This window comes from Collinsella sp. TF11-5AC (assembly GCF_003436775.1).
Lineage (GTDB): Bacteria > Actinomycetota > Coriobacteriia > Coriobacteriales > Coriobacteriaceae > Collinsella.
The window spans coordinates 1-44,948 of record NZ_QSQO01000020.1 but is presented as its reverse complement, the minus strand read 5'-3'; the positions used below and the strand labels follow the sequence as shown (position 1 = coordinate 44,948).

General features: G+C 58.8%; 38 protein-coding genes and 1 pseudogene. 12 read left to right on the top strand and 27 right to left on the bottom strand.

Annotated features, from left to right (window positions below; all coding sequences use genetic code 11):
• Positions 1-257: 257 nt before the first annotated feature.
• Positions 258-1,310, bottom strand: a complete 1,053-nt coding sequence (locus tag DXD16_RS08340) for a branched-chain amino acid aminotransferase (RefSeq protein ID WP_117564331.1) — start codon at positions 1,308-1,310, stop codon at positions 258-260.
• Positions 1,311-1,599: 289 nt separating this feature from the next.
• A complete protein-coding gene (locus tag DXD16_RS08335; RefSeq protein WP_117655785.1) occupies positions 1,600-2,247 on the bottom strand; it encodes a DedA family protein in 648 nt (215 codons plus the stop codon).
• A 224-nt stretch (positions 2,248-2,471) separates the two neighbouring features.
• On the opposite strand from DXD16_RS08335, the gene cysE reads away from it, so the two are divergent.
• The gene (cysE, locus tag DXD16_RS08330; protein ID WP_117655784.1) at positions 2,472-3,176 is read left to right on the top strand and encodes a serine O-acetyltransferase; all 705 of its coding nucleotides are present in this window, start codon (positions 2,472-2,474) and stop codon (positions 3,174-3,176) included.
• A 111-nt stretch (positions 3,177-3,287) separates the two neighbouring features.
• Here cysE and DXD16_RS08325 read toward each other — a convergent pair whose 3' ends face one another.
• The 3 genes and pseudogenes from DXD16_RS08325 to DXD16_RS08315 form a co-directional block, all read right to left on the bottom strand.
• Positions 3,288-5,288, bottom strand: coding sequence for an ABC transporter ATP-binding protein (locus DXD16_RS08325; protein WP_117655783.1), 2,001 nt, complete (start codon positions 5,286-5,288; stop codon positions 3,288-3,290).
• Position 5,289: 1 nt separating this feature from the next.
• Positions 5,290-7,014 (bottom strand): ABC transporter ATP-binding protein, encoded by a 1,725-nt coding sequence (locus DXD16_RS08320; RefSeq protein WP_233502684.1) that lies wholly within the window; start codon positions 7,012-7,014, stop codon positions 5,290-5,292.
• 149 nt (positions 7,015-7,163) lie between these two features.
• Positions 7,164-7,256, bottom strand: a pseudogene (locus tag DXD16_RS08315) (GTP-binding protein); the annotation flags it as partial.
• 317 nt (positions 7,257-7,573) lie between these two features.
• Here DXD16_RS08315 and DXD16_RS08310 point away from each other — a divergent pair.
• Together DXD16_RS08310 and lnu(C) are read left to right on the top strand one after the other, a co-directional pair.
• Positions 7,574-8,611: an IS1595-like element ISSag10 family transposase gene (locus DXD16_RS08310; RefSeq protein WP_002837184.1), complete on the top strand. Its 1,038-nt coding sequence runs from the start codon at positions 7,574-7,576 to the stop codon at positions 8,609-8,611.
• Positions 8,612-8,634: 23 nt separating this feature from the next.
• A complete protein-coding gene (gene lnu(C), locus DXD16_RS08305) occupies positions 8,635-9,129 on the top strand; it encodes a lincosamide nucleotidyltransferase Lnu(C) (protein ID WP_019543803.1) in 495 nt (164 codons plus the stop codon).
• 309 nt (positions 9,130-9,438) lie between these two features.
• On the opposite strand, the gene DXD16_RS08300 is transcribed toward lnu(C), so the two are convergent.
• Positions 9,439-9,729 (bottom strand): CDP-alcohol phosphatidyltransferase, encoded by a 291-nt coding sequence (locus tag DXD16_RS08300; RefSeq protein ID WP_118260475.1) that lies wholly within the window; start codon positions 9,727-9,729, stop codon positions 9,439-9,441.
• Between the two features lie 290 nt (positions 9,730-10,019).
• Here DXD16_RS08300 and DXD16_RS08295 point away from each other — a divergent pair, with 290 nt between their 5' ends.
• Complete coding sequence (locus DXD16_RS08295; RefSeq protein ID WP_117655781.1) at positions 10,020-10,541, top strand: nitroreductase family protein; 522 nt, start codon at positions 10,020-10,022, stop codon at positions 10,539-10,541.
• 238 nt (positions 10,542-10,779) lie between these two features.
• On the opposite strand, the gene DXD16_RS08290 is transcribed toward DXD16_RS08295, so the two are convergent.
• The 3 genes from DXD16_RS08290 to DXD16_RS08280 all read right to left on the bottom strand — a co-directional run bounded on the left by DXD16_RS08290 (position 10,780) and on the right by DXD16_RS08280 (position 13,957).
• The gene (locus DXD16_RS08290) at positions 10,780-11,355 is read right to left on the bottom strand and encodes a hypothetical protein (RefSeq protein ID WP_147326475.1); all 576 of its coding nucleotides are present in this window, start codon (positions 11,353-11,355) and stop codon (positions 10,780-10,782) included.
• 84 nt (positions 11,356-11,439) lie between these two features.
• A complete protein-coding gene (locus tag DXD16_RS08285) occupies positions 11,440-12,657 on the bottom strand; it encodes a helix-turn-helix domain-containing protein (protein ID WP_117655779.1) in 1,218 nt (405 codons plus the stop codon).
• 265 nt (positions 12,658-12,922) lie between these two features.
• Positions 12,923-13,957 carry a YeiH family protein gene (locus DXD16_RS08280; protein WP_117655778.1) on the bottom strand — a complete coding sequence of 345 codons (1,035 nt, stop codon included), beginning with the start codon at positions 13,955-13,957 and terminating at the stop codon, positions 12,923-12,925.
• A 193-nt stretch (positions 13,958-14,150) separates the two neighbouring features.
• On the opposite strand from DXD16_RS08280, the gene DXD16_RS08275 reads away from it, so the two are divergent.
• Positions 14,151-14,852: a GntR family transcriptional regulator gene (locus DXD16_RS08275; protein ID WP_233502683.1), complete on the top strand. Its 702-nt coding sequence runs from the start codon at positions 14,151-14,153 to the stop codon at positions 14,850-14,852.
• 141 nt (positions 14,853-14,993) lie between these two features.
• Here the strand turns inward: DXD16_RS08275 and glmS are convergent, their stop codons facing one another.
• Complete coding sequence (gene glmS / locus DXD16_RS08270) at positions 14,994-16,841, bottom strand: glutamine--fructose-6-phosphate transaminase (isomerizing) (protein WP_117655776.1); 1,848 nt, start codon at positions 16,839-16,841, stop codon at positions 14,994-14,996.
• A 558-nt stretch (positions 16,842-17,399) separates the two neighbouring features.
• Between glmS and DXD16_RS08265 the strand changes: the two genes are divergently transcribed.
• A complete protein-coding gene (locus DXD16_RS08265) occupies positions 17,400-18,533 on the top strand; it encodes a LacI family DNA-binding transcriptional regulator (protein WP_233502682.1) in 1,134 nt (377 codons plus the stop codon).
• A gap of 234 nt (positions 18,534-18,767) precedes the next feature.
• Here the strand turns inward: DXD16_RS08265 and DXD16_RS08260 are convergent, their stop codons facing one another.
• Entirely contained in the window at positions 18,768-19,418 is a 651-nt protein-coding gene (locus tag DXD16_RS08260; RefSeq protein WP_117655774.1) for an HAD family phosphatase, read from the bottom strand.
• Positions 19,419-19,591: 173 nt separating this feature from the next.
• Here DXD16_RS08260 and DXD16_RS08255 point away from each other — a divergent pair, with 173 nt between their 5' ends.
• Positions 19,592-20,470, top strand: coding sequence for an ATP-dependent sacrificial sulfur transferase LarE (locus DXD16_RS08255; protein ID WP_117655773.1), 879 nt, complete (start codon positions 19,592-19,594; stop codon positions 20,468-20,470).
• Positions 20,471-20,598: 128 nt separating this feature from the next.
• Here the strand turns inward: DXD16_RS08255 and DXD16_RS08250 are convergent, their stop codons facing one another.
• The 6 genes from DXD16_RS08250 to DXD16_RS08225 all read right to left on the bottom strand — a co-directional run bounded on the left by DXD16_RS08250 (position 20,599) and on the right by DXD16_RS08225 (position 26,589).
• On the bottom strand, positions 20,599-21,051 hold the full coding sequence (locus DXD16_RS08250) for a PTS sugar transporter subunit IIA (protein ID WP_117655772.1): 453 nt from the start codon (positions 21,049-21,051) through the stop codon (positions 20,599-20,601).
• Between the two features lie 11 nt (positions 21,052-21,062).
• Positions 21,063-22,058, bottom strand: coding sequence for a transketolase family protein (locus tag DXD16_RS08245; RefSeq protein WP_233502681.1), 996 nt, complete (start codon positions 22,056-22,058; stop codon positions 21,063-21,065).
• Positions 22,000-22,830, bottom strand: a complete 831-nt coding sequence (locus DXD16_RS08240; RefSeq protein ID WP_089573497.1) for a transketolase — start codon at positions 22,828-22,830, stop codon at positions 22,000-22,002. Before DXD16_RS08240 ends, DXD16_RS08245 begins: the two co-directional genes overlap by 59 nt.
• Before the next feature lie 64 nt (positions 22,831-22,894).
• On the bottom strand, positions 22,895-23,578 hold the full coding sequence (gene fsa, locus DXD16_RS08235) for a fructose-6-phosphate aldolase (RefSeq protein WP_006235616.1): 684 nt from the start codon (positions 23,576-23,578) through the stop codon (positions 22,895-22,897).
• Positions 23,579-23,703: 125 nt separating this feature from the next.
• Positions 23,704-24,972, bottom strand: coding sequence for a class II D-tagatose-bisphosphate aldolase non-catalytic subunit (locus DXD16_RS08230; protein WP_055251764.1), 1,269 nt, complete (start codon positions 24,970-24,972; stop codon positions 23,704-23,706).
• A gap of 144 nt (positions 24,973-25,116) precedes the next feature.
• The gene (locus DXD16_RS08225) at positions 25,117-26,589 is read right to left on the bottom strand and encodes a PTS fructose transporter subunit IIC (RefSeq protein WP_117655770.1); all 1,473 of its coding nucleotides are present in this window, start codon (positions 26,587-26,589) and stop codon (positions 25,117-25,119) included.
• Positions 26,590-27,004: 415 nt separating this feature from the next.
• Here DXD16_RS08225 and DXD16_RS08220 point away from each other — a divergent pair, with 415 nt between their 5' ends.
• Both DXD16_RS08220 and DXD16_RS08215 read left to right on the top strand, forming a co-directional pair.
• On the top strand, positions 27,005-28,015 hold the full coding sequence (locus DXD16_RS08220; RefSeq protein WP_233502680.1) for a LacI family DNA-binding transcriptional regulator: 1,011 nt from the start codon (positions 27,005-27,007) through the stop codon (positions 28,013-28,015).
• A 129-nt stretch (positions 28,016-28,144) separates the two neighbouring features.
• Entirely contained in the window at positions 28,145-29,110 is a 966-nt protein-coding gene (locus tag DXD16_RS08215; protein WP_117655768.1) for a DNA/RNA non-specific endonuclease, read from the top strand.
• A gap of 128 nt (positions 29,111-29,238) precedes the next feature.
• Here the strand turns inward: DXD16_RS08215 and DXD16_RS08210 are convergent, their stop codons facing one another.
• From DXD16_RS08210 to DXD16_RS08195, 4 genes are all read right to left on the bottom strand, one after another.
• Positions 29,239-31,314: a translation factor GTPase family protein gene (locus DXD16_RS08210; protein ID WP_117655767.1), complete on the bottom strand. Its 2,076-nt coding sequence runs from the start codon at positions 31,312-31,314 to the stop codon at positions 29,239-29,241.
• 310 nt (positions 31,315-31,624) lie between these two features.
• On the bottom strand, positions 31,625-32,374 hold the full coding sequence (locus DXD16_RS08205) for an amino acid ABC transporter ATP-binding protein (protein WP_199408184.1): 750 nt from the start codon (positions 32,372-32,374) through the stop codon (positions 31,625-31,627).
• Between the two features lie 53 nt (positions 32,375-32,427).
• Positions 32,428-33,081 (bottom strand): amino acid ABC transporter permease, encoded by a 654-nt coding sequence (locus DXD16_RS08200; protein WP_233502679.1) that lies wholly within the window; start codon positions 33,079-33,081, stop codon positions 32,428-32,430.
• A 150-nt stretch (positions 33,082-33,231) separates the two neighbouring features.
• The gene (locus DXD16_RS08195) at positions 33,232-34,092 is read right to left on the bottom strand and encodes a transporter substrate-binding domain-containing protein (protein WP_117655764.1); all 861 of its coding nucleotides are present in this window, start codon (positions 34,090-34,092) and stop codon (positions 33,232-33,234) included.
• Positions 34,093-34,431: 339 nt separating this feature from the next.
• Between DXD16_RS08195 and rlmD the strand changes: the two genes are divergently transcribed.
• The gene (gene rlmD, locus DXD16_RS08190; protein WP_117655763.1) at positions 34,432-35,865 is read left to right on the top strand and encodes a 23S rRNA (uracil(1939)-C(5))-methyltransferase RlmD; all 1,434 of its coding nucleotides are present in this window, start codon (positions 34,432-34,434) and stop codon (positions 35,863-35,865) included.
• A gap of 79 nt (positions 35,866-35,944) precedes the next feature.
• On the opposite strand, the gene DXD16_RS08185 is transcribed toward rlmD, so the two are convergent.
• From DXD16_RS08185 to tilS, 5 genes are all read right to left on the bottom strand, one after another.
• Positions 35,945-36,766, bottom strand: coding sequence for a phosphatase (locus DXD16_RS08185; RefSeq protein WP_117655762.1), 822 nt, complete (start codon positions 36,764-36,766; stop codon positions 35,945-35,947).
• Positions 36,767-36,931: 165 nt separating this feature from the next.
• Positions 36,932-38,116: a pyridoxal phosphate-dependent aminotransferase gene (locus DXD16_RS08180; RefSeq protein WP_117655761.1), complete on the bottom strand. Its 1,185-nt coding sequence runs from the start codon at positions 38,114-38,116 to the stop codon at positions 36,932-36,934.
• Positions 38,117-38,305: 189 nt separating this feature from the next.
• A complete protein-coding gene (gene ftsH, locus DXD16_RS08175) occupies positions 38,306-40,384 on the bottom strand; it encodes an ATP-dependent zinc metalloprotease FtsH (protein ID WP_304529373.1) in 2,079 nt (692 codons plus the stop codon).
• A 61-nt stretch (positions 40,385-40,445) separates the two neighbouring features.
• Positions 40,446-40,994, bottom strand: coding sequence for a hypoxanthine phosphoribosyltransferase (gene hpt / locus DXD16_RS08170; protein ID WP_055251779.1), 549 nt, complete (start codon positions 40,992-40,994; stop codon positions 40,446-40,448).
• A gap of 147 nt (positions 40,995-41,141) precedes the next feature.
• On the bottom strand, positions 41,142-42,683 hold the full coding sequence (gene tilS, locus DXD16_RS08165) for a tRNA lysidine(34) synthetase TilS (RefSeq protein WP_199408182.1): 1,542 nt from the start codon (positions 42,681-42,683) through the stop codon (positions 41,142-41,144).
• Between the two features lie 48 nt (positions 42,684-42,731).
• Here tilS and DXD16_RS08160 point away from each other — a divergent pair, with 48 nt between their 5' ends.
• On the top strand, positions 42,732-43,541 hold the full coding sequence (locus DXD16_RS08160) for an MBL fold metallo-hydrolase (protein ID WP_117655759.1): 810 nt from the start codon (positions 42,732-42,734) through the stop codon (positions 43,539-43,541).
• Positions 43,542-43,622: 81 nt separating this feature from the next.
• Here the strand turns inward: DXD16_RS08160 and DXD16_RS08155 are convergent, their stop codons facing one another.
• Positions 43,623-44,054 (bottom strand): Hsp20/alpha crystallin family protein, encoded by a 432-nt coding sequence (locus DXD16_RS08155; RefSeq protein WP_117635977.1) that lies wholly within the window; start codon positions 44,052-44,054, stop codon positions 43,623-43,625.
• Between the two features lie 277 nt (positions 44,055-44,331).
• Here DXD16_RS08155 and DXD16_RS10225 point away from each other — a divergent pair, with 277 nt between their 5' ends.
• On the top strand, positions 44,332-44,799 hold the full coding sequence (locus DXD16_RS10225; protein ID WP_147326474.1) for a hypothetical protein: 468 nt from the start codon (positions 44,332-44,334) through the stop codon (positions 44,797-44,799).
• Positions 44,800-44,948: the final 149 nt, after the last annotated feature.

Genomic DNA, 44,948 nt, shown 5'->3' with positions numbered 1-44,948 from the left:
GCGCGCTGCGCGCCCCGCACAGGCTAAAGCCTGTAACAAAAGCGCGGCCTAAAAGGCCATGCGCCATCTTTAATTCAGATCTATATTGCCCGTAACGGCAGCGCCGAGGTAACGCAGGCCCGAGGGCAACCTTCCTTTCCGGCGCACTCCGCAGGACGAAAGAACCTCCGCCGCACGAAGTGCGCAGCGGAGGTTCTTTCATGTCCGAGGACGCGCCGGAAAGGAAGGTTGCCCTCGGGCCGAACAGCTATGGCAGCTTACGCGACGGTGTAAACCCAGTCGTGCTTATCCTCGACAGCACCAGATTGGATGCCGGTCAGGGTCTCGCGGAGCTTCTTCATCACGGGGCCAATCTCGGTGTAGCCAGCCGGGAAGGTCACGGTCTCATCGGCACCATAGACCTTGTTGTCGATCTCGCCCACCGGGGAAATGACGGCAGCGGTGCCGCACAGGCCGCACTCAACAAAGGTGCCGGACTTGACCTCAGCCCACTCGACGGGACGCTGGTCAACGGTCATGCCCAGGTCCTCGGCAACCTGAACAAGCGAACGACGGGTGATGGAGGGCAAGATGGAGTCGGTGTGCGACTGGGGAACGACGAGGGTGCCGTCCTCCTTCACGAACAGGACGTTGGCGCCACCGGTCTCCTCGACATAGGTGCGGGACTCGGAGTCGAGATACAGGTTCTCGGCATAGCCCTCGCGGTGAGCCTCCATCGTGGGCTTCAGGGACATGGCGTAGTTGAGGCCGGCCTTGATATTGCCAGTGCCGTGCGGTGCGGCGCGGTCGTACTCGGAAACGCGCAGCTTGACAGGCTTGAGGCCACCCTTAAAGTACGGACCGACCGGGGTCACGAGAATGCGGAACGTGTACTCAGGAGCGGGAGCCACGCCAATCACGTCACCGGAGCCGATCATAAACGGACGCACATACAGGGTTGCGCCGGAACCGAAGGGCGGAACCCATGCGGCGTTGGCAGAGACGACCTGCTTGACGGCCTCGACAAACTTGTCCTTGGGGAACGGGGGCATCTCCAGACGCTGGGCGGAGTTGTACATACGCTCGGCGTTCATGTCGGGACGGAAGCAGACGATGCTACCGTCCTCGGCGGTGTAGGCCTTCAGGCCCTCAAAGACCTCCTGGCAGTAATGGAAGATGCCGCCGCACTCGGAGACATGCAGGGTGTGGTCGGTAGTCAGGCCGCCCTCGTCCCACTCGCCATCCTTCCAATGAGCCTCGTAGCTGTAATCGGTCTTCATGTAGCCAAAGCCGAGGCTACCCCAATCGATATCCTTCTTCTCGACAGTCATATGTCGCTCCTTACATACACAGTTGCATACTCGCGAACCCGCACGCAAGGACCGGGGCCGACCGCGTCGCAACGTCGCATACCCGGAGCGTAGAGCCGGGCAGGACACGCGGGCAGCATCAAAGCCGATGGCGCGTCGATTCGCATGCAGGTGATTGTACTCCCCGCACGCCTTAGATAAAACGATTTTCTTTAACTAAGTAAAGTATTTTCATTTGCCTTCTACACAAAAGGCCCGCCATCGAATCCGATGACGGGCCTTGGAATTAACGTCCGAAAACAAGCTCGGACTAGGCGTTCTTGTTACCGAGCTTAGCCTTAACCAGACCGACCACGGTCGGGATGATCGACACGGCGACAATGCCCACGATCAGCAGCTCAAAGTGCTCCTGCACAAACGGAATGCCACCAAAGAAGTAACCAAGCAGCGTAAAGACCGTCGACCAGGTAATGCCACCCAGCACGTTAAAGATGACAAAGTTGCGCCAGTGCATACCGCCCATGCCGGCGATAAAAGGCACAAAGGTGCGAATGAACGGGAAGAAGCGACCGAGGAAGATGGCCAGATGGCCCCACTTATCCAGGAAATCCTCGGACTTTTTGATGCGCTCGGGCGTCATGGCCTTTACCTTGCCCGAGGCGATGATCTTGCGGCCAAAGAAGTGGCCGATCATAAAGTTGCATTGATCGCCCAGGATGGCTGCGGCCCATGCGGTGGCCAGAAGCGCCACGATGTTAAAGCCGCCGTTATGGGCAAAGAAGCCCGAGGCAAACAGCAGTGAGTCGCCGGGAAGGAACGGGAAGAACACCACGCCCGTCTCGATAAAGATGATCAGGAACACGCAGCCGTAGGCCATGAGCGGGCCGGCGGCGATCCAGCTGGCGATCGCAGTGCGCGGATCCTTAAGCAGCTCGGCGATAAAATTGATGAAACCCATGAAGTAAAACCTCTCAGTTGTGGGCGCGGACACGTCCAAGTTGACCAGTATACGGTTGCGGCGCGAGCACGGGCCAAACCCCTCAAAAGTCTTACTTCATTACCAGCAAGTTTGCATAACTGACACCTGTCGCCTATAGCAAAGTAAGATTGCCCTTCCTAATCCCTAGCGAATCGCTATACTTTATTGAATCACATTGTCACGGCGCTTAGGGAGGGCGGCCGGTGAGCTTTATCAACACCATTCGCGAGGACATCAAGACCGTCCAGGCGCAGGACCCTGCCGCGCAAAATGGCCTGGTCATCTTCCTGTCCTACCCCGGCCTGCACGCCAAGTGGAATCATGTACCCGAGCACTGGCTGTGGGAACACGGCCATCGATCGCTTGCCCGCGTGCTCTCGCAGTTAACCCGCCACATCACCGGCGTCGAGATTCATCCCGCCGCGCAGATCGGCAAGCGCTTCTTTATCGACCACGCCATGGGCGTCGTTATTGGCGAGACTACCATCGTGGGCGACAACTGCGTGCTCTACCAGGGCGTCACGCTCGGCGGTACCGGCAACGAGACCGGCAAACGCCACCCCACCCTGGGCAACAATGTCACCGTGGGCACGGGCGCCAAGGTGCTTGGCAACATCCACATCGGCAACAACGTCAAGATCGGCGGCAACTCGGTCGTCGTCAAGGACGTGCCCGACAACTGCACCGTCGTGGGTGTGCCCGGGCGCATCATCAAGCGCAACGGCTGCCGCGTGTTCGAGGAGAGCTTCGACGCCAAACAGCATCGCGAGTACATGCCCGACGATGCCGCCGAGCAGAGCGCCCTCAACCGTCAGGGCATCACCGAAAACGCCCGTCGCGTCAAGGAACTCGAGCAAGAGGTGGCCGAGCTCAAAGCCCTCGTCGCCAAGCTCGTGGACGAGCGCTAGGGCCGCGGGCAACCGCCACAGCCTGAACGCCAACACGAAAGGCGCGCCAGGGAATCCGCTCCCGGCGCGCCTTCTTTTCGATGTGACATGCGGGACTGACCCTTTGTCACCTTATGCGAACTGGCTTAGGTAGAGGTCGGCATAAGCGCCCTCGGCAGCCAGCAGCTCCTTGTGCGTACCCTGCTCGATGATATTGCCGTGATCCATGACCAGGATGAGGTCGGCATCGACGATCGTCGACAGACGGTGCGCGATCACAAAGCTCGTGCGCCCGCGCATGAGCGCATCCATGGCGCGGCCGATGGCGAGCTCGGTACGCGTGTCCACGCTCGACGTCGCCTCGTCCAGGATGAGGATCGCCGGGTTGTTGAGCAGCACGCGCGCGATGGTCAGCAGCTGACGTTGGCCCTGGCTGATGCTCTCGGCATCGTTAGCCACACGCGTGTCGTAGCCCTGCGGCATAGTGTGCACAAAGAAGTCGACCCGTGCGACACGTGCGGCCGCGACAATCTCCTCGCGCGTCGCCTCGGGACAGCCGTAGGCGATGTTCTCGGCAATGGTGCCATCGAACAGCCAGGCGTCCTGCAACACCATGCCAAACTGCTGGCGCAGCTCGCCGCGGTTCATGCGGCTCGTGTCCACGCCGTCGAGGGTAATGCGGCCGCCGTCGATCTCGTAAAAGCGCATGAGCAGGTTGATGAGCGTGGTCTTACCCGCGCCCGTGGTTCCCACCACGGCGATCTTCTGACCCGGCTCGGCGGTAAACGACACGTCGCGCATGAGCGGCTTGTCGGGCGAATAGCCAAAGCGCACATGCTCAAAAGCGACACGGCCTTCCACTTTGCCCGGCAGCTTGGCGGCGGCCACCGGCAACGGATCGGCCTCCATCTCGGGCTCGTCGAGCAGGTCGAACACGCGCTCGGCGCTCGCCAGCGCACTCTGCAGCGAGTTAAAGGTAAACGACAGCTCCGTCATGGGTTCGGACGCCTCGTAGATAAACTGGAGGAACGCCTGGAACACGCCGACGGTCATATGCCCGGCAACCAGCATGCTGCAGCCCACCAGCGCGATCACGATCTGCGCCAAACGGCCGATAAAGCGCACCGCGGGGCCGACGGCGTTAATCATAAAGTCGGCCTTGGTGCTCACGCGCGCCAGCTCCTTCGAAGCCTCGTGCACCTCGGCAGAGCTCTGGCGCTCACGGTTAAACGCACGGATCACCAGACGGCCCGAGTAGCCCTCCTCGACCGCGCTCGTAATCTTGGACACCCACTCCTGGCGCTCGCCCGTCACATCATGCGTGCGGCGCGACACGACCTTCGTCACCAGCAGCGAAAGCGCCGTAAAGAACAAAAAAACGAGCGTGAGCGGCACGCTAAACACGAACATCACGCTCACGGCGCCCACCACGGTACCGATCGACACCAGAAGCTGCAGCAAGCCGCGCTGCATGCTCTCGGACATCTTGTCCAAGTCGTTGGTCGCACGGCTGACGACCTCGCCGGGACGATGCGCGTCAAAGTAGGCAAGCGGCAGACGGTTGAGCTTTTGTGCGATGCGGTTGCGCAGGCGCAGGTTGAGGCGCTCGGCAACGCTCGACATCAAAAAGCTCTGGAGTGCGTAGAACGAGGCGGCGGCGGTCCAGATCATAAAGTAGATAAAGATGGTCCTGCCGCAGTTCTCCCAGGTAATGCTGAAGGTGGTGTTGTTGGCAAACGCCAGCTTCATGTGCCCCCACAGTTCATCGATCACGCGGGCGCTGTAGGCCGGCGCAGCGGTGTTAAAGATGGCATAGAACACAATGCTCGCGAACACGATATAGAAGCGCCAATGGTCGCCGGCGGCCTCGCTCCACAGGCGGCGCACCGTCGCCCAGGTGTCGCGGGGCGTCTCGTCCTCGTCCTCGTCATCAACGTCGCGCATGCGCTCCGCCTCGGCGCGGGCACGCTCGTCCTCGGCGCGCTCGTTTTCCTCGAAGAGTGCCTGGCGGCGAGCCTCGCGCTCCGCCGCCTTGGCGGCTTCGTCCAGGCCGGGCGTGGCGCCCGCCTCCTCGACTGTCTCTGCAACCGCGGCGTCATCGGCGATGCCCTGCTTCTTGAGCTCCTCGGTCATGCTACTCACCTCCCTTCATCTGCGATTCCGCGATAGCGCGGTACACCTCGCAGGTTTCCATGAGCTCGTCGTGCGTGCCCAGGCCCACGATCTCGCCGTCCTTGAGCACCACGATCTGATCGGCATGCAAAATAGTCGAGATGCGCTGGGCGATGATGAGCACCGCGGCATCGCACGTCTCGTCCTGCAGCGCATGGCGCAGCGCCGCATCGGTCTTAAAGTCCAGGGCCGAAAAACTGTCGTCGAAGATATACAGGTCGGCGCGCTTCATGAGTGCGCGGGCGATTGCCAAACGCTGGCGCTGGCCGCCCGAAAAGTTCGTACCGCCCTGCGCCACCGGCGTATCGAGCCCCTGGGGCTGGTCGAGCACAAAGGTGCTCTGGGCAACCTCCAGCGCATGGAGCATGTCAGCCTCGGTCGCACCCTCGTTACCAAAGCGCAGGTTGCTCGCCACCGTACCCGAGAACAGCCATGCCTTCTGCGGAACATAGGCGATACGCCCGCGGATGTCGTCTTGCGAAAGGTCGCGCAGGTCGACGCCGTTCAGGCGAATGGCGCCCTTCGTGGCATCGTGGAAGCGAAGCAAGAGCTTGGCCACCGTTGACTTGCCCGAGCCCGTCGAGCCCACGATCGCGGTCGTCTGTCCGCGGCGGCAGGCAAAACTCAGGTTGTACAGGGTGTCCTCGTCGGCATCGTCAAAGCGAAACGACATGTGGTCGAACACGGCCACCGTGTCGGCCCCATCTGCGGACTCAGGTGTCCCGTCGCCCAGCGTAGCCTTACCGTCCACGATGCTCGGCTCGATTTCGAGCACCTGCTGTGCACGGCTGAGGCACGCCGCGGCGCGCGGAAGCGTCAGCACCACCATCTGCGCCATCATCACAAAGAACAGGATCAGGATCGCGTACTCCAGCACGGCCGAGATGCTGCCGATTTGCATGGCATGGACGCCCACGCGGTTGCCGCCCACCCACAGCACCGCCACCTCGGCGATATTCATCAAAAAGAAGCTGGAGCTGTCGAGACCCACAAACAGGTGGTTGACCTTGATGGCATTGGCTGCGTAATCGCTAAACACCTCGTCCAGGCGCTGCTCCTCGTGGCGCTCCTTGTTAAATGCGCGGATGACGCGCACGCCCACGATGTTCTCGCGCAGCACCACGTTCATGCGGTCGATAAAGCTCTGCAGGCGCATAAAGATCGGCGCGGCGTTGGCAACGGTAAAGACCGCCGCCACCAGCACGATCGCAACGACCACGCCCAGCAGCGTGCCCATGGCAGGATCGATAAACCAGGCAAAGATGATGCCCGCCACGGCCAAGAACGGTACCGGTAACACCAGCTGAATCGTCTGCAGGATCGCTTGCTGGATCACGTTGATGTCGTTGAGCGAGCGCGTGATCATCGAACCCGTACCAAAGCGCTCAAAGTCGCTGGCGGACAGCTCGAGCGACTTATCGTAGACGGCGTTGCGAATGTCGCAGGCCACATTGGCCGCCAGACGGGCCGAAAGATAACAGCCCAGCACCGCACCACCGCTGGCCATGCCGGTCGCGATGAGCATATACACGCCGTTGCGCAAGATGTAGTCGATATCACCCGTCGTGATACCAGTATTGACCATATTCGCCAGCATCGTAGGCACCAGCAGCGTGCCGACGTTATCTATCAGCAGTACAAACAGCGTCACCGCAATCAGCCCGCGATACGGCCTCATAAATCTCATTAAGAGTCGCATGTCTCCCCTTCGCCTTTGTCGTCAGCCTCGTTCTCGGCGGCCACTTGCCGTTTAAATGCCTCGCACTCTTCGTTAAGAACATGGGAGAACTTACCGACCAAGCGCATGATCTCGCGCTGTTCCCACGGCTCGAGCGCCTCGATTGCTCCGCTGGTATATAACAGGCTCTCCGTCAAGGTCGTCTTACCTGCGTCTACATGAGCAAGAATGCCAATATTGATGATTTTCATATGATTGTCCTCCATACAAGGCCCAGAAGGGCGCAAAAATCCCCAGCGACAAATACTTTTACCGCTGGGGATGATAGGTAGGACACACATGAAAACTGCGGCCAAGGCTGGCCGTTGTCTATCACGATATGAAATGAAAAGGCAAAAGTATTCTTAAATTGGGTACAAAAACCAAGCCCTCTCCTTGAGGACGTTTGTCTTTGTTCCCATTATCAAATTTTATTTAAAAAGGCTCTGTCACAACAAATGGTTGATTTTGACGAGAAATAGCGTATAATAATAGTAAGAAACAGTACCACCGAAGGAGGTAATTGGATATGCCTACTATCAAAGACGCATTAGATATTATCGGTAAGTTGACTGTCGCAGAGCAGGAAAGCCTTAAAACAATGCTTTTAAGTCCTGCCTTTGTAAAGTCTTTGAATATTGAAGATTTCGTAGCAAAGGAACGCTTTGCAAATGGTCGTGTATGCCCTCTTTGTGGCTGTATCCATGTGGTTCGCAATGGTCATCGTAAAGATGGCACACAGCGATATGTATGTAAGGATTGTGGCAAGTCCTTCGTGATTGCTACGAACTCCATTGTGTCTGGTACAAGAAAAGACTTGTCCGTGTGGGAGCAGTACATTGATTGTATGATGAATGGCTTATCCATTCGTAAGACTGCTGTTGCTTGTGGGATTCACAGAAACACCGCATTCCTTTGGAGACACAAGATTTTGGATGCACTTCAGAATATGGCAGACGATGTTACCCTTGACGGCATTATTGAGGCTGACGAAACTTTTTTCGCCATCTCGTACAAGGGCAATCATAGCAAGAGTAAGACATTTGCTATGCCACGCAAGGCTCATAAGCGTGGTCATTCTACACATATCAGAGGCTTGTCCCAAGAAAAGGTATGTGTTCCTTGTGCGGTTAATAGGAATGGCTTGTCTATCTCCAAGATTACGAATACTGGTAGAGTTTCTACAAGAGATTTACATCATATTTATGATGGTAGGATTAAGACCAATTCCACTCTTGTTACGGACAAGATGAACTCCTATGTGAGATTTACAAATGCCAATGGCATTGACCTTGTGCAGTTAAAGACTGGCAAAGCCAAGAAAGGCATTTATAATATCCAACATATCAATAGCTACCATAGCCAGCTAAAGAGGTTTATGCGTGGCTTTAACGGTGTTTCTACCAAGTATCTGAACAACTATCTTGTGTGGAATAACCTTGTAAATTACGCCAAAGAAAGCGACATGGAGAAAAGGAACATCTTCTTAACTTTCGTTTTGGCAACATTGAAAACTGCTAAATGCAGAGATTTATCAAACAGACCAGCAGTTCCTCTGGTCGCCTAATTAGAATTTGTGGAGATGATAAGATGGTCAATATAACAGATGTAAAACAGATTCTTCAATTTGCAATAGATGCGGAGATTAAAGTCTTTCTTGATGGTGGCTGGGGTGTAGATGCTCTTCTTGGATATCAGTCAAGAGCCCATAATGATATTGACATTTTTGTAGAAAAGAACGATTATCAGAACTTTATAGAAATAATGAAAGCTAATGGCTTTTATGAGATTAAGATGGAATATACAACATTGAACCATACTGTATGGGAAGATTTGAAAAACAGAATTATTGATTTGCATTGTTTTGAATATACGGACGAAGGTGAAATTCTTTATGATGGGGATTGTTTTCCGGTAGAAACTTTTTCGGGTAAAGGAAGAATTGAGGAAATAGAGGTTTCCTGTATTGAACCATATAGTCAAGTAATGTTCCATCTGGGATACGAGTTTGATGAAAATGATGCACATGATGTGAAGTTATTGTGTGAGACACTTCATATCGAAATTCCAAATGAGTATAGATAACTGCAAATAACAGTTTGTAGGGGAGTTCTGATACTCCCCTATAAAAATGGCTATTTATCAACTGTTTGTTGTGACATAGCCTTTAAAAATACCTTGCCGCATATTGATAAACTCCTTTGCTTGGATTTTTATAGTATAGCATATCAAATTCCCAAAAGCAACCCTGTTAAGATAAGTTTTTTCTGTCACTGCACCGACTATCGTCAAGGGCGGCCGTGCAGGACGTGCGACCTATATAACATATCGACAAAAAAGACCGCCGGCGCGGGGCGGCGCCGACGGTTGCGAGAGAATATCGATTGTTGGCTGTTAAGCAGCGACGGCCTCGTAGACCGTGGCGCCCGAGAAGCTGTCGTGCAGGCTCTTGCCGCAGATCCAAGGCAGCTCGACGACCTCGCAGACCGTGTTGACCAGCTCGGAGCAGTCAGTAAAGTGCCCCTTATCGTTGAGGGCCTCGCAATCCTGAACACGCCAATAGCCATCGGTGTGCGTAATGTAGTACTCGTGATCGTTGATCGACACGAAAGCGCGCGTCTTGGAACGCAACAGCTTCAGAAATCCTTCGAAGTCGGTCTCGACGACATCTCCAGCCTGGAACATGATGTTACCTCCTGGCCCGGCGCCACCATGGCGCGTTGATAAACGTTGGTACTCCTTTAGTAAAACCTTTATCAGAGCTTATGCGCGCATCATTTAGGCAAATGGTAAAAACCGCAGGGTAGACGGGATAAAACGTTTAATCATCCCACCGGTCTGTCACATTCTGGCTGAAGTTTTATGCAAACCAGCTTTTCCACTCGGTCGCTTGCATTGTTTGGGGCCGACGGCGCGATTACGGTTTTGGTTCGGCGGGTAAGAACGAGGCATCGAGACCAACGTCAGGAGGACACATGGAGACCATCGAGGCACTCATCCACCGCCGCAGCTGCCGCAAATACAGCGATCGCCCTGTCGAGGCCGAGAAGCTCGCACGCATTATCGAAGCCGGCCAGTATGCGCCGAGCGGCATGGGACGCCAGCCGGTCACGTTCGTCGCCGTCACCGACCCCGCAACCGTCGAGCGCCTCTCGCAGCTCAACGCCCAGGCTATGGGTAGCGAGGGAGATCCCTTCTACGGCGCCAAGACCGTTGTGGTGGTACTCGTCGACCGCAGCGTGCCCACGCACCTGGAAGACGGCTCACTCGCCATGGGCAACCTGCTCAACGCAGCCTATGCGCTGGGCGTCGATTCGTGTTGGATCCACCGCGCACGCGAGGTCTTTGACTCACCCGAGGGATTGGAACTGCTGGCCAAGTGGGGTCTGCCCGCCGACGGAAGCCTGCGCGGTGTGGGCAACTGCATTCTGGGCTATGCCGAAGACGTGCTTCCCCAGGCCAAACCCCGCCGCGACAACATCGTGTACGTCAGGTAATTAGTTCCGCCGTTCTAACGAGCGGCGGCCCCGCTGACGCTGCGCGGGCCGCATTCACGCCAATCTGACGTTCAATTTCGAGGGCGCGACCAAAAGGTCAGCGCCCTCTCATTTCACGTCACCTTGGCACAAATGCGGCCCGCTCGCTGTTGGCGACTGACATCGAATGAACCGTTGTTGGCATTCGACACTTGGGCAGCTAAAAAGCCCGTCCCAAATTAGCCACCCCGCTCGCAACTTATCTTGCCGATGGGGTTGTCGTCATTTCGTTCGTCTGGGTCGCTTCGGCTTCGCTGCCTTGTTCATCCTCGCCCTTTTGGGCATCGGCGATCGTTGCGGCAGCGGCAACAACGCCGCGCTGAGGCGCCACGCCCGTCTGGGCCTGAGCGCCCTCGACAAGCTCCGTGCCGGCATGCGCGAGCTCAGCAGACCCGAACATCGCACTCAGGTCGGCCCCGCCGCCGGCGTAACCAAGCGCCGCGAGCGCGATGACAACCACCGCAACAACGACCGCGATCGGAACATAGCGATGCCAGCCTGCGGGATTGAGGCCGCTACGGCGAGCAGCGCCACGGCTAATGAAGCCGAGCGTTCCATCGTGCTTGAGCTTTGACCCCACCACACGCTTACGGCCCCACAGCGACGATTCGGCCTGCATGGCCAAGCGAGCGCTTGCCGAAGGATAGCCATATCTAGTGCGTTTGAACGAGCCGTCGAAGCCTGAGGCGCTTTTGCCCCACGTCCGCGAAGTCGTGCGACGGTTGACCGGCGCCGTGGGCTTTCGAGCCCGATTTGGTTTTGAAGTCTCCGTCATACGCCCCCGCACGCCATAACGCAATCGAAACATTACCGCTTTGGACTGTAGCACACGCGCTGCATGCGGTCACGAGCGCCTCGCTCAGCGGTCGTCGTCCTTCAGCAAGCGCCACAGGGTCGTGCGGCTTATTCCCAGCACCTCGGCAGCGCGGGTCCGGTTGCCCTGAAGGTAGCCTACGACCAGCCGCGCGATGTCGCGTTCGGTATCGGCCAGTGGACGCAGGATATACAGGTCGCTATCGAGCGTCGGAGTGCCAAAGGTTGCGGTTTTGATGACGTCTTCCTGGGCGAGCACCTCCTCCGCCACCGTGCGCTCCGCCACGCCCGGCCCTACTAATATATAGAGTCGTTCCGAGACCTCGCGAAGCTGCAGATAGTTGCGCGGCCAGCGATAGCCGTTGAGTGTCGAGGCAGCCTCCTCAGACATACTCGGAGCGGCAGTTCCAAAGACATCTGACAGATACGACAAATACTGCGCAACCTTTTTCGATGCGCCACCCTGCTCGGCAATCGCAGGCGCCACACTCACTGCGCACGCCAAGCGCTCGGTTACAAAAGTGGCCTGATCGCTTTCGCCACCGCCCGGCATATCGTTTGCCGTCAGAACCACATGGCAACGCGCGGCCAGCGCCGTGTCGGTCATCGTAGAGACAAGCTCGCGCAGACGCTGCGGCGAAAGTGCATGCCAGCCGCCAATACAAAGGGTCAGCCTTGCCTGGAACAGCGGCGATTCCGAGCTTTTGAGCAGATGGCGCCAGCCGCGATCTGTGAGTTCGTCAAGTGCCACGGACACAAAGGGTTCGTCAGCATAAGGCCCATCCAGATAGAGGCGTTTTGCAATCTCTGCCTGGCCAGCACCCAGCTCGCCCTCCAACATGAGGGGCACGCCGCGAGCATAGCTTTCGCAGACGGGGCCAGAGACCGCAGCGGCACCCTCGACAATGCCGTACGCGCTTGCCTCGTAGCGCGCCTCGACCTCATCTGCGTTAAGCCACTCAATGCCCGCGTGTGCCGCCACACCGCGCACCTCGCGGATCACGACCACCCAAAGCGCGCCGTCTTCCTTGGCGACCGGACGCACCGTGAGGCTCAAGCGCCCTCCCGCATGCCCCATCACCAGGCGCGTGCCGTTGCCCACGCGCCCCAGGCGCTCGGCGACAAATGCCGCGACATCTTGCTCGAGCGCGACATCATCCATGGTCGAAATCGCCACGTGTCCATGCCCATCGATTGCCAACGCCGAGGCCCCGGCAGCAGCCAAGGCCTCGATCAAGATTTGTAGCTTGGCGTCACTGTTCATATTGCGTCCCGTCCTCGACGCCACGCCGCCACCGACGGCCGCGCGGGCGAGTGTTTCAAAATTGAACGATATTGCTCACCAAACACTATAGGGCAGAGGCCGCCGTCCTGCGAGTATATGAGTTGCCCCGCATCGCCATCCTGGCGGGGCGATAAGAGCTCTTCGGGACCTATAAACCTGCGGACAAGCCATACCCGCAAGAGCTCCTATCGCTCCACCGCGGACATGCGCTCACCAGCATGCAGCACGCAAATAAGCTACTTCTCTACCAGATTCCCAGCACGTGCTGCATTCCCAAACTCATGCACGCAATGCCAATCCAGCAGCAAAAGCCCAATGCGATGGGCTTACCGCCCTTTTTGACCAGCTCGACGATATCGGTATTAAAGCCAATAGCCGCCATGGCCATCACGATAAAGAACTTCGAAAGCTCCTTGATGGGCGCCGTAATGGACGCGGGAAGCTGAAGCACCGTGGTGATTACGCTCGCCAGCACAAAGAACAGCACGAACGTGGGAAACGCGCGTTTAAGCGAGAACGTGCTTTTGGCGTCGCCGCCGGCCTTGCGCGCCAGATGCATCTGCCAGCATGCGAGAACCAACGTGATGGGAATAATGGCCAGCGTCCTGGTGAGCTTGACCACCGTGGCGCTTTCGAGCACATTGGCGCCGGGATGCATACTGTCCCAGGCGCTCGCCGCAGCCGTTACCGACGAGGTGTCGTTGATGGCGGTGCCGGCAAACAGGCCAAAGCCCTCGTTGGTTAGCCCGAGCATGCCGCCGAGCGTCGGAAACACGAGCGCCGCGATAACGTTAAACAGGAAGATGACCGAAATAGCCTGGGCAATCTCGCGATCGTCGGCATCGATGACGGGCGCGGTCGCGGCGATGGCAGAACCGCCGCAAATCGACGAACCCACACCCACAAGCGTCGCGATCTTGCCCGGCACGTTCATGACGCGGCAGAGCACGAAGGCGATGACAAGCGAGGTCGAGATCGTCGCCACGATAATCGGCAGCGACTGAGCGCCTTTGGACAGAATCTGCGAGAGGTTCATGCCAAAACCAAGCAGGATTACCGCGTACTGCAAGACTTTTTTAGACGTATAGGTGACACCGGCGGCGAGCTGTTCGCGACGATTCTTGGGAAAGACGAGCGCCAGGACCATGCCAAAGAGGATGGCAAACACCGGCCCGCCGACCACCTCAACCTGTTTGCCGAGCAACGTCGCGGGGATGGCGACGATCAGGCAGAACAAGACGCCCTTCCAGCGCTCGCGTACGATATTTGCCAGTTGCATATGGGATTCCTTCTTTCTATTTCACGTTTGCGACGGCTTATGATACGGCAACATTGAGCACAGCCATGCGTAAACACAGACCAAGATGCCGCAATAGTTCTCGGGCAACAGCCGAATTACCCACCGCGGAGAGCTGATTCGCGGCATAATTAACAGCTGACATATCAGTGTGATAGAACGGTTGCGAGGCACTATGGAAGAATCGATGCACGTCGGCGAGCAGGAAACGAGCCTACAGGACCAGTCCTACCACACCATTCGACGCAAAATCGTCTACCTGGACTACAAGCCGGGCGAAAAGCTGGGCGTCAAACAGCTTTGCGACGACCTTGATATGGGGCGAACCCCTGTGCGCGAGGCGCTGGTGCGTCTGGCGCAAGAGGGCCTGGTGCGTACCGTGCCCCAAAGCGGCACCTATGTCTCGCCCATCAACCTCACTCTTGCCGAGAGCGCCTGCTACATTCGCGAGCACCTGGAAAAGCAGGTGATTGTGGAGTGCTGCGCCCGTGCCACCTCGGCAGGCATCGAGCAGCTCGACCGAGCCATCGCGCTGCAGGAAAAGACCATGACCGAAGAGGATCGCATCGGCTTCTTTTTAAGCGACAACCTCATGCACCGCATGATCTTTAGCATCGCGTGTCGCAGTACCGTGTGGTCCTGGCTCGAGGCGACCAATGCCGACCTGGAGCGCTTCCGCTGGCTGCGCGCCGCCACGCAGACGCTCGACAATCAGGAGACTGTTAACGAGCACAAGCAAATCCGCCGCGCTATCGCCGGTCGCGACCCCATCGAGGCGAGTTTTTTGGTCAGCAAGCACCTGCACATGATGTTCCGTAACCAAACGGAGGTTCTGGACCAGTTCCCCGAGTACTTCGAGACCAGCAAGCTCCGCTAACCTGCCAAGAAGGGACAGGTTTATTTTGGCAGGTTTTATCTGGGCAAATGCAATAAGGCCCGACTCCGCCACAACGGAGCCGGGCCTTGGCTGTTAAATAGCACCAACAACGGCAACGCCACATACCTGGCGCAACATCCGCTACTCGACAGTAACGCTCTTTGCCAGGTTTCGGGGTTGGTCAACATCGCAACCGCGCAAGATAGCGACCTCGCGGGCGAGCAGCTGCAGCGGGACGCTCGCCGTGATGGGGCTGAACACGTCGCGGACGGCCGGCACGCGGATGATGCAGTCGGCGATCTTGTTGATCTCCTCGTCGCCCTCGGTGGCAACGACGATGACCTTGGCACCGCGCGCCTTGCACTCCATGAGGTTCGACACGGTCTTGTCGTAGGTTGCACTCTTGGTGGCCACGGCGATGACGGGGAAGCCCGGATCGATCAGCGCGATGGGGCCGTGCTTCATCTCGCCGGCCGCATACGCCTCGGCATGCAGGTAGCTGACCTCCTTGAGCTTGAGTGCGCCCTCGTAGGAGATGGCAGCGCCCATACCGCGGCCCACGAACAGCGCCGACTGCGCGTCCTTGCACAGCAGGGCGGCCTCGTGCACGGCTTCGGCCTGCGTGTCCAAAATCCACTGGATCTGCTCGGCCGTATCGGAAAGCTCGCGGAACATCATGCGTGCCTGTTTGGTGGTCAGACGGTACTTGACCTGCGCCAGCAGCAGAGCCAAAAGCGTGAGGCTCACAACCTGGCCGATGAAGCTCTTGGTCGAGGCGACGGCGATCTCCTTGTTGGCCTTGGTGTAGATGACGCCGTCGCTTTCGCGCGCCACCGGGCTGCCCACCACGTTGGTGATGCCAAAGACCTTGGCGCCCTTGATACGCGCGTCGCGAATGGCGGCGAGGGTATCGGCCGTCTCGCCCGACTGGGACACGGCAACGACGAGCGTCGTCGGCGTGATGATGGGGTTGCGATAGCGGAACTCGCTGGCAGCCTCAACCTCGGTGGGAATGCGAGCCCAGCCCTCAATAAGGTTCTTTGCGATGAGTCCGGCGTGATAGCTGGTGCCGCAGGCGATCACGTAGACGCGGTCGATATCGTTGAGCTCCTCGAGCGAAAGGCCCAGCTCGTCGATATCGAGCTCACCGGCGGGGGTCATGCGGCCAACCAGGGTATCGCGCACGACGCGAGGCTGCTCGTGGATCTCCTTGAGCATAAAGTCGGGGTAACCGCCCTTTTCGGCCATGTCCAGGTCCCAGTCGATGTGGGTGACCTTGGGCTCGATGACATTGCCGGCCTCGTCGGTGTACTCGACGCCCGCAGGCGTAAGCTTGGCAAACTGACCGTCCTCGAGCACCACGACATCGCGGGTGGCATCGATAAGCGCGATCACGTCGGAGGCAACGTAGGAGCCGGTCCCGCCCACGCCGACCACAATCGGAGAGTCCTTGCGGGCCACGGCGATCACGCCGGGCTCGTCGGCACACACGGCGGCCAAACCATAGGCGCCTACCACGTGGGTGCAAGCCTCGCGCACGGAGGCCATCAGGTCGTGCGTCTCGGCATAGGCCTCTTCGATCAGATGCGCGAAGACCTCGGTATCGGTCTCGCTCTTAAAGTGGTGGCCGCGGCCCTCCAGCTCCTCGCGCAGCTCGGCGAAGTTCTCGATAATGCCGTTGTGGACGATGGCGATGCGACCGTCGCAGCTGGCGTGGGGATGAGCGTTAACGACGGAAGGCTTGCCGTGGGTGGCCCAACGGGTGTGACCGATACCGCAGGTTGCGTCACTATCGATATTGGAAAGCTCGCTCTCCAAACCCACAACCTTACCCACGCGGCGGATGACGTCGAGGTGTGCCGCGGCACCCTCGCCCACCTCGAGCGCGACACCCGAGGAGTCATAGCCGCGATACTCCATACGCTTGAGGCCCGTGACCAGGATGTTCTTTGCAATATCAGAGCCGGTGTAGCCGACAATTCCGCACATAGGATAAATCCCTTCGTTCGCGTGACTGCAAGACGTCCACGCACAGGGGGCGCTGAGACGTATAACGTTCGAGTATTGTACTCACGCAAGCGCAAGCTGATATACCAGAAGTGGTATCTCAACTTAGATACCACCCGATGCACACATGCCCAGCCGGTCCAAACCGCCACAATGGGGACAGGAACCTTTGTGGTGGTTTGGACCGGGGCGGCGGCCTATCCCGGCGAAAGATCTCGATCTGTAACATCTGGGCCGCAATAAGCCGGCTTAGTGTTACAGATCGAGACATTACGGTTCGGCCCCTGCACTATGTCTCGATCTGTAACAGGTAGAGCCGGTTTTGCCGTCCAGATGTTACAGATCGAGACAATTGAAGGCCCGGGCAGCTCAAGCCACCACAAAGGTGCCTGCCCCCTTCGTGGTGGTCGCGCTGGCAACGGCGTTTCCCCAGATAAAACCTGCCAAAATAAACCTGTCCCTAATTGGCAGGTTTTGACACCCTGGGGGCGGGCGATGCTACAATCGGACTTGTACTTGAAACGCATCAAAGGGGCCGCCATGGCAAAGGTAAAAATCAGCGACGTCGCGCGCGAGGCCGGGGTTTCGTTGGGCACGGTTTCCAACGCGCTCAACCACCCCGAAAAGCTGCGCCCCGAGACCCTCAAGCTCATCAACGAGACCATCAATCGCCTTGGCTACCTGCCCAACCAAAGCGCTCGCCAGCTGGCCGGCGGCACCACTAAGTCCTTTGGCCTTGTCCTCCCCCGTCTCGATCACGGCTTTTCGCTCCAGATTGCCAGCGGTGCCCACAACGAGGCACGCAAGCACGGCTATGACTTGCTCATCGCCAATGCCGATAACGACGATATTCTCGAGGATCATTACCTGCGCTATTTTATGGGCACGCAGATGTCCGGCGTCATGGTTCAGCCCATGGCGTCCCTCGATTGGCACCCCGCCATGACCAAGATTCCCGTCCCCATCGTCCATCTGGACGTCCATTGTTCAGAACCCGGTTACTACGTGGCCGCCGACAACGAGGCACAGGGGCGCATTATCGCCGAGCTCGCCATCGCCCGCGGCGCACACCGCATCGTCGTTGTAGGCCGAGCGGCATTTATGCAGCTCACCCTGCGCGTCCTTGGCATCCACAAGGCACTTGCCCTGCATCCCGATATCAAAATTGAGGTCATCGATGCCGGAGAGTGGAATACCGCAGCCGACGGCTACAGCATCGGTACCCAGATTGCCGAACGCCCTGCTGACGAGCGCCCCGATTTTGTCATCGGCCTGACCGACGTATTGGCCTCGGGCGTTATCTCGGCGCTGACCGACAAGGGCATTTCCGTCCCCGGCCAGATTCTTGTTGCCGGCTGCGATGGCAACCCGCTTGCCTGGAGCGGATCGGTCCCCCTCACCACGGTAGCACCACCGGGCTACGAGATCGGCCGCAAGGGCGTGCAGCTGCTCATGGAACAAATCGAGGATAAACCTGCCGCCAAGACCAAACGAGTCCGCATCGGCTCCGCCGCGCGCACCGTCACCACGGTCACGGCCACCGAGGACATTAACCGTCAGGAGCTCGTGCGCCCCTTCTTGCTCGAGCGCGTAAGCACCCAAAAGGCCGAGCAGCACCCGACGGGCCCATCCGCGGCCCCTATAACCGACATCAACCTGGGCGCCTACTTGTAACAAAAAACGCCGCAACGAAACAGGCCCGCTGCGGCGTTTTTTACTGGCCCCATGTGCCCTCCCCGTTTAGCCGGACCTGCAGCTACGGATATTTATGGAATGTAATCCATTTTTCATTAACTTTTTTGCAAAAATGTATTCAATTCCATTTTTAGAACAGTGCCTCCGCGCAGGCGCCGTTACCGTCACCGTCCTGCGGGATCGGGCGCGGGGCATGGCGACTCGCGGCAAACGCTAGCGCACAGCCTTGACCGCCGCCGGCAGATCGAACAGCGTATCGAGCACGGCCTCGCAGCCGTCCACCACGTCCTGCGGCAGCGGCACGATATCGGGGACGGCAAAGACGTGGCAGCCGGCCGTGATGCCCGAGACGCAGCCGTTGCGGGAATCCTCGACCACGGCGCACTCCTCGGGGGCAAAGCCCGCGCGCTCGCAGGCGAGCAGGTACATCTCGGGGTCGGGCTTGCCGTGCACGACGTCCTCGCCGCAGGTCACCGTCTCAAACTTGTCAAAGAGGCCAACCGTCTTAAGGTTGCGTTCGGCGGTAACGTGGCGCGACGACGTCGCAAGGCCCACGTGATAGCCCGCAGCCAGCAGCTCGTCGATGCACTCGGCGGCACCGTCCTTAAGCTCCAGATCGGTCTTGACCATCTCGTCGCGAATCTCCCTATGGCGACGATAGATTGCCTCAGCGGTTTCGCAGCTGCCGTAATGCTCATCAAGGATCTCCATGACATCGGGCAGCGTGCGACCGATAAACTGATGGATCAGCGCATCATCAATCGCGAATCCCAGCTCGGCCGCGCCCGCCTTCCACGCCTTGATACCCAAACGCTCGGTATCGACCAGCGTTCCGTCCATGTCAAAAATAACGGCCTTGATCATATCGGTCCCCCATCTCTTCGCACTGCTGTACTCCCGCAACTTTACCGCACCTGTAAACTTGTATATAACGTATATAGCATATTGCACTTCCGTTACATAGATAGAAGTCTTATGACAAGCAGTCCAGTAGGATTATAGTTTTCGACCGAGTACATATTGGTAAGGATCAATTCATGCTTTCAGACACCACCGCACCCGCAGAGGGGCTTCAGGACAAACTCGCAGCGCTCGAGCAGCTGCTTTTAGCATACGGACGCGTCGCCATCGGCTTTTCCGGTGGCGTCGACAGCAGCTTTTTGGCCGCGGTCTGCGCCCGCATCATGCCCGCCAGCACGCTTCTCGTTCACCTCACCACGCCGTTCATCGGCACGCCCGAGCAGGCTTCGTTTGAGCGGGCGGTTGACGGGCAGGCCGATGAGGGGCCACATTTCAAGCTCCCCGTGCTCAACCTCTCGGTCGATCAGCTGCAGCTCCCCCAGGTAGCCTGCAACGACGCCGACCGCTGCTACCACTGCAAGCGCGCCGGCTTTACCGCCATCGTCAACCACGCAAGGTCGCTGGGCTTTCCCACCGTCATCGACGGCAGCAACGCAAGCGACCGCGGCGACTACCGCCCCGGCATGCGCGCCGCCCAGGAGCTCGGCGTGCGCTCGCCGCTTATGGAGGTCGGCTTTACCAAGGACGAGGAGCGCGAGCTGCTACGCGCCTGGGGCTATCCCGTCTGGAACCTGCCGGCAGGAGCCTGCCTGGCCACGCGAGTCCCCACGGGCGAGGAGCTCACGCGCGAGAAGGTCGATGTAATCCGCACCTGTGAGGACTACCTGCACGACCTTGGCCTGGACCAGGTCCGCGCACGCCTCGTCGGCGGCTGCATGCATATCGAGGCCGCGCCGGCAGACGTCGCCAAGATCGCCGCCCTCAGCGGTGCCGCCGTCGACGCCGAAGGCAAGACCCCGCTGCCCGCCGCCATCGAGTCCACGCTGCGCGAGCTGGGCTGCGGCCATATCTCCCCCGAGGTCACCCCCTACATCCACGGCAACATGAACCAGTAACCTACCAAAAAGGGACGGGTTTATTTTGGCAGGTTTTATCTGGGGAAACGCAGACAGGGCCGCGACGCCTATAGCGTCGCGGCCCTTTTCCTTGGAGAAGGATCGATTAATGGAACGGAGAGCCCGTTCTAACCCTCGAGCCCGGCGTTGATGAGCTCGGCAATCTCGACAGGATCGGTGCTTTCGCGCACTTTGTCACGGAAGCCTGCGTCCATCAGCATCACGGCAGCTTTGGAGAGCAGGCGCAGATGCGTGGTTCCAGCCTCGCCGGCGGGCACGTACAGTGCGAGCGCGACATCGACGGGCACGCCATCAAAGCTCGGCCACTCAACAGGCTCGGACAGCTTGAGCACGGCCACGCCCGGCGTATGGATCGCATCGCTCTTGGCATGCGGAACGGCAAAACCGGCGACAAGGCCGGTCTCGGCCTCGTTCTCGCGAGCAATAAAGGCAGCCTCTACGGCAGATGCGTCATCGGCAAAGCCGAGCTCGATGGCCTGCTCGGACAAATAATGCAGGGCATCCTCGCGCGAGGCGGCGGTATACCCGATCGTCACTTGGTTGGCAGATACAAATCCCATGGAAACCTTCCTTACAACACAGACCTGACTGCAGCTTCGATACCGTCGGCGTCCAAACCGTACTTGTGCAGCAAATCGACCGCAGGGCCGGACTCGCCATACACATCGCGCACGCCGACGCGTCGCATCGGCAACGGATGCTGTTCCGCGAGTACCGAGGCCACGGCCTCGCCAAGACCGCCGATAATCGAGTGCTCCTCGGCAGTGACCACGCGACCAGTCTTCTTGGCGCTGGCAACCACCAGGCGCTCATCAAGTGGCTTGATCGTGTGCATGTTGATGACCTCGGCATCGATGCCATCGGCAGCGAGCGTCTCGGCAGCCTCAAGCGCCTCGGCGACCATAAGGCCACAAGCGATGATCGTGACATCAGAGCCCTCCCGCACAACAACACCGCGGCCGATCTTGAACTCGTAGCCCTCGTGATCGTTGATGACCGGTGTTGCCAGGCGGCCGAAGCGCATGTAGACCGGCCCCTCAAACTCATAGGCGGCGCGCACACAGGCGCGGGCCTCGACATCGTCGGCGGGAACGACCACCGTCATACCCGGAATCGTACGCATGAGTGCGATATCCTCGCAGCACTGGTGCGTGGCGCCGTCCTCGCCCACCGAAATGCCGGCATGGGTGGCGCCAATCTTGACGTTGAGGTGCGGGTAGCCAATGGAATTGCGGACCTGCTCGTAGGCGCGACCGGCGGCAAACATCGCAAAGGTGCTCGCAAAAGCAACGCGGCCCGTGGTCGCGATGCCGGCGGCAAGACCCATCAGGTTGCTCTCGGCGATGCCGGCATCGTAAAAGCGCTCAGGATGGGCAGTCTTAAACTTACCCGTCTGCGTAGCGGCAGCCAGGTCGGCATCGAGCACTACAAAGTCATCGTGCTCATTGCCCAGCTCGACGAGCGCCTCGCCGTAGCTTACGCGCGTGGCGACTTTTTGACCTCTGCCATTAGAGCTCCTCTCCTGCTGCCGCGAGCTCGGCCATGGCCTGCTCAAACTGCTCGTCATTGGGCGCCTTGCCATGCCAGCCAACCTGGTTCTCCATAAAGGAGACGCCTTTGCCCTTCACCGTCTCGGCGATGATAGCGACGGGCGCGCCGGTCACCTCGCGAGCTTCGGCGAAAGCCGCCTCAATCTGCGCCATGTCGTTGCCATCGGCTAGCTCTATCACATGCCACTTAAAGGCGCGGAACTTGTCGGCAAGCGGCATGGCCGAGTTGACTTCATCGATCGTGCCGTCAATCTGCAAGCCGTTGTGGTCGACGACGGCAACAAGATTGTCGAGCGCATGGTTGCCGGCAAACATAGCCGCCTCCCACACCTGGCCTTCCTCGCACTCACCGTCGCCCAGCAACGTGTAGACACGGTAGCTGTCGCCCCAGTGCTTAGCGGCAAGCGCCATTCCAACTGCAGCAGAGATGCCCTGACCGAGCGAGCCGGTGGACATATCGATGCCTGGGGTATCGTTCATGTTGGGATGGCCCTGCAGTCGGCTGCCAATATGGCGGAGCGTCTCGAGCTCTTCGACGGGAAAATAGCCGCGATTTGCCAACACCGAATACAGGCCCGGCGCCGCGTGACCCTTGGAGAGCACAAAGCGGTCGCGATCGGCCTTGTGAGGGTCGGCAGGATCGATATTCATTTCCTCAAAGTACAGATACGTCATGATGTCGGCTGCACCGAGCGATCCACCCGGATGTCCCGACTTGGCCGCGTGAACCGCAGTCACGACACCCTTCCTGACCTCATTGGCGACCTTCGCCAGCTCCTGGTTGGTCATACGAATTCCTCTCTTGAGAACAACCCCGGCACCGGATGGCGCGATGCCGAGGGCAACCCGGTCGTTAAGCCTGAGCGACGACCTTCTGCCAGTCAGCCTCAAAAGAGGCGAGGCCCTGGTCGGTCAGCGGGTGATGCAGGCACTTCTTGAGAGCGGCCATGGGCACGGTCGCGATGTCGGCACCAAGAAGAGCCGCCTGGGTCACGTGGTTGGGTGTGCGGACCGAAGCGGTGATGATCTCGACGGTGTCGTCGACGTTCTTGCCGGTCCAGTCATAGTTCTTGATGCAGGTCACGACATTGTCGAGCTGCGAGATGCCGTCCTCGGCGATGTCGTCAAAGCGGCCGACAAACGGGCTGATGTAGCGGGCACCGGCGTTGGCGGCCATGAGGGCCTGCGTCGGCGAGAAAACAAGCGTCATGTTGACGCGCACGCCCGCATCGGCCAGGGCGCGGCAGGCGGCGAGGCCGGCCTCGCACACGGGAAGCTTGACCACGATGTTGGGAGCCAGGGCGGCAAGACGCTTGCCCTCCTCGATCATGCCCTCGGCAGTGGTCGCGGTGGACTCAGCAGACACGGGCAGGCCCTCGCAGAGCTCGGCAATCTTGAGCATATGGGGCTCAAAGTCGGCGAGCTTGCCGCCGGTCTTGGCGTACAGGGACGGGTTGGTGGTGACGCCGGCAAGGCAGCCCCAGCTCTTGGCCTCGGCGATCTCGTCAAGGTTGGCGGTATCGATAAAGAACTTCATGGTGCAAACTCCTTCTAAGGAATCCAAAACTCAAAAAATAGGACAAAGGGGATGTCATTTTGTCCTATGTGCCGGGCCTGCAGCTGGGACATGCCCCAGGCCCGGCGTCGTGTAGGAAAAGCTACTTAGAGAGCCTTCTCGATGCGGCTCGTGACGCCCTTGAGGTTAAGACCGACGACGTACTGCTTGATCGGGCGCTTGATGTGCTCGATCACAAAGCGCTTGCCGTCAATGTCCTGGGCAGCGAGGTTGCGATAGAGCTTCTCGACCTGCTCCTTGACCTCGGGATCGTTGAACGCGTAGTGGCCGGAGACATCCAGAATCTTCAGGCTGAGCTCGTCGTCGGCCAGAATGTCGTCAACCTGCAGGTTTACATCGTCGCCGGTCATCCACTTGCGCCAGCGCTCGGTCTTGATGGCCTTGACCAGCAGCGTGTGATACAGATCGGAGGGATCGTCGCACAGGCCGTTGTCGACCAGAATCTGCTCGGTAGCGCAGAGCTTGAGGTAAGCGCGGGTCTCCTCGGTGCCGTACTGAGGGGCGACATTGGAAGCGGTCACGTGTGCCGGGATGTGCTCGAGCAGCGTCGCGTCGTCCAGGTAGTCGGCGTTGTGCTCCTTCAGGCCCACGCCGTAGCGCTTGGCCATGTCGGCGAGCTCGCGGGCATTCTTAAAGTTGTAATGACCGACCTGCTCGGTCCAACGGGTGAGCGTACCGGTCTGGCCGACGATAAAGGTGGGCATGGGGCAGCCGCGCTTCTCGAGCTCGGGCTGCAGCTGAGAAATGAACTCCTCGTACTTGTCGGTGGAGGTCAGGCCGCCATTGGTCTCCTCGGTACCGACCTCATAGGCAACCTCGGGCAGGTTATGCTCGCGACGGTACTGCTCAAGATAGTCGATAAGATCGATCGTGCGGCGAAGCACCACGTCGAGCGGAATAACCTTGCCGATCTGATAGGGGTCCTTGGTGGGGTCGACCATCAGCAGGTCAAAGCCTGCCTCCATGTCGGCGACAAAGGACTTGCGGGCGAGCTCCATGGCCTCGTCCTCGGGCAGGTGGGCGTTACGCTCCTCGTCGCGCTGCCACGGACCGCCGTGATCGCGGCACAGGTAGTACGGACCGGTATAACCCACCTCGTCGGCAACCTTCTTAATGTCGGCGGCAAAGCGCGTCTGGTCCCAACCGTTGACGTAGCCGGCGCCCATCTCGTCCATATCGACCTGGTTGCGGCTAGCGATAAACATGGGCGGGAAATCCTCGTCCTTGGCAAGCTCGAACACGGCCTGAATCAGGTTGGGGCTCATGGGACCAATGCCGACCATGGTTGCGTGATCGCCGCTGTCCTGCAGCTTGAGCATGCCCTGAACGGCCTGGCGGATGGTGAGGTTGGACATTTTGTTCTCCTTCTCCAGAGGATTTTTGACAAAAGTTCCCTGGGACCCAGATGTGGGCCCTATCAGTGCGGATGGATTTTGTTGTGTAGGGGCGGTTGTGCGGAGTCAAATCCATCCCTCCGCACAACCGGAGTCCTTAAAGGTTTACTTGGCCTGCTTATCGAGCGTGGGCTTCATGGCAATCAGGATTGCAGCGGCGACCAAGGAGCCAATCACGATGTCCAGGCAGAACAGCGCGACGTTGTTGGTGGCCAGGGCGACAATAAAGCCACCATGCGGAACATAGCAGTCGATGCCCTGGAAGGCGGCAAGCGCCGCGCCCACGGCAGAGCCGATGCAAATGCCGGGCAGGGTGTGGCCAAAATCCTTGACCGCGAAGGGAATAGCGCCCTCGGTAATACCGATGCAGCCCATGAACAGCGCAGAGATGCCCATCTGACGGTCAGCGTCATCGAACTTGTTCTTGGCGATGAGCGCAGCGAGGCCGCAAGCAATCGGGGGAATGGCGACGGCGACGCGGAACATACCGTTGGGGCCGTAGATGCCGGAGGCCATGATGGCCATGGTAAAGGTTGAAGCGGTCTTGTTGATGGGGCCACCCATATCGAAAGCGGTCATAACGCCAATGACCAAGCCCAGGACGACGGCGGAGCCGCCCTGCAGGCTGCCGAGCACGCTGGTGAGCCAATCCATCACAAAGCCAAGCGGCGTGGCCAAGATGTAGATGTAAGCCATGCCCAGGACGAGCGAGGTCAGAATCGGGATGATCAGAATGGGCATGATGGTCTGGATGGTGTTGTTGACCTTCCAGGTCTTCATCCAGCGGACAAAGTAACCGCAGATGACAGCCATGATCATGGCGCCCAAGAAGCCGGTCGAAACGCTGTTGCCGCTCGGGGTGACGACGGCGTTGTTAACCAAGTAGCCCAGGACGAAGCCGGGGGCAAGTGCGGGCTTACCGGCCATCGAGTAGGCGATGTATGCCGCAAGCACCGGAATCATCATAGAGATGCCGGCCATGCCGATAGTGTTAAGACTCACCATCAACGGGTTGGTGACCTCCATACCGCTAGCACCGGCAGTACCGGATGCCAACGAGAAGGCGAGGAACACGCCACCGATAACGACGATGGGGATAAAATAGGAAACACCGGTATTGAATGCATTGAGCAGCGTCTTGCCAGGATCGGCAAAGATGGACTGCCTGGACGCCGGTGTCGGGGCCTGCGGGGCAGCGGAGACGGCCTTCTTCTCTGCCTTGGCCTCGGCCTTGGACGCGTCAACGGCACCGCCCGTCGCCTTGATGATCTCGACAGCCTGGTCGATAATCTTTACCGGATCGGCGATTACATCCGAGGTGCCGACCTTGAGGAACTTGCCCTCGGCCATCTTTTGCTCAAAACGGTCCTCGTTCTCGACACCCACGTCGACGGACTCGAGCACCAGGTCGGCGGAATCAACGTCTTCCTGCGTGAGCTCATTCTCGATACCCAGACCACCCTGAGCCTCGACTTTGCACTCGATGCCACGAGCGGCGCATTCATCCTGAATCGCCTTCTGGGCCATATACGTGTGGGCGATACCCACGGTACAGGCGGCAACGCCTACGATCTTCATTGCTTCCCTCTTTTCATAGAGTTGCGTGCGCAAGACACCGTTTGCGGAGGCCTCCGGAGCATCCCCTGCCGTTTGGACTTGCTGTCTTTTCGACAAGACCAATATAGGTGCTCGTTTTTCTTAATGCCAGTTTATTTCGGTAAACGCGCAGGTCAGAGCGTTGGTTACGCTATTTAGTTATGCGTTTAACTAAAAATGAATCCTGCGATTTTACCCTCGATTTCAAAAGTCAAGAAGTATTTGATTTTCTCGGTAGACGGCAGATGCGCATGCCGGTCACAAATTTCGACCCCACCCATATACCGCATTTGTTGCATACTCATATGAAAGGAAAAAGTCGCTCGCCAAAGCGCATCCCTCACCAAGACTCAAAGTCATCATGTTGGAAAATGCTCATCTGTCGGAAGGAGTCGCTGTGGCAAAACAGCGCGTTACGATCGCAGACGTCGCTCGAGAGGCGGGAACCTCGACGGCAAGCGTCTCGTATTACCTCAACGACAAACGAGAAAAGCTTAGCGAGAAGACGCAGGCAAAGATTGCGCGCGTCATCAAGGAACTCGGATACGTTCCCAACGCCCAAGCGCAAACGCTCACCGGCAAGCAAACCCACGTCATCGCCATCATCATCTTGGATAACACCAACAAATGGGCGGGCCTCGTCCTCAACGGCATGGAGCAGGTCATGCTCCCCGCGGGCTACCAGACGGTCGTTTGCACGAGCAGCTTTAACCCCGAGACCGAGCTCATGTATGTCGACAAAATGCTCTCACTGGGCGTCGATGGTTTTATCATCCAGCCCACGGCAAATTTCAAGGCAGTCCACGACCGCATCAAGCGCGCCGACAAGCCCGTCGTCTTTTTTGACGCGGCCATCTACAGCCCAGGCACCAGCTGGATCAAAACCAACCTCTACGACGGCGCGTACAATGCCACGCAGGCGCTTCTCGACGCCGGCTACGAAGACTTCTTTTCCATCGCCGCCAACATGACCGAAATGCGCACTCGCATGGAACGTTTTCAGGGATATGCCGAGGCATTGGCCGCGAATGGGCAGCTCTACAAAGCCATCCCCATCGATCACAACAAGCCGTCAATCAACGAGCTCACCGAATACTTTAAATACAAGTTCAACCCCGCCAAGCGCACGCTCATCTTCGTACAAAACCAATGGGCGCTTCCCCGTGTCTACAAGGCCCTCCAACCCATGGCCCATCTACTTCCGCAGCAAATAGGTCTTTTGGGACTCAACTGCGAAGACTGGACCAACCTCACCACGCCGACCGTCTCCACGATCATCGAGCCCGTCGACCAGGAAGGCAGGGAGGCGGCCGAGATGCTGCTCGCCTTGCTTGACGGCAGCAGCCAACCCGGCGAGCAGCGCATTCTCGAGTGCAAGCTCAACTGGCTCGACTCCACCTCGATCTAGCCATACGTCAAATATGAAGCAAATGAACCAGTGGCGTTTGTCCCAAATCTTAAGTATTTGTTCGACAGAACGGCCTCTGCCGGCTCCTGCTAGACTAGTAGATTCCCAACCGTCCATCCAGGAGCCCCCATGTTGCGCAAGTCCGCCTACAAGCAAGCACTTTCCATCGGCACCGCCGTGGTGCTGGGGTTTGCGCTGTTTACGGGATCGCTCGATGGGGCGCCCAAGTTGCTGTCGCCGCAAAGTGATGAGCAGGCGGCGGCTCTGGCCGAGAAGCAAAACGAGAGTCCCAGCCGTACCGACGACGAAGCGGACTTGGTCGCCCGGCTCGAATCGGGAACAGCGAGCTCCGAGGACTCCGGCAATGGCTCCGATTCCGTCGCAACCGACACCGGCGACGACGCTTCCGCGGACAGCGTCGCCACCCCCATCGACGAGGTCGAAAACCCCGACCTCAACCGCGCCCGCGGTGTATATCTCAGCAGCATTCCCGACTACGCCGGCAACCCCTACGTTGCCCTCCGCGCCGACGGCACGCATCCGCTCGGCATGCCATCGTTCACGCTCGATGAATACGAACGGGCCACCGAAGAGGGCTGCTTTAAGAAATTCTCCAAGCTCGACAGCCTGGGCCGCACTCGCAAGGCGCTCGCCTGCGTGGGCCCCGAATCGCTCGGTCAGGGCAAGCGCGGCGATATCTCGCGTATCCATCCTGCCGGTTGGCACCAGCAGCGCTACGACTTTATTCCAGGCCAGAGCCTCTACAACCGCTGCCACCTCATCGCCTGGTCACTCTGCGGCGAAAACGCCAACCGCAAGAATCTCCTCACCGGCACGCGCTATCTCAACGAGACGGGCATGCTGCCGTTTGAAGAGCGGATCCTCGACTACGTCCGCGACACGGGCAACCACGTGCTCTATCGCGTCACGCCTATGTACAACGAGGAGGAGCTCGTCTGTCGTGGCATTCGTCTGGAAGCACAATCGATCGAGGACCACGGCAAGACCCTGTGCTTCCACGTGTACTGCTACAACCTGCAGCCGCACGTGCAGATCGACTACGCCACCGGCCGCAACCAGGCATCCGGAGACTAGTGCCGACCGCGCCGCCCGTAACCCAAAAATGATCCGTTTTCCTCCGTTCCCAAGGGATCAAATAAGGCCGCCCCGGTTACCCAGGGCGGCCTTTTCGTCAGCACCTACATTGCAGACAAAGCCACACGTTACTTAGCTCGGCCCTCCTCATAGCGCTCGACCAGCTTGGCCTGAACGTCATAAGGCACCTGCTCATAGCCTGCAGGCTTCATGGTAAAGTCGCCCGTGCCGCGCGTGATAGAGCGCAGGCGCGTCGAGTAATCCGTTAGCTCGGCCAGCGGCGCCTGTGCGATAACAACGGTGTCGCCGCGCTCATCGGTCTCCATGCCCGTCACGCGACCGCGCGAGGCCGAGATGTCGCCCATCACGGCGCCGGCGTAGCTCTCGGGGATAGTCACCGTGATTTCCTCGATGGGCTCCAGCACCACCGGGTCGGCATCGGCGCACGCCTTGCGCAGGCCGATGCGGGCCGCCGCGCGGAACGCCATCTCGTTGGAGTCGACGCTGTGATACGAGCCATCGTACACAGCCACGCGAATGCCCGTGAGCGGGTAGCCGGCGATGATGCCGTCCTTCATAGTCTCCTGGACGCCCTTGTCCACGGCAGGGATCAGCGAACGCGGAATGCGGCCGCCCACGACCTCGTCAACAAACTCATAGCCGTCGCTCGTGCCGTCGGGCCCAATGAGCGGCTCCACGCGCAGCCAGCAGTCGCCGTACTGCCCGGCGCCGCCGGTCTGCTTCTTGTGGCGACCCTGGGCGCTTGCCGTGCGGCGGATGGTCTCGCGATACGGAATGCGGATCGGCACGCTCTTTGCCACAACCTTGGTACGGTCCTCCAAACGGTTGAGCAGCACCGAAACCTGCGCCTCGCCCACCGCCGAGATGATGGTCTGCCCGGTCTCCTCGTCGCGGTCGATACTCATGGTCGGATCGGCCTTGCAGGCCTTCTCGATAAACGTGTAGAGCTTCTCTTCGTCGCCGCGATTCTCGGCCTCAATGGCGATGCGGTACTGCGAGTTGGGGAACTTAAACGCCGCAGCCTCGACCTTACCGGTAATCGAGAGCGTATCGCCCGTCTCGGCAGCCAGCTTGGGCGCCACGATGATATCGCCGGCATAGGCGTGACCGACCTCGGTCATGTCGCGGCCGCACATCACATACAGGTGAGCCAGACGCTCGCCCTTGCGCGTGCGCGCATTGACCAGCTCAAGGCCCGGTTCAAGCGTACCCGTCAGCACCTTGATAAAGCTGATGCGCCCCTGTTGCGGATCGGCCAGGGTCTTAAACACAAATGCCACCGGACGGTCATCGTCACTCGAGATCTTGAGCGAGTCGCCGTCGATGAGCGGCATCTCGCCGTAGTCGGTCGGCGCCGGGAAGTACGTCGCGATGTCGTCCATCAGCGAGTTGACGCCCTGCTCCTTAATGCAATCGCCCGCAAAGACCGGCACAAAAATGCGCTCGGCAATCGCCTTCGACAGCAGGCCCTCGAGCTCTTCCTGCGTCAGCGTCTCCTCGCCTTCCAGGTATTTCATCATCAGTTCGTCGTCGGCCTCGGCCACCAACTCGCACAGATGGTCATGGGCCTCCTCGGCCTGGGCACGATACTCCTCGGGGATCTCCGACTCAACGGCTTCGGCGCCGTTGCAATGGCGCGCCTTCATGCGCACCAGGTCGATGATGCCGTCAAAGTCCTCGCCCTCGCCCCAGGGAAGGGTCACGGCGCCTAGGCGCGTGCCAAAGCGCTCCTGCAGCAGGTCCATCGTGGTCGCAAAGCTGGCCTCGGAGCGCGACAGGCGGTTTACGAACACCGCGCGTGCCAGGCGTAGGTCCTCGGCGGCATACCAGAGCTTAACCGTCGTAGGCTGCGGGCCGGCCTCGGCGTCGACCACAAACAGAGCCGTCTCGCAGACGCTCATCGCGGCAAAGGCGTCGCCGATAAAATCGGGGTAGCACGGGGCATCGAGCACATTGATGCGCGCGCCCTTCCAGTCGATCGGCGCGATGGTCGTCGAGATGGAAAATGCACGCTTGACCTCTTCGGGGTCATAGTCGAGCGTGGGCTTGGTGCCGTCGTGGCCGCCCAGGCGGGCGGTCTTGCCGGAAAGGTGGAGCATGGCCTCGGCGAGTGAAGTCTTGCCCACCCCGCCTTGGCCTACGAGCACCACGTTCCTTACGTTACCGGTCTTGGGAGCACCCATGATGACCTCCTTGCAGGGCCGCGCGCAATGCGCGACGCCAACGGGGAGAGTTCGCGGTCGGTGCCGTCCCGGGAGCAGCATGGTCGGCAGCCGAGCCGACTCACCCTCCAAATGTCCTATGCCACCACCCTACCCTCACGGGCGGCTGTCCATGCATACCTTTCGGCACACGTATGAATACAGGCGGCGAGAGGAAGAGACGAGCTTGTGAGGCAATTATTGAACCCCGTCGATGTAAACAAAAAGCCGCCACAGACCGTAAGACCTGTGGCGGCTTCGCCTCAATTAATAGTTGAGTAAATACCTGAGCCTATCCCTCGATACGGCTCAAGAACTCACGCGTGCGCCGCTCGCGCGGATGGTCGATGACCTGCTCGGCAGGACCCTCCTCGACAATACGACCGCCATCCATAAAGACCACGCGGTCGGCAACATCGCGCGCAAACTGCATTGCGTGGGTCACGATCACCATCGTCATGTTCTGCGCAGCGAGGTCCTTAATGACACGCAGCACCTCGGCCGTCAGCTCGGGATCGAGCGCCGAGGTCGGCTCGTCAAAGAACAGGATCTCCGGGTCGAGCGCTAGGGCGCGGGCAATACTCACGCGCTGCTGCTGACCGCCCGAAAGCTCACACGGAACCTTATTCTCGTTGCCCATAAGCCCCATCTGAGCAATCAATTCATACGCACGAGCTTCCGCCTGCTCGCGCGGGCGCTTAAGCACGCGGATCGGCGCGTCGATGATGTTTTTCATCACGGTATAGTGCGGGAACAGGTTGTAATTTTGGAACACCAGGCCGAATCGCGAGCGCGCCTGCTTGGGAACATCTCCCTTCGCATAGACCGCGCCCGATCCCACATCCGTCGCAACCGCAAGGTCGCCAAACGAAAGCGAGCCACCGTCGAGTGTCTCGAGCAGCGTAGCGCAGCGCAGCAGCGTGGACTTACCGCCACCCGAAGGCCCGATAATCGCCACGACCTCACCGCGCTTTACCTCGAGCGAGATATCCTTGAGCACCTCATTGCCGCCAAACGCCTTGCGCGCGTTCGCTATATTCATTACCGTTCCGGACACGGGAACCTCCATGTGTTTGAAAAGCACGACGGAACAGGCTAGTCGTGGTAGTAGTCAAGTCGCTTTTCGGCAGCGCCCAGCAGCATCTCGACCACAAAGTTAAAGACCCAGTAGATCAACGCCGCAATCGCAAACGGCACCATGCTCACCTGCGAGGCGACCAGCGCCTTGGCGGTCGAGAACATCTCACCCACGCCAATGGCAAACGCCAGCGACGTGTCCTTGACCAGTGTGATGATCTCGTTGCCCATCGCCGGCAGAATACGCTTGGCGACCTGCGGCATCACGATATACAGAAACGTCTGCAGACGCGAGTAGCCCAGCACCTCGGCGGCCTCATATTGACCGCGCGGAATCGACTGCAGGCCCGAGCGATAGATCTCGGCAAAGTAGCCGGCGTAGTTGATGATGAATGCCACGACGCACGCCGTCCATTTGGAATCGGGCGTGAGCGAGATGCCAAACACGTAGTACGGGGCAAAGTAGATCGCAAACATCTGCAGCATAAGCGGCGTGCCGCGCATGACCGAAATATAGATGCGCGCGATCCAGCGAAGCGGCGCAATTTTGCTCATGCGCATAAACGCCACGGGAATTCCCAGCGGAATCGACCCCAACAGCGTCAGCACAAACAGCTGCAAGCTGACCAAGAATCCCTGGCCAAGCATCTGCATCATGACCTGAATAGACAACCCAAGCTCTCTTTCACAGTAACGGAACAGCGAACCCAATGCTAAAGCGGGTTTTCCAGGTGCCCGAGTTTGCCGTGAAAGAGGAGCGCCGCGTACTAAATGTACGCAAGCGACGGTTTGAACGGCAAAATCGGGTGCCTGGGAAAGCCGCTATTTGAGCACCCAGTTGTCGAAGGAAAGACCATAGCTTGAATACTTGTCGCACAGGTCCTTGACCGTGCCGTCCTCATAGAGCGCCTTGAGCGACTCGGTCACGGCGTCGGCCGACTTGGTGTCGCCCTTCTTAAAGCCGACGGCGTAGTGCTCGCTGGACAGCGGCTTATCAAGCTGCGTATAGGCATCGGGCTTTGCGGCCAGCTGATACTGAGCGATCGAGAGGTCACAGGCAACGGCATCGACCGCACCACTCTCGAGCTGCATAAACGCCGTGTTGTACTCACCGATGGTATCGAGCGTGGCAAACGTCGCGGCCAGATCCTTCTGGTCGCCCTCGAGCACATCCTGCGCAGCGGAATCAGTCTGGGTAATCACGGTCTTGCCGGCAAGATCGTCCCAGCTCTTGATACCCGCGTCCTTCTTGACCACCAACACCTGCTCGTTGAGCATATACGGCTCGGAGAACGTGTAGTCGTCCTCGCGGCCCTCCATGGTAAAGCCGTTCCAGATGCAGTTGATGGCGCCGGAGTTGAGCAGCGTGTCCTTGGCATCCCAATCGATGGCCTCGTAATCGACATCCCAGCCCTGCTTATCGGCAACGGCCTTGGCAAGGTCAAGGTCAAAGCCCGTGTACTCGCCGTCATCGCCCACAAAGCCGTACGGAGGGTAGGACTTGTCAAAGCCCACCACGAGCTTCTTGGACTCCGCGGCGCCCTTCACATCCTTGGCCGCGGCAGAACCAGCAGCGGAGCCCTTGCCAGCACCACCGCCGCAGCCGACAAGACCAAGGCCAAGCACCGTGGCGAGCGAGCCGGCTAGACCAACAAACTGACGACGAGACATATCGGTATTCATGGTATTCCCCCTCGATAGCACTTTAGTTAGGTAAAGTGAGTCATGTAACGTTCAGAATCATACACTTTACCTTGATAGAGTACAAGGGAGGGTTTGCCCGCCGGGTGCCGGGGCAGGGGTTAAGTTTGCTGCTCTACAGTCCTGCTCACGACGGAGAGCACATTAAGTGCTCTCCTGTTCGTGCGGAACTCGCGACAAACTTAACTCCTGCCCCGGCACCCGGCGGGCAACCTTCGTTGAACTTATCACTGTCATGAAATGGCCGCTTGTATATCGTCCTTTAACTTGGAACGGTACAATGCTTTCAGCTTTCAATTTATACATTAGTGGGGTTAATTCATGGCAGAATCTCGTGCGGAGCGTAAGGCTCGTCGTGCTTTGATCGAGGCGGCTGAGGGGTCGGAAGAGAAAAAATCTTCTAAGAAATCCAAGTCGTCTCAGGATGCGAAGGGCAAGGTTAAGACCAAGCGTTCTGGCTCTCGTCAGGGCGGGGATAAGGCGCCTCACGTTCGCTCCAAAGGCTCGCGCAAGGATTCGGCTCAGCCTGCGCGTAAGGCCGTGGATCCCAAGTCTCCCTGTTCGATCATGAAAGCTTGCGGTGGGTGCACGGCGCTCAATCGTCCTTATAAGAAGCAGTTGGCGGCCAAGCAGGCTGCTATGGAGGAGCTGTTTGCTGAGCTCTGTGAGCGCGAGGGTGTTGCCGTTGATCCCATTCGCGGTATGGGTGTTACCCTGGGCGACCCGGGCAAGTATCCTGCGCCGCGTGGTTTTCGTCATAAGGCTGCCACTCCGTTTGCTCCCGGCAAAGAGGGCGCTGTCCGCTGCGGCTTTTTTGAACGTGGGACGCACAGGATCGTTGCTGTTCCTGAATGCCCTGTCGAGGCGCCGGGCACTCGTCAGATTCTCAACGGCATCGCTCGCGAGGCCGAACGTCTGCACATTCCCGCCTTTAACGAGGATAAGCACCTGGGTCTGCTTCGCTATGCCGTCGTTCGCTGCGGTTGGCGAACCGACCAGATCATGGTCACCCTCGTGACTGCCCAGCGCGATCTGCCGCATGCGCAGGAGTTTTTCGAGGCCGTCGCCGCACTCGATCCGCATATCGTCACCGTTGCCCAAAATATCAATGGCCGTCCCGGTAACGCCATCTTGGGTGAGGAGACTCGCATCGTCTATGGCGCCGAATGCATGCGCGACCAGCTGCTCGGCTGTGAGTTCGACATCTCCCCCACTGCGTTCTACCAGACCAACCCGCAGCAGACCGAGCTGCTCTACCGGCTCGCCATCGAAGGCATGGACCTACGCCAGGGCGACGTGCTTATGGATGCCTACTGCGGCAGCGGCACCATCGGCCTTTGCGCCGCAAAGGATGCCCAGGACAAGGGCATCGGTATCATGCTGCTTGGCGTGGAGCGCAACCACGCCGGCATCGCTGACGCACGTCGCAACGCCGAGCTCAACGGCCTTACTCGCAACGCATGGTTTATGGCCGACGATGCCACCGACTACATCCTCGATGCCGCCGACAACAACGAACGCGTCGACGTCCTTTCCATCGACCCGCCGCGCGCCGGCTCCACCCCCGAGTTCCTCGAGGCCGCCTGCGCGCTCAAACCGCGCCGCATCACCTATATCAGCTGCAACCCCGTGACCCAAGAGCGCGACCTGCACCAGCTCCTCGACGGAGGCTATCGCCTGCTCAAGATCACGCCGGTCGACATGTTCCCCCATACCGACCACACCGAAACCGTAGCGATCCTCGAGCGCCGCTAACCCACCCCGGTCGATTTTTGGGACAAGAAAGGGGGCGGCCCGTCTGGACCGCCCCCCTTTCGTTGGCTATATGAGCCCGTTACATGCTCTTGCGCAGGTCACACACGCCGGCAGCCGCCATCTCGCGCAGCAGCGTCTCGCGGTCGCGCGTCACGATCAGATCCAGCGGGAAGTGAATCTCATCGAGCATCTTGCGCGCCTGCTCGAGCTTGCCAATCGCCATACCAATGTGCGCGTCGGTCGAGACGCCAATCCCCACGCCCAGCTCGGCGCAGCGCTCGGCAATCTTGCGGCACACGCTCCAATGCTCGGCATCGGTGCCATGCTCAAGACTATGGTTGTTGATCTCGATAATCTTGTGCTTGGCCTTGGCCGCCAACAACACCTCATCGATATCAAACGGAACGCCCGAGCGACCCGCGTGGCCCAGCATGAACACCTTGGGGTGCTCCAGGGCATTGATATACATCTCGGTCGCCTGGGCCAACGTCGCACCTTCGGCAATCTGCGGATTATGCACGCTTGCAACCAAATAATCCAAATTGCGCGTAACCAAATCGAACAGCGAATGCTGGCGGCTGTACGAATCGCCAGCAATATCGAGCGTGACAGGAGTGTCCTCGCCAAACAGGCTTCCGTCCAGCGAAACGATATCGGCCTCGGCGCCACGCAGTACCAGTACGCCGCTCCAAATGCGCGGCCAGATATCCTGGTTGATAAAGAACTGGTAACTGCGCAGGTCATTGGGGCAAGGTGAAACCATAGAGCTCAGATGGTCGGCAGATCCGAGCACCTGCAGGCCACGCTCTGCCGCCCAGTACACATTCTCCTCAATGGTCGAATATGCATGCGCAGAGAACATCGTATGGGTATGGATATCACAAGAAAGCAGGTAGGGCATCGGATCTCCTTATCCGGCATGGCCGTCGCGTATATTCATTGTACGCATAGCTTTCGGCAGTCGTAAAACTGCTTCATCCCAATCACACAACGGCATAGACAACGGGGTCTGGCTTAAAACCAAACCCCGTTTCACGTAAAACATTGTAAGCAGAGCGCTTTACTTTTAACGATACTCGTCTGCCAACTGTTTCCAAGCGGGTAGCGATTTGATAATCGTCTCGTAACTCACGCAATAGCCAAGGCGGAACCAGCCCGGCATGCCAAAGCTGTCCGAGGGAACCGCGAGCAGTTCGTACTTCTTCGCGCGCGCGCAGAACGCATTCGCATCGGGCTCCAGCGCTTTCACCCACAGGTAGAACGCGCCTTCCGGCTCGACATAGGTGTAGCCGTACTCCGCTAGTGCGTCGGTGAGCGCCGTGCGGTTGCGCGCATAGGCCTCGACATCACTCGGCTCATCGATACAGTCGATGATCACGCGCTGGAAGAGCGCCGGTGCGCACACAAAGCCCAGCGTACGGGCGGCACCCGCAACAGCCGGCATCAGACGCGCCGCCTGCGGGTTGGTGTTGGGAACCAAAATCCAGCCCACGCGCTCGCCCGGCAGCGACAGCGACTTGGAGTACGAATAGCACACGACGGCGTGCTCGTAAATCGAGGGCACCCAAGGCACCTCGGCGCCGTATACAATCTCGCGATACGGTTCATCCGAGATAAGCATAATCGGGTTCTCGGGATCGCGCTTGGCGTTGACCTCGCACAAAACTTTAGCCAGGCGCGTCAAGGTATCGCGCGTATACACAGCGCCGGTCGGGTTATTGGGCGAGTCGATAATGACGGCAGCCGTCTTATCGGTAATCGCCTTGAGCACGTTATCCACGCTCAGCTGGAACGTATCTTCATCGGCGAGCGCCTCGACACACGTACAGCCGGCCTTCTCAATCCACACACGATACTCCGGGAAGTACGGAGCGATAACGATGACCTCGTCGCCCGGATTGGTAATCGCGTTGAGCGTGCAGGTGAGCGAAGCCGCGGCACCCACCGTCATAAAGACGTCCTTGCCCTCATAGCTCGTGCCGAAACGGCGATTGAGCGACTCAGCCACGGCGGTACGGCACTGCGGCAAACCCGGTGCAGGCGTGTATCCATGCAGCTGGTCGCTCGGCAGCTCCAAGGCCTTCTTAATGGACTCAGCCACGGCGGCAGGCGCCGGAACACTCGGGTTTCCCAGCGAAAAATCGAATACGTTCTCTGCACCGATCTGTGCCTTGCGCTCAAGGCCATAGCTAAAAATCTCACGGATGATGGAACTTTCCGCACCGCGAGCAAACATAGTTTCGTTGATCATCTGTTCCCCTTTCGCATAGGCGCTATTGTACGCTTTAGTCGGGCAAAGTGCCGCAGCAATGTTGATTGGGGCCAGACTTAAATGCGTGAAAACGCTCATTTAAGTCTGGCCCCAATCAACAGACGGCCCCATATCGCTCAAAAGAAAAAACCTCCGCAGGTTTCCCCGCAGAGGCTTTTGCCACAAAGACTATTTGTCGTCGTCGGTGTCAGTGCCGGCATTGACGGCACAGTCATCGCCGGCATCATCGGATGCGGTCTCTGCATCTTCCTGCATAGCCGCCTGCGCAAATGCCGCGGCGTCCGCCGCAAGCTCCTCCTCGCTCATACGAGGCGCACGCTTCTTGGTCGGCATGCCGGCCGCCTTGGCATTGCGCTCCTCCTTGGCCGCCAGGATATCGCCCTCGCGCTCAAGATAGGCATCCCACTCGTTGTCGAGCAGGGCGTTCACGGCGTCGCCTTCGACGGTCTCGCGCTCAAGCAGCACCTTGGCCATCAGATCGAGCTGATCGCGACGGGCATCCAAAATCTCGACCGCACGGCGATGGGCCTCGCGCATGATGCGCTGAACCTCGATATCGATGCGGCGCGCCGTCTCCTCGGAGTAATCCTGGTGATCGGCGTAATCGCGGCCCAGGAATACCTGATGCTGTGCCTCACCAAACACCTGCGTTCCAAGCTCCTCGCTCATGCCCAGACGCGTAACCATCTCGCGCGCCATCTTGGTCGCGCGCTCCAGATCGTTGCTCGCGCCCGACGTGATGTCGTCGCACATGAGCTCCTCGGCAACGCGGCCGCCCAAGAACACGGCAAGCTCGTCAAGCATCTCGTTCTTGGTCTTGAGGAAGTGGTCCTCCTGCGGAAGCTGCAGCGTGTAGCCCAGCGCCTGACCGCGGCTGACGATCGAGATCTTGTGGACCGGATCGGAATGCTCCAGGATGTGGCCCACCAGGGCGTGACCGCTCTCGTGGTAGGCAATCGTGGTGCGCTCGGCCTCGGTCATCACGCGACCCTTGCGCTGCGGACCGGCAATCACGCGCTCCATCGACTCCTCGACCTCGTCCATGGAGATCACAGAACGATGGCGGCGCGCAGCCAGCAGTGCAGACTCGTTGAGCAGATTTGCCAGATCGGCGCCGGTGAAGCCAACGGTCATCTGGGCGAGCTTCTCAAACTTTACATCCTCGTCCATCGGCTTGTTCTCGGCATGCACGCGCAAGATCTGCTCGCGGCCCTTCACATCCGGACGGTCGACCGTAACCTGACGGTCAAAACGACCGGGACGCAGCAATGCCGGATCCAGGATGTCAGGACGGTTGGTCGCGGCGATCAGGATGACCGACTCGCTTTCCTCAAAACCGTCCATCTCGACCAGCAGCTGGTTGAGCGTTTGCTCGCGCTCGTCGTGACCGCCACCCAAGCCAGCTCCGCGCTGACGTCCCACGGCATCGATCTCGTCAATAAAGATGATTGACGGAGCCTGAGACTTGGCCTCCTTAAAAAGGTCGCGCACGCGGCTGGCGCCGACACCCACGAACATCTCGACAAAGTCGGAACCCGAGATGCTAAAGAACGGCACGCCCGCCTCGCCGGCGACGGCCTTGGCCAGCAGGGTTTTACCGGTACCCGGAGGGCCAACCAGCAACACGCCGCGCGGAATCTTGGCGCCCAGCTTGCGATAGCGGTCCGGATCGCTCAAAAAGTCGCGAATCTCCTCGAGCTCCTCGACTGCCTCGTCCACACCGGCAACATCCTCAAACTTGACCTTGGGGCGCGTTGCCTCGTTGGTCTTGGCGTTGGTCTTGCCAAACTGCATGTTCCTGCTGTTGGCGCCCATCATCTGGCGCATAAAGTAGAACATGATGGCGATCAGGGCGATCGTCGGAAGCACGCTCATCGCCAAGTCGCCCCAAAAATCGGGGTCATTGGTGTTGACGATGTACTTGGTATCGGGGTGCTCCGCCATAAGCTCGGCAAGCGAATCGGAGCCGACATAGGTCGAGGAGAAGCTCTTGAGCTCGCTCGTGTCACCCTTGTCCTTTTTCGTCTTCCAGTAATGACCCGCCACGCTTCCGTCTTGAACCGTATAGGTCAAATCTTCGACGCGATCCTGCTTAATGGCGTTAACCATCTCGCTCGTCGCGAGCTTTACGGTATTGCTGGAATTGGCAAAGCCGGAGCCCATGTTAAAGAAGGCGTAGCCCAGAAGCGCGCAAGCCAAAATAAAATACAGCCAGCCCGTACGCGTGGGCTTCTTGCCTCCGGGCATCCCCGGGATCTTAGGCTCCCGGGGAGTCTGGGAATTGTTATCGTTACGGTCGTCGGGCATCTTACGAATAAACCTCCGGTTTCAAAATGCCCAGATACGGAAGGTTACGATAGCGCTCGGCATAGTCGAGGCCGTAGCCCACCACAAAGGCATCGGGGCAATGGGTTCCAACATACTTGGGCGTGACGGCCGAGGTACGGTCCTCAACGTCCTTCCACAGGAAGGCGGCAACCTCCAGCGAAGCGGGCTTGCGGCTCTCGAGGTTCTTCATCAGATACTTGAGCGTCAGGCCCGAGTCCAGAATGTCCTCGACGATCAGCACGTCGCGACCGCGGATGTCGATATCCAGGTCCTTAATGATACGCACGATGCCCGAGGACTTCACACCGTCGCCATAGCTCGAAACGGCCATGAAATCGATGTTGGTCGGCAGCTCGATCTTGCGCATCAGGTCGCCCATAAAGACCACGGCGCCGCGCAGGACCGCAATCAGCACCAGATCCTTACCCGCGTAGTCGCGAGTAATCTGCTCGCCTAGGCGAGAGACGATACCGTCGATATCCTCCTGCGTAAACAGAACCTTCTCGATATCCGGATGTTGAGAAGCCATGACAACCCTTTCTTGTGCTTATCGCCCACACACCGCCGTATGGACGCGAACTTCACATTCTAGCAGCGCACGGGGTATATTTTCCAGCCCGTACGCCATCAGCGCGGGAATACCGTCAACGTCGCACAGAATAGCTGGCGTGGGACGCTATTCCGCATCGACCACGCGGAGCAGATATGCCACGCGCGTTGCGGCCGTGCACTTAAAACGCTCGTCCGCGCGAACTCCGGCGACCCATACCACGGCACCTCCCGGAGCCGTTCTCACCACAGGAACGCCTGCGCGCTCAGAAACGGGAATACGAGCCTCGTTCAGCAGGTCTGACACTTTCTTGCTTCGGCCGTTCATCCCCAACGGGCACATCACATCTCCCGGTGCGGGACCGTCCACCCACAGGCGCGCCAATCGCGCCTCGGCAGGGATCTCGCCACGCGAGCCCGCCAGGATCCGCTCACTATCGCTGTCGGCAAAACCCAGGGCAGCCGCGTCTACCAAAGCTGTCACTTCCCCGGCAGCCGCAAGCTCACGGGCGCGGCGCACGATATCGCATCCCGGTTCAACGGCCATCGGCTCTGCGACCAGCACACGTCCCCCGCCCAACGGCAAACGACCGGGTACGGTAACCCAGTCCGCGACCAGGCCCTCGCGAGCCACCGGCGCCTTAAACGCCAGCATGCCAAACTCAATGCGTGCGTCAATCCCCGCCGGAAGCGTGACCGAGCCGGCGCCCTCGGCAACGCAGGAAAGGACTCGCTCCACATGTCGCATCTCTGGACGAGCGTCCGGATCGATGCGTTTAATCGCCAGTCTCACGATGCGCCGCGCGATTACCACCTCAGCCGCGGCCAGTCGACGAGCGTCAAGGACCAGTGCACCCGCCGCCTCCTTACGCAGGCAGCTTCGGAACGCCTGTGCGGAAAGCTGGGAAAGAAAGGCATCCTCATCGCCTAAGATCTCGCAAGCGGCGCCAATCGTCTTACAGACGTTCGCGTTGCGCTGCGCCACCACCGGCATCACCCGATGGCGCACATAGTTGCGCAGGTACGAAACGTCCTCGTTGCTTTCATCTTCCCGCCACGGCTGACCGTGCACCTGCAGATAGCTCACGAGCTCATCATGCGTGAGGTCGAGCAAGGGGCGAACCACAATGTTCCGACGGCGCGGAATGCTCGATAGACCCGCGGGACCCGACCCTTTAATGGCATTCATCAAAAATGTTTCCGCGCGGTCCGACGAAGTATGCGCGGTACAGATACGAGCCGCCGTCCGCGGTGCGCCCGATTCGGCACAAAGTTCGCGAACGTATCTCCGTGCCGCGGCATAGCGCACCTCGCGAGCCGCAGCCTCGATATTGCCCGATTCGTCATCAAAATAGGCATGCTCAACACACAGCGGCAAACCGTATTGTGCGCACAGGTCACGTACAAAGGCCTCGTCGCCATCGGATGCCTCCCCGCGCAGATGATGGTTTACATGCAGCACGTGCAATCGCTCGCGCGCAATGGGAGCGACGCCGCGCCCGTCCTGGATATCCAGCTTTGATGTGCAAGCCATAAGGAGCAGCGCCGTCGAGTCCGCACCGCCTGATACCATGAGCACTACGGGGGCAGCGGCCTGCCGCGTTGCCAGGGCGCTCTTATCCGTCCTCGGCGCGGCATGATGTCCATAGTGCTGAGATACCGTTGGCATTCGCTTCCTCCTCTATTCGTCCGCACTCATTGTATCCTTTGGAATCTTATGTCTCGCCTGCACCTTCATATCCTCGGCAGCGGCTCAAAAGGCAACTGCGCACTCGTCGAGGGACCTCAGGGGCTCATCATGATCGACAACGGCCTGTCCCGCCGCGAGACACTTAAACGCATGGCGGAGCTTGGCCTCTCGGCAGACGACGTCGCCGCTCTTGTAATCACCCATGAGCATGGTGACCATATCAAGGGGCTCGATGTATGGTGCAAGCACTGGCATGGTCCCCTCTTTGCCAGCAGGGACACCCTTTCATGCAAAGAAAACCTCGCGCGCCTGCCCGTAGAGGAATTTGACCCCGGCGACACGCTCCCCATTGCCGGCATCCACGTGCAAACCTACTCAACATCGCACGATGTCATCAATCCTGTCGGCTATCGATTTAATGCTCTTGATGATTCCATTGGGTTTGCCACCGACACCGGAGAGTTATCGAGCAAGGCCATAGGCATCCTCAAAGACTGTCGAGTTCTCGCGCTCGAAAGCAACCACGATGTAGCTATGCTGCGCGAAGGAGCGTACCCCCGCTTTCTTCAGGAGCGCATCCTGTCCACAAAGGGGCACCTCTCCAACAACCAGGCCGCCGAAGCCGCGCGCGAACTTGTTACCGATCGCACCGAACAGCTCATCGCCATGCATATCAGCCAGGACAATAATCGTCCAAGCCTTACCGTCAAAAGCTATGCCAACGCGCTTGATGCAAGTCTCGATGATGAACTCGGCAGCTCAGCCACCTGTTTTCAAGGGCCACGGAAGCTCTCTATACGCCCTGCAAGTCAGTATCAACCGACAACTATTCAATAGCCCACTCAAGACAACAAAAGGGGGCTGGGAATCACTTCCCAGCCCCCTTAATCCATACTCTCGATTGAAGCAGAGCCATCGTTAGTCGATAGAAATCTTCGTGACGTTCTTCTTCTCGACGATCTTAGGAACCGTAACGGTGAGGATGCCGTCAGCATACTTTGCAGAGAGGCCCTCGCTCGAAGCGTCCTTCAGATATACGCCACGCGTCGCGCTGTACGAGCTAAACTCCTTCTGGAGGAAGTTCTTACCCTCGTTTTCGGCGCTCTCCTCGACGTTCACGCTGATGGACAGGCGACCCTCATTGAGCTCAACGTCGATGTCATCCTTGGCGACACCGGTCAGATACGCCTTGACCTCGTAGCCATCGCCCTTGTCCTCAACGTCAACGGGGAACGCCTTGGAGGCAATCGAGTTGTTTGCAAGGTCGGTCATATCATCAAACAGATCGAACAGCGAGCTAGCAGAAGGACGAACGCCAAAAACCGAACGATAAGGAACCATGCTTGCCATGTTTACCACTCCTTTTAAGGACTGCCGAGCCATCTTCTAGGTGACTGGGACTTCTTTTGACGCTCTTATATATGCCCACCCAGTGCTCATATATACATCGACTATAAAGTTTTTTGAGTCCAGTACTATAAGCTTATCTAAGTGTGTATGACTAAGGTCTTAGTAAGGTTAAGGTTCTTTGAACCAGAGCTTAAATAAGAAGTATGTTCGCAGCTACAAATAACAAGGGGCTTACAATGAGCGCGTACGCGTTGTTGGTAACGAGCTAAAGGGCATCATGGACGACCAAAACCAGAACAATATGTTTATGCCGACACAGGGCGAAGATACTTCTACGCAGCCGCCACGGTTCCATCGCCCTCACATCTCGCAAGAGCCCATTAATGATCCTGAGCCCGATTATGTGACGAGAAATCGATATCAAACGCTCGAGGATGCCCAAACGGGACGTAAACATATGGGCGTTGCCTCGGGAGACCCTGTATATCTGAAAGACGCACCATTATCTAAAAACAGTGCAGTTAGTGATGAGCCGATGAAAGCATCCGCCGCTCATCAACAAAGAGGGCCTCGACCCAAGCAAACCTTGACGCATTCGGCTCGCTATCTCGAGACTCCAAAACAGGGAAAATCAATCTTCGTTTCGTCAAGTAAACGACGCAAGCAGCATCAGCTGACAATCCTGCTTATGATCATTGCGGCCATAGCAGTTGCCCTTGTTATACGATTTATTTTCTTTAAATAAAGGCTCAATACCGAAAACAACAAGATCGTCTGGTGTAATTGAGTCATTCACGCCCCGTAAACGCAAAAAAGGGGGAGGCCGCGAGGCCTCCCCCTTCTTCAAGTCTTGCGACGGCTCGGTGCCGTCCACCGGTCAGCGGCGCCCTGGCC

Coding starts and splice junctions, on each gene's coding strand:
- DXD16_RS08255 (WP_117655773.1), top strand. CDS start 19,592: ATGCTTTCAGACACCACCGCACCCGCAGAGGGGCTTCAGGACAAACTC.
- glmS (WP_117655776.1), bottom strand. CDS start 16,841: ATGTGCGGAATTGTCGGCTACACCGGCTCTGATATTGCAAAGAACATC.
- DXD16_RS08160 (WP_117655759.1), top strand. CDS start 42,732: ATGTCTCGCCTGCACCTTCATATCCTCGGCAGCGGCTCAAAAGGCAAC.
- DXD16_RS08260 (WP_117655774.1), bottom strand. CDS start 19,418: ATGATCAAGGCCGTTATTTTTGACATGGACGGAACGCTGGTCGATACC.
- DXD16_RS08180 (WP_117655761.1), bottom strand. CDS start 38,116: ATGATCAACGAAACTATGTTTGCTCGCGGTGCGGAAAGTTCCATCATC.
- ftsH (WP_304529373.1), bottom strand. CDS start 40,384: ATGCCCGGAGGCAAGAAGCCCACGCGTACGGGCTGGCTGTATTTTATT.
- DXD16_RS08205 (WP_199408184.1), bottom strand. CDS start 32,374: ATGAATATAGCGAACGCGCGCAAGGCGTTTGGCGGCAATGAGGTGCTC.
- DXD16_RS08230 (WP_055251764.1), bottom strand. CDS start 24,972: ATGTCCAACCTCACCATCCGCCAGGCCGTTCAGGGCATGCTCAAGCTG.
- DXD16_RS08300 (WP_118260475.1), bottom strand. CDS start 9,729: ATGTTCCAGGCTGGAGATGTCGTCGAGACCGACTTCGAAGGATTTCTG.
- rlmD (WP_117655763.1), top strand. CDS start 34,432: ATGGCAGAATCTCGTGCGGAGCGTAAGGCTCGTCGTGCTTTGATCGAG.
- DXD16_RS08250 (WP_117655772.1), bottom strand. CDS start 21,051: ATGGGATTTGTATCTGCCAACCAAGTGACGATCGGGTATACCGCCGCC.
- DXD16_RS08310 (WP_002837184.1), top strand. CDS start 7,574: ATGCCTACTATCAAAGACGCATTAGATATTATCGGTAAGTTGACTGTC.
- DXD16_RS08280 (WP_117655778.1), bottom strand. CDS start 13,957: ATGCAACTGGCAAATATCGTACGCGAGCGCTGGAAGGGCGTCTTGTTC.
- DXD16_RS08225 (WP_117655770.1), bottom strand. CDS start 26,589: ATGAAGATCGTAGGCGTTGCCGCCTGTACCGTGGGTATCGCCCACACG.
- tilS (WP_199408182.1), bottom strand. CDS start 42,683: ATGCCAACGGTATCTCAGCACTATGGACATCATGCCGCGCCGAGGACG.
- DXD16_RS08155 (WP_117635977.1), bottom strand. CDS start 44,054: ATGGCAAGCATGGTTCCTTATCGTTCGGTTTTTGGCGTTCGTCCTTCT.
- DXD16_RS08290 (WP_147326475.1), bottom strand. CDS start 11,355: ATGACGGAGACTTCAAAACCAAATCGGGCTCGAAAGCCCACGGCGCCG.
- DXD16_RS08210 (WP_117655767.1), bottom strand. CDS start 31,314: ATGGGTGCTCCCAAGACCGGTAACGTAAGGAACGTGGTGCTCGTAGGC.
- DXD16_RS08325 (WP_117655783.1), bottom strand. CDS start 5,288: ATGACCGAGGAGCTCAAGAAGCAGGGCATCGCCGATGACGCCGCGGTT.
- DXD16_RS08215 (WP_117655768.1), top strand. CDS start 28,145: ATGTTGCGCAAGTCCGCCTACAAGCAAGCACTTTCCATCGGCACCGCC.
- DXD16_RS08295 (WP_117655781.1), top strand. CDS start 10,020: ATGGAGACCATCGAGGCACTCATCCACCGCCGCAGCTGCCGCAAATAC.
- DXD16_RS08195 (WP_117655764.1), bottom strand. CDS start 34,092: ATGAATACCGATATGTCTCGTCGTCAGTTTGTTGGTCTAGCCGGCTCG.
- DXD16_RS08245 (WP_233502681.1), bottom strand. CDS start 22,058: ATGACGAGCAGTTTGAGCAGGCCATGGCCGAGCTCGCGGCAGCAGGAG.
- hpt (WP_055251779.1), bottom strand. CDS start 40,994: ATGGCTTCTCAACATCCGGATATCGAGAAGGTTCTGTTTACGCAGGAG.
- fsa (WP_006235616.1), bottom strand. CDS start 23,578: ATGAAGTTCTTTATCGATACCGCCAACCTTGACGAGATCGCCGAGGCC.
- DXD16_RS08185 (WP_117655762.1), bottom strand. CDS start 36,766: ATGCCCTACCTGCTTTCTTGTGATATCCATACCCATACGATGTTCTCT.
- DXD16_RS08240 (WP_089573497.1), bottom strand. CDS start 22,830: ATGACCAACCAGGAGCTGGCGAAGGTCGCCAATGAGGTCAGGAAGGGT.
- DXD16_RS08265 (WP_233502682.1), top strand. CDS start 17,400: ATGGCAAAGGTAAAAATCAGCGACGTCGCGCGCGAGGCCGGGGTTTCG.
- DXD16_RS08285 (WP_117655779.1), bottom strand. CDS start 12,657: ATGAACAGTGACGCCAAGCTACAAATCTTGATCGAGGCCTTGGCTGCT.
- DXD16_RS08275 (WP_233502683.1), top strand. CDS start 14,151: ATGGAAGAATCGATGCACGTCGGCGAGCAGGAAACGAGCCTACAGGAC.
- DXD16_RS10225 (WP_147326474.1), top strand. CDS start 44,332: ATGGACGACCAAAACCAGAACAATATGTTTATGCCGACACAGGGCGAA.
- DXD16_RS08340 (WP_117564331.1), bottom strand. CDS start 1,310: ATGACTGTCGAGAAGAAGGATATCGATTGGGGTAGCCTCGGCTTTGGC.
- DXD16_RS08335 (WP_117655785.1), bottom strand. CDS start 2,247: ATGGGTTTCATCAATTTTATCGCCGAGCTGCTTAAGGATCCGCGCACT.
- DXD16_RS08320 (WP_233502684.1), bottom strand. CDS start 7,014: ATGAGATTTATGAGGCCGTATCGCGGGCTGATTGCGGTGACGCTGTTT.